The 41,616-nt window shown below is 43.0% G+C and carries 46 protein-coding genes and 1 tRNA gene; 44 read left to right on the plus strand and 3 right to left on the minus strand.

Translation table 11 applies throughout. The features are described 5' to 3' along the window. Window positions 1-65: 65 nt before the first annotated feature. From ACYQY7_RS08320 to ACYQY7_RS08355, 8 genes are all read left to right on the plus strand, one after another. Entirely contained in the window at window positions 66-323 is a 258-nt protein-coding gene (locus ACYQY7_RS08320) for a hypothetical protein (protein WP_461201596.1), read from the plus strand. Beyond that, window positions 292-552 carry a type II toxin-antitoxin system RelE family toxin gene (locus ACYQY7_RS08325; protein WP_461201597.1) on the plus strand — a complete coding sequence of 87 codons (261 nt, stop codon included), beginning with the start codon at window positions 292-294 and terminating at the stop codon, window positions 550-552. The genes ACYQY7_RS08320 and ACYQY7_RS08325 overlap by 32 nt, the downstream gene beginning before the upstream one ends. A 90-nt stretch (window positions 553-642) precedes the next feature. After that, window positions 643-1,503, plus strand: coding sequence for a YitT family protein (locus ACYQY7_RS08330; RefSeq protein ID WP_461201598.1), 861 nt, complete (start codon window positions 643-645; stop codon window positions 1,501-1,503). Window positions 1,504-1,562: 59 nt separating this feature from the next. Next, window positions 1,563-1,889 (plus strand): cytochrome c551, encoded by a 327-nt coding sequence (gene cccB / locus ACYQY7_RS08335; RefSeq protein WP_461201599.1) that lies wholly within the window; start codon window positions 1,563-1,565, stop codon window positions 1,887-1,889. A gap of 161 nt (window positions 1,890-2,050) precedes the next feature. Beyond that, complete coding sequence (gene ftsE / locus ACYQY7_RS08340; protein ID WP_461201600.1) at window positions 2,051-2,737, plus strand: cell division ATP-binding protein FtsE; 687 nt, start codon at window positions 2,051-2,053, stop codon at window positions 2,735-2,737. Beyond that, window positions 2,727-3,620, plus strand: a complete 894-nt coding sequence (gene ftsX / locus ACYQY7_RS08345) for a permease-like cell division protein FtsX (protein WP_461201601.1) — start codon at window positions 2,727-2,729, stop codon at window positions 3,618-3,620. Before ftsE ends, ftsX begins: the two co-directional genes overlap by 11 nt. 19 nt (window positions 3,621-3,639) lie before the next feature. After that, entirely contained in the window at window positions 3,640-4,902 is a 1,263-nt protein-coding gene (locus tag ACYQY7_RS08350) for a murein hydrolase activator EnvC family protein (protein ID WP_461201602.1), read from the plus strand. Window positions 4,903-5,077: 175 nt separating this feature from the next. Beyond that, window positions 5,078-6,514: a S41 family peptidase gene (locus ACYQY7_RS08355; protein WP_461201603.1), complete on the plus strand. Its 1,437-nt coding sequence runs from the start codon at window positions 5,078-5,080 to the stop codon at window positions 6,512-6,514. 39 nt (window positions 6,515-6,553) lie between these two features. Here the strand turns inward: ACYQY7_RS08355 and ACYQY7_RS08360 are convergent, their stop codons facing one another. Continuing rightward, window positions 6,554-6,979, minus strand: a complete 426-nt coding sequence (locus ACYQY7_RS08360; RefSeq protein WP_461201605.1) for a MerR family transcriptional regulator — start codon at window positions 6,977-6,979, stop codon at window positions 6,554-6,556. A 178-nt stretch (window positions 6,980-7,157) separates the two neighbouring features. On the opposite strand from ACYQY7_RS08360, the gene ACYQY7_RS08365 reads away from it, so the two are divergent. The 27 genes from ACYQY7_RS08365 (at window position 7,158) to ACYQY7_RS08495 (ending at window position 31,372) form a co-directional block, all read left to right on the plus strand. Continuing rightward, a complete protein-coding gene (locus tag ACYQY7_RS08365) occupies window positions 7,158-8,324 on the plus strand; it encodes a PDZ domain-containing protein (RefSeq protein WP_461201606.1) in 1,167 nt (388 codons plus the stop codon). Window positions 8,325-8,326: 2 nt separating this feature from the next. Further along, window positions 8,327-8,551, plus strand: coding sequence for a CsbA family protein (locus tag ACYQY7_RS08370; RefSeq protein WP_021093720.1), 225 nt, complete (start codon window positions 8,327-8,329; stop codon window positions 8,549-8,551). A gap of 108 nt (window positions 8,552-8,659) precedes the next feature. Next, the gene (gene uvrB, locus ACYQY7_RS08375) at window positions 8,660-10,633 is read left to right on the plus strand and encodes an excinuclease ABC subunit UvrB (RefSeq protein ID WP_461201607.1); all 1,974 of its coding nucleotides are present in this window, start codon (window positions 8,660-8,662) and stop codon (window positions 10,631-10,633) included. A 3-nt stretch (window positions 10,634-10,636) separates the two neighbouring features. Then, window positions 10,637-13,489 (plus strand): excinuclease ABC subunit UvrA, encoded by a 2,853-nt coding sequence (gene uvrA / locus ACYQY7_RS08380; protein ID WP_461201608.1) that lies wholly within the window; start codon window positions 10,637-10,639, stop codon window positions 13,487-13,489. Between the two features lie 84 nt (window positions 13,490-13,573). After that, entirely contained in the window at window positions 13,574-13,903 is a 330-nt protein-coding gene (locus ACYQY7_RS08385; protein WP_461201610.1) for a DUF4870 domain-containing protein, read from the plus strand. Next, window positions 13,900-14,097 (plus strand): PspC domain-containing protein, encoded by a 198-nt coding sequence (locus tag ACYQY7_RS08390; protein ID WP_461201612.1) that lies wholly within the window; start codon window positions 13,900-13,902, stop codon window positions 14,095-14,097. Before ACYQY7_RS08385 ends, ACYQY7_RS08390 begins: the two co-directional genes overlap by 4 nt. After that, entirely contained in the window at window positions 14,094-14,438 is a 345-nt protein-coding gene (locus tag ACYQY7_RS08395) for a phage holin family protein (RefSeq protein ID WP_461201613.1), read from the plus strand. Before ACYQY7_RS08390 ends, ACYQY7_RS08395 begins: the two co-directional genes overlap by 4 nt. A gap of 79 nt (window positions 14,439-14,517) precedes the next feature. Next, window positions 14,518-15,453: an HPr(Ser) kinase/phosphatase gene (hprK, locus tag ACYQY7_RS08400; protein WP_461201614.1), complete on the plus strand. Its 936-nt coding sequence runs from the start codon at window positions 14,518-14,520 to the stop codon at window positions 15,451-15,453. Between the two features lie 14 nt (window positions 15,454-15,467). Beyond that, a complete protein-coding gene (gene lgt / locus ACYQY7_RS08405) occupies window positions 15,468-16,277 on the plus strand; it encodes a prolipoprotein diacylglyceryl transferase (protein ID WP_461201615.1) in 810 nt (269 codons plus the stop codon). Between the two features lie 18 nt (window positions 16,278-16,295). Next, window positions 16,296-17,231, plus strand: coding sequence for a nucleoside recognition domain-containing protein (locus ACYQY7_RS08410; RefSeq protein ID WP_461201616.1), 936 nt, complete (start codon window positions 16,296-16,298; stop codon window positions 17,229-17,231). Further along, window positions 17,221-17,868 (plus strand): pyrophosphatase PpaX, encoded by a 648-nt coding sequence (ppaX, locus tag ACYQY7_RS08415; protein ID WP_461201617.1) that lies wholly within the window; start codon window positions 17,221-17,223, stop codon window positions 17,866-17,868. Before ACYQY7_RS08410 ends, ppaX begins: the two co-directional genes overlap by 11 nt. After that, window positions 17,865-18,353, plus strand: coding sequence for an acyltransferase (locus tag ACYQY7_RS08420; RefSeq protein WP_461201618.1), 489 nt, complete (start codon window positions 17,865-17,867; stop codon window positions 18,351-18,353). The genes ppaX and ACYQY7_RS08420 overlap by 4 nt, the downstream gene beginning before the upstream one ends. Window positions 18,354-18,578: 225 nt before the next feature. Further along, window positions 18,579-19,763: an ATP phosphoribosyltransferase regulatory subunit gene (locus ACYQY7_RS08425; RefSeq protein ID WP_461201619.1), complete on the plus strand. Its 1,185-nt coding sequence runs from the start codon at window positions 18,579-18,581 to the stop codon at window positions 19,761-19,763. After that, window positions 19,757-20,398, plus strand: coding sequence for an ATP phosphoribosyltransferase (hisG, locus tag ACYQY7_RS08430; protein ID WP_461201620.1), 642 nt, complete (start codon window positions 19,757-19,759; stop codon window positions 20,396-20,398). The genes ACYQY7_RS08425 and hisG overlap by 7 nt, the downstream gene beginning before the upstream one ends. Then, on the plus strand, window positions 20,388-21,665 hold the full coding sequence (gene hisD, locus ACYQY7_RS08435) for a histidinol dehydrogenase (RefSeq protein WP_461201621.1): 1,278 nt from the start codon (window positions 20,388-20,390) through the stop codon (window positions 21,663-21,665). The genes hisG and hisD overlap by 11 nt, the downstream gene beginning before the upstream one ends. After that, window positions 21,662-22,249 carry an imidazoleglycerol-phosphate dehydratase HisB gene (hisB, locus tag ACYQY7_RS08440; protein ID WP_461201622.1) on the plus strand — a complete coding sequence of 196 codons (588 nt, stop codon included), beginning with the start codon at window positions 21,662-21,664 and terminating at the stop codon, window positions 22,247-22,249. The genes hisD and hisB overlap by 4 nt, the downstream gene beginning before the upstream one ends. Beyond that, window positions 22,250-22,882: an imidazole glycerol phosphate synthase subunit HisH gene (gene hisH, locus ACYQY7_RS08445; protein WP_461201623.1), complete on the plus strand. Its 633-nt coding sequence runs from the start codon at window positions 22,250-22,252 to the stop codon at window positions 22,880-22,882. Next, window positions 22,882-23,610: a 1-(5-phosphoribosyl)-5-[(5-phosphoribosylamino)methylideneamino]imidazole-4-carboxamide isomerase gene (gene hisA / locus ACYQY7_RS08450; protein ID WP_461201624.1), complete on the plus strand. Its 729-nt coding sequence runs from the start codon at window positions 22,882-22,884 to the stop codon at window positions 23,608-23,610. Before hisH ends, hisA begins: the two co-directional genes overlap by 1 nt. Beyond that, the gene (hisF, locus tag ACYQY7_RS08455) at window positions 23,607-24,365 is read left to right on the plus strand and encodes an imidazole glycerol phosphate synthase subunit HisF (protein WP_461201625.1); all 759 of its coding nucleotides are present in this window, start codon (window positions 23,607-23,609) and stop codon (window positions 24,363-24,365) included. Before hisA ends, hisF begins: the two co-directional genes overlap by 4 nt. Further along, window positions 24,362-24,985 carry a bifunctional phosphoribosyl-AMP cyclohydrolase/phosphoribosyl-ATP diphosphatase HisIE gene (hisIE, locus tag ACYQY7_RS08460; protein WP_461201626.1) on the plus strand — a complete coding sequence of 208 codons (624 nt, stop codon included), beginning with the start codon at window positions 24,362-24,364 and terminating at the stop codon, window positions 24,983-24,985. Before hisF ends, hisIE begins: the two co-directional genes overlap by 4 nt. 83 nt (window positions 24,986-25,068) lie before the next feature. Next, window positions 25,069-26,517, plus strand: a complete 1,449-nt coding sequence (locus ACYQY7_RS08465) for a tetratricopeptide repeat protein (protein ID WP_461201627.1) — start codon at window positions 25,069-25,071, stop codon at window positions 26,515-26,517. Between the two features lie 95 nt (window positions 26,518-26,612). Then, complete coding sequence (trxB, locus tag ACYQY7_RS08470) at window positions 26,613-27,560, plus strand: thioredoxin-disulfide reductase (protein WP_461201628.1); 948 nt, start codon at window positions 26,613-26,615, stop codon at window positions 27,558-27,560. Between the two features lie 231 nt (window positions 27,561-27,791). After that, window positions 27,792-28,250: an NUDIX hydrolase gene (locus tag ACYQY7_RS08475; protein ID WP_461201629.1), complete on the plus strand. Its 459-nt coding sequence runs from the start codon at window positions 27,792-27,794 to the stop codon at window positions 28,248-28,250. A gap of 17 nt (window positions 28,251-28,267) precedes the next feature. Next, window positions 28,268-29,158 carry an RNase adapter RapZ gene (gene rapZ / locus ACYQY7_RS08480; protein ID WP_461201630.1) on the plus strand — a complete coding sequence of 297 codons (891 nt, stop codon included), beginning with the start codon at window positions 28,268-28,270 and terminating at the stop codon, window positions 29,156-29,158. After that, window positions 29,155-30,120 carry a gluconeogenesis factor YvcK family protein gene (locus tag ACYQY7_RS08485; protein WP_461201631.1) on the plus strand — a complete coding sequence of 322 codons (966 nt, stop codon included), beginning with the start codon at window positions 29,155-29,157 and terminating at the stop codon, window positions 30,118-30,120. The genes rapZ and ACYQY7_RS08485 overlap by 4 nt, the downstream gene beginning before the upstream one ends. A gap of 12 nt (window positions 30,121-30,132) precedes the next feature. Then, window positions 30,133-31,095, plus strand: a complete 963-nt coding sequence (gene whiA, locus ACYQY7_RS08490; protein WP_461201632.1) for a DNA-binding protein WhiA — start codon at window positions 30,133-30,135, stop codon at window positions 31,093-31,095. Window positions 31,096-31,114: 19 nt separating this feature from the next. After that, the gene (locus tag ACYQY7_RS08495) at window positions 31,115-31,372 is read left to right on the plus strand and encodes an HPr family phosphocarrier protein (RefSeq protein ID WP_183243824.1); all 258 of its coding nucleotides are present in this window, start codon (window positions 31,115-31,117) and stop codon (window positions 31,370-31,372) included. Window positions 31,373-31,400: 28 nt separating this feature from the next. Here the strand turns inward: ACYQY7_RS08495 and clpP are convergent, their stop codons facing one another. Continuing rightward, on the minus strand, window positions 31,401-32,036 hold the full coding sequence (gene clpP, locus ACYQY7_RS08500) for an ATP-dependent Clp endopeptidase proteolytic subunit ClpP (protein ID WP_081957734.1): 636 nt from the start codon (window positions 32,034-32,036) through the stop codon (window positions 31,401-31,403). Between the two features lie 168 nt (window positions 32,037-32,204). On the opposite strand from clpP, the gene ACYQY7_RS08505 reads away from it, so the two are divergent. The 9 genes from ACYQY7_RS08505 (at window position 32,205) to eno (ending at window position 41,159) form a co-directional block, all read left to right on the plus strand. After that, a tRNA-Arg gene (locus ACYQY7_RS08505) sits at window positions 32,205-32,276 on the plus strand. A 224-nt stretch (window positions 32,277-32,500) separates the two neighbouring features. Then, the gene (gene rpoN, locus ACYQY7_RS08510) at window positions 32,501-33,781 is read left to right on the plus strand and encodes an RNA polymerase factor sigma-54 (RefSeq protein ID WP_461201633.1); all 1,281 of its coding nucleotides are present in this window, start codon (window positions 32,501-32,503) and stop codon (window positions 33,779-33,781) included. A gap of 12 nt (window positions 33,782-33,793) precedes the next feature. Continuing rightward, window positions 33,794-34,027, plus strand: coding sequence for a glutaredoxin family protein (locus tag ACYQY7_RS08515; protein ID WP_461201634.1), 234 nt, complete (start codon window positions 33,794-33,796; stop codon window positions 34,025-34,027). A gap of 135 nt (window positions 34,028-34,162) precedes the next feature. Further along, window positions 34,163-35,194 (plus strand): sugar-binding transcriptional regulator, encoded by a 1,032-nt coding sequence (locus tag ACYQY7_RS08520; RefSeq protein ID WP_461201635.1) that lies wholly within the window; start codon window positions 34,163-34,165, stop codon window positions 35,192-35,194. Window positions 35,195-35,228: 34 nt separating this feature from the next. Next, window positions 35,229-36,236, plus strand: coding sequence for a type I glyceraldehyde-3-phosphate dehydrogenase (gap, locus tag ACYQY7_RS08525; protein ID WP_461201636.1), 1,008 nt, complete (start codon window positions 35,229-35,231; stop codon window positions 36,234-36,236). A 116-nt stretch (window positions 36,237-36,352) separates the two neighbouring features. Continuing rightward, window positions 36,353-37,537 (plus strand): phosphoglycerate kinase, encoded by a 1,185-nt coding sequence (locus ACYQY7_RS08530; protein ID WP_461201637.1) that lies wholly within the window; start codon window positions 36,353-36,355, stop codon window positions 37,535-37,537. A gap of 17 nt (window positions 37,538-37,554) precedes the next feature. Next, the gene (tpiA, locus tag ACYQY7_RS08535; RefSeq protein WP_461201638.1) at window positions 37,555-38,310 is read left to right on the plus strand and encodes a triose-phosphate isomerase; all 756 of its coding nucleotides are present in this window, start codon (window positions 37,555-37,557) and stop codon (window positions 38,308-38,310) included. Continuing rightward, complete coding sequence (gpmI, locus tag ACYQY7_RS08540; protein ID WP_461201639.1) at window positions 38,307-39,842, plus strand: 2,3-bisphosphoglycerate-independent phosphoglycerate mutase; 1,536 nt, start codon at window positions 38,307-38,309, stop codon at window positions 39,840-39,842. Before tpiA ends, gpmI begins: the two co-directional genes overlap by 4 nt. Window positions 39,843-39,863: 21 nt before the next feature. Then, complete coding sequence (eno, locus tag ACYQY7_RS08545; RefSeq protein WP_461201640.1) at window positions 39,864-41,159, plus strand: phosphopyruvate hydratase; 1,296 nt, start codon at window positions 39,864-39,866, stop codon at window positions 41,157-41,159. Window positions 41,160-41,196: 37 nt separating this feature from the next. Here the strand turns inward: eno and ACYQY7_RS08550 are convergent, their stop codons facing one another. After that, window positions 41,197-41,397, minus strand: coding sequence for a hypothetical protein (locus tag ACYQY7_RS08550; RefSeq protein WP_461201641.1), 201 nt, complete (start codon window positions 41,395-41,397; stop codon window positions 41,197-41,199). Between the last annotated feature and the right edge of the window lie 219 nt (window positions 41,398-41,616).

Genomic DNA, 41,616 nt, shown 5'->3' on the forward strand with positions numbered 1-41,616 from the left:
TAAACTTTATAAATAATGAATAGATTATTTATAAAGTTTTGTAAGTTTTCTGTAATGGAAATAACATGGTAGTAGACAAAAAATTGCTCCATGAGATGATTGAACAGTTAAGAGAATCCGATCAACAATCAGCCTACGAATTTTTATTGCATTTACTGCAAAAAGCAAAAAAGGATCATAAATGGTGGGGTGAAATGGAAGAAGTAAGTGAAGAAGAAGCGTTGTTAACAGAAGAAGAAAAACGCCAGTTACAAGGAGATGAAGGATATGTGACTGGTGGTGATGCAAAACGTGAATTTGGCTTACAAATTGATTTACCGTAAGGAAGCGGTAAAATTTCTTGCTAAGCAGGAGAAAGAAGTACAAGAACGGATAGCTATAGCATTAAAAGGATTGCTTCGCAGTCCCCCTCAAGGAGATATTAAAAAAATGAGAGGACAACAAGGGTTGTACCGTTTACGTGTTGGCACATACCGCATTCTTTTCCGCATTGATCATCATGAGCAAATGATTTACATCGAGGCTATTGGAAATCAAGGAGACGTATATTAACTTCACTACATTAAATCATCATTGCTTTAATTCGATGTCATTTACTTCCTATATCGGGCATGCTATACTCACAAAGGAAGGTGAGAAAGCATGCGTAAAAGAAACAATATAACGAATCCATTGATTGAAAAAGTATTGGAATACGTATACATTCTTGTCGGTTCAGCTATTGTTGCGATTGCATTTAATTTATTTTTGCTTCCGAATCGTGTCGCATCAGGTGGGGTAAGCGGCATCAGTACGATTTTACATGCGACGCTCGGTTGGCAGCCAGCGTACGTACAATGGGCGCTTAACATTCCATTATTTATTGCAGGTGTGCTATTGCTCGGAAAGCAGTTTGGTGTAAAAACGTTAGTTGGTACTGCCTTTTTACCGTTTGTCGTTTATTTGACACATGATGTGGCACCAGCAACGCATGATCCATTGCTTGGGGCATTATTTGGCGGCATTGGCGTCGGCGTAGGATTAGGCATTGTTTTTCGTGGTCGCGCATCGACAGGGGGAACCGATTTAGCTGCTCAAATTATTCATAAATATACAGGGTTATCGTTAGGGACGTGCGTCATTTTAATTGATGGCTTAATCGTTTTAACAGCGGCGTTTGTGTTTGATTTAGAACGGGCGCTATATGCATTAATTGCGTTATTTGTGACGAGTAAAACAATTGACTTTGTTCAAGTTGGTTTCGGCAATTCAAAAATGGCGATGATTATTACAACGAAAGAAGAACAAGTGCGAGAAGCGATTTTGCATAAAATTGACCGCGGTGTGACAAAACTACATGCATACGGCGGATATACAGAAAAAGAGCGCACGATGCTCATGTGCGTTGTGGCACAAAGTGAGTTCACAAAATTGAAACAATTAGTCAAAACCATTGATCCGTCTGCATTTGTCGTTGTTATGGACGCAGCAGAAGTGCTTGGGGAAGGATTTAAACGTGCCTAACGTAAAAATGATACGATATAATAGAAATGTATGAAAATGTTTACAAGGGGGACTGATGTATGAAGAAAAAACTACTTAGCTTATTCGCTGGTACAGCGATTGTGTTAGCAGCCTGTGGTGGAGGGGATAGCACGAGCGAAAAACCAGCAAACGGTGGCGGAGATACAGCTTCAGCTACGGAAGCCGTTTACAAAAAGTCATGTGCAAGCTGCCACGGACAAAACTTAGAAGGCGGCGTTGGTCCAGCGCTTGATAAAGTAGGCGGAAAATATTCACAAGATGAAATTAAAGATATTATCGCAAACGGTCGTGGCGGCATGCCAGGTGGCTTAGTCCAAGGTGACGATGTTGATAAATTAGCTGAATGGCTAGCAGCGAAAAAGTAAGAGGATGCGTCCATGTGCATCCTCTTTTCATTTGTAACAGTCTTGAAATATAACTGTAAATAAAATTCGCCCCCTTTCTGTCGGAAATGATGATATAATGAACGAGGTAAGAATTTTGCAGGAATATGTAGAAAAACATCGAAATAATTAGGTGGTTGCTTATGATCGAAATGCAAGATGTATATAAAACATATCCGAACGGAGTCATTGCATTAAACGGGATTTCTGTTCGCATTAAGCAAGGAGAATTTGTATATGTCGTCGGTCCGAGTGGTGCTGGGAAATCGACGTTTATTAAAATGATGTATCGTGAAGAAAAGCCGACAAGCGGCAAAATTATGATTAACGGCGTGAATTTAGCGAATATAAAAGATAGCAAAGTGCCGTTGCTTCGCCGGAATATAGGTATTGTATTCCAAGACTTCAAACTACTTCCGAAGTTAACGGTATATGAAAACGTAGCGTTTGCTTTGGAAGTGATTGAAGAATCGCCAAAAAACATTCGCAAGCGCGTCATGGAAGTGCTTGACTTAGTAAGATTAAAACATAAAGCGCGCTTTTATCCCGATGAATTATCTGGTGGGGAACAACAGCGTGTGTCGATTGCGCGCTCGATCGTTAACAATCCAGCAATTGTTATTGCTGATGAGCCGACAGGAAATTTAGATCCTGATACATCGTGGGAGATTATGGACATTTTTGAACGCATTAATGACCGTGGAACAACGATTGTGATGGCAACGCATAACCGTGAAATCGTCAATACGATTCGTAGACGTGTGATTGCGATTGAACGCGGGAAAATTGCGCGCGATGAAGTGAAGGGGGAATATGGCTATGAAACTTAACACCCTTCGCCGTCATTTTCGTGAAAGTTTCAAAAGTCTCGGACGGAACGGTTGGATGACGTTTGCGTCCATTAGTGCGGTGACGGTGACGCTTTTACTTGTTGGAGTGTTTCTCGTCATTATGCTCAATATCCAACATATAACGAAGCAAATTGAGCGTGACGTCGAAATTCGTGTACATGTCGATTTAAGTGCAACAGAAGCGGATAAAGACGTGCTTCGAGCCAAGCTTGAAGCTCTTTCTGGTGTGGAAAAAGTAACGTATTCATCCAAAGATGAAGAATTGCAAAAGTTGATCGAAAGTTTTGGAGAGGATGGGAAATCGTTTCGTCTATTTGAGCAAGACAATCCGTTAAGCGATGTATTCATTGTTAAAGCAGAAAACCCGCTTGACACAGAAAAAATTGCAAAACAAATTGAACCGATGCCATCTGTCGGCAAAGTGAAATACGGAAAAGGGCAAATTGAAAAACTATTTGCCGCAACGAAAACGATTCGCAATGTCGGATTAGCGCTTATTATCGGGTTGTTATTTACAGCGATGTTTCTCATCTCGAACACAATTAAAATTACGATTTTTGCCCGCCGTCGCGAAATTGAGATTATGAGATTAGTAGGCGCGACAAACGGGTTTATTCGCTGGCCGTTTTTCCTTGAAGGACTATGGCTTGGCATTTTCGGTTCGGTCATTCCGATTATTATCGTTCTTTCCGCTTACTCGTACGTATTTGATTTATTGTATCCAAAGTTGAAAGATACATTTTTTCAACTTCTCCCATTTTATCCGTTTGCATGGCAGTTGGCAGCTGTGCTCGTTTTATTAGGAGCGTGCATCGGCATGTGGGGAAGCATGATGTCAGTGAGACGATTTTTAAAAGTATAGAAAGAGAGAGGGATTTACGGTGCGAAACAGATGGGGAACGATCGTTGCAGTCGTGATGCTGTTTGTAAGTGTTGCTGCGCCTGCATATGCGGTAACAAATCGCGACATTCAACAAAAAAAGCAAGAAATTAAAAGCGTGCAACAAAAACAATCATCGCTTGAAAGCAAGTTAGAGCAGTCGCAACAAGAAATTGATCGGCTAAAAGCAGAACAAGAAAAAGTGAATGCGGAAATCAAAAAGCTCGATTTGGCGGTAGAGGAAACGAGTGCTAACATTCGTTCGAAACAACAAAATATTGAAGAGACGAAGCAACAAATTGTTGCGCTTAGAAACGAAATTGAAGAAGTCAAAGCTCGTATTAAACAGCGCAATGAATTATTGAAAGAGCGTGCCCGCTCATTGCAGGAAAGCGGCGGTGTCGTGAGCTATTTAGACGTATTGCTTGGAGCAAAAAGCTTTAGCGACTTTATTGATCGAATGAGCGCGGTAGCAACCATTTTTGAGGCGGATCGTCAAATTATTAAAGAACAGGAAGCAGATAAAGCGTTGAAAGAAACAAAAGAGCAACAATTAAATGACAACTTAGTTCGCCTACAAGAACAGCTCAATGAGCTACAAAAACTAAAACAAACGTTAAATGAACAAATTGTGGCAAAAGAAAAACTCATGGCGCAGTTAAAAGAAGAACAAAAACATGAAGAAGAAAAACAACTCGCTTTAGAAGAAGAAAAAGAGTTGCTTGAAAAACAAGAAGCGGCGATGAAAAATCAATTGCAACAAATGATTCGCCGTCAAAAAGAGCAAGAAGAAGCACGGAAACGTTCATTATCGAGCCGCGGTTCGTCTGAAAGCGATGGGGGAAGTTTGCCTCCTGTAACAGACGGGGCGTTTATGCGTCCAGCAAACGGTCCAATTACATCGACATTTGGACCTCGTTGGGGTGAATTCCATTACGGCATTGACATTGGCAAACGTGGCGCTAGCGTTCCTGTCGTTGCAGCAGCTGACGGTTACGTGTATCGCTCATATTATTCATCAAGCTATGGAAACGTTATTTTTATCATGCATTACATTGATGGACAAGTATATACGACAGTATATGCTCATTTAGAATCACGTCTTGTTGGCGAAGGACAAAACGTCAGCAAAGGACAAATGATCGGCTATATGGGGAACACAGGTCGTTCGTTTGGTGCGCACTTGCATTTTGAGTTGCATCGCGGTCCTTGGAATGCATCGAAATCAAATGCAGTAGACCCTCTAAAATATGTTCCATTCTAAAGCACAGCTTGTTTGCTGTGCTTTTGCGCATTAGTTGAGAAAATCAGACGTTCGGTGTAAAATAAATACATCTTCATAAAGTTATGAACAGTACAAGCTATTCATATAATGAAAGCAAACAGGCATCGCACACGGTGTGATGCCTTTCATGTATCGAAGGGTGAGGAGGCACAATATGAACAAAAAAACAATCGCAGCACTCATGATCTTATCGATGTTGTTCGGCTCGGGCGTGACGTATGTCGGAATGCAGTCGCTTTCTTCTGAGACATCGACGATTACGATCGATATGCCAACGACAACGAAGAAGCCGTCGAATGAGGAATTAAAAAAGATTGAACAGGCATACAGCATGATTAAACAAAAATATGTTCAAGACGTAGATGACGCACAGCTTATTGATGGTGCGATTCAAGGAATGATTGCAACACTAAAAGACCCATATTCCGTTTATATGGATAAGGAAACGGCGGAGCGGTTTAACGAGTCGCTCGATTCCTCGTTTGAAGGAATCGGGGCGGAAGTCAGCATGGTTGACGGGAAAGTGACGATCGTTGCTCCGTTTAAAGGGTCGCCTGCTGAAAAAGCTGGGCTTCGTCCAAACGATCAAATTATTAAAGTAAACGGCGAAAGCTTAGAAGGGCTTGATTTATATGAAGCGGTATTGAAAATTCGTGGAAAAAAAGGAACAGTCGCTCGTTTAGAAATCGTCCGTCCAGGAGTAAGTGGCGTATTAACGATTGAGGTCGTTCGCGATGAAATTCCGATTGAAACAGTATATGCGTCAATAAAAGAAGTAAACGGGAAACAAATTGGCTATATTGAAATGACATCATTTGCAGAAAAAACGGCCGAAGATTTTAAAAAGAAGTTGTCTGAATTTGAGAAAAAAGGAATGGCTGGGCTCATCATCGACGTGCGCGGCAATCCGGGCGGCTACTTGCAAAGTGTTGAAGACATTTTGAAAGAGCTTGTGCCAAAAGATAAACCGTATGTACAGATTGAAGAACGCGATGGCGACAAACAGCGCTTTTTCTCGAATGCAACAAAGAAAAAAGATTATCCAATTGTCGTGCTTATTGACAACGGAAGTGCTTCAGCATCAGAAATTTTAGCGGCAGCGTTAAAAGAGGCAGGCGGCTATATGCTCATCGGTGAAAAAACGTTCGGAAAAGGAACGGTTCAACAAGCGTTGCCGATGGATGACGGTAGCCATATTAAATTAACGTTGTATAAATGGCTGACTCCAAATGGAAACTGGATTCACCAAAAAGGAATTGAGCCAGATGTCAAAGTAAAACAGCCTGACTTTTTCTATGCTCATCCGCTTCAAATCGACAAGCCTTTAGCATATGACATGAATAGCGAACAAGTGAAAAGCGCGCAACAAATGTTAAAAGGTCTCGGTTTTGATCCAGGGCGTGAAGACGGCTACTTTAGCAAACAAACAGAACAAGCCGTTCAAGCGTTCCAAAAAGCAAACGGCTTACAAGCGACAGGGAAAATTGATAAGCAAACGGCTGATGTATTGCAAACAAAAGTGATGGAAGCAGTTCGCGACGAACGATACGACGAACAATTGAAAAAAGCATTACAGCTTATTGCGAGATAAAAAAATCCCCCTGTTCATTTTGAAGACAGGGGGACACTTTTATAGGAAGAAGCTAATCATACCGCGTCGTTTTTGTTTTGGCTGCTCATGAACCATTGTCGTTTGTTGTTGGTGTTCGAGGTGAGCAATTCGTTGCTCGAGCTGTTGAATATATTGAAGCATTTCTTCTATTTCGCGGCGATGTTGAAGCAATTGAAAAGAGACGACGTCATCTGCTTTTTGATCAATTTTTCGTTCCAGCTCGTTTAATCGTTGTTCAATTTCTTCCCATTCTGCCTGTTCTTTTTCGTCTTCATCGCTGCCGAGAAATTTATATTTTTCCAATTGTTCGATCGCTTCGTTCGTAAATACGTAATGCCCTGCTTCATTTTTTGTGCATGGAATGTTATATTTTTTCACCCAGCGTTGCACCGTCTTTGTCGATACTCCAAGCCGTTTCGCAACCGCGCTCGTCTTTAGTTCCATTGTCCCACGCTCCTTCCGAATGATATGTTGAAAAAAGTTAGACATTTTTTATGAAACTCCTTGCATGTTGACAAAACTAGTGCCCATTCGGCAAAGAAAGTGAATTTTCGTCAACTATAAACGCTTGAATTTTGTTACAATGAGAAATAGACGACCCGAAAAAATGGAGTTGATGGAAATGGAAGCATGGGGATTTGTGTGGTTAAAAGCGCTCGGAACGTTTTGGTTACAACCGTTATTATATTATGCGATCATATTTGCGTGGTTTATTGGCTGGTGGCGTGTGCAACGTGAAAGACGGGATTTTCATACGCGTATATATCGACCATCGCTTGAATTGCTTGCACTTATTCGTTCACGCAGCTGGTTCGCGCTCATTTTTTCACTTGTGACCGTTGGGGCTGGGGTTGTTCTCCCGAATGATACGCTCGTCTTTTGGGCAATGGTGACGATCGTATGCAGTTTGTTTATGCAGCTTCGGTTGTTGTCGGCTGCATATGTCGGAAGCATCGTCATATTTACCGTTAGTTTTTTTGCGCAAATGGAATGGACACGACCGTTTTTTGCGCGCTTTTTCCCAAACATCATAGAAACGAACGTGACTGCTTTAGCACTCCTCATGAGCTTGCTTTTGTTTATCGAAATGTGGCTCGTTCATCGGGAAGGAGCAGAGTTAAGTTCTCCTCGTCTTGTGACGAGTAAGCGAGGGCTTGTCATCGGTGAACAGTTCGTTCAGCGGCTTTGGCTTGTTCCGTTGTTTATCCCCGTACCGGGGGATGGCGTGCAATCGTTTGCGGTATGGTGGCCGATCATTTCAGGCGGTGAGACGTATTCGTTCGTTCTCGTCCCGTTTTTACTTGGGTTTTCCCAACGTGTGCAAACAGGAATGCCTATTTATTTAGCGAAATGGACGGCAAAGCGCATCGGTTGGTTAGCGTGTGTCGTCAGTTTATTGGCGATCGGTAGCTACTGGGTGAAGCCGCTCGCGATCGTTGCTGCAGTAGTAGCTATTTTATGGAGAGAATGGATCGCTTTATCCGCTAAGTTATATGAACAAAAATTTCCACCATATTTTACGAAGCGAATGAGCGGTCTTGTCATTTTAGGGGTGTTGCCGAATACGCCAGCGCATAAAATGGCGCTTTCTGTTGGCGAAGTGATTGTGAAGGTAAACGGCACATCTGTCGCAACAGAAGAGGAATTTTATGCAGCGTTGCAGCAAAATCGGGCGTTTTGTAAGCTAGAAGTATTAAACGAGAGCGGGGAAGTTCGCTTTGCGCAAACGGCTTTATTTGAAGGAGAACATCACGAACTCGGGCTGTTATTCGTAAGAGATGAGGGATAGCTATGTGGTTTGTATTAGCATTAATTGTACCAGCGTTGTTAGTTATTTTATTTACGAGAGTGACGTATAACCATTATGTCGGTACATTGCTTACTGTCGCGTTGTTAGTGGCATCATATGTAAAAGGATATACCGACCAGTTGTATGAAATTGTCGCTGATTTAGCATCGCTTATTGTCGGATTTTTATATGCGAAACAAATGGTAGAGAAACAAAAACAATCGTAAACCTGTCCAACTGGGCAGGTTTTTTCATAGAATATTTGTTCGTATTTTTCGCTTTTCGTTTCATTTGTATGGTACAATATCAAGTAGAAATGAAGTGGAGGGACCGTTGTGAGCACATTTCAACTAGTATCCGCCTATAAGCCGCAGGGCGATCAGCCGAAAGCGATTGCGAAGCTTGTCGAAGGCATTCAGCAAGGAAAAAAGCATCAAACGTTGCTTGGAGCAACAGGAACGGGGAAAACGTTTACGATTTCAAACGTCATTCAACAAGTGAATAAACCGACGTTAGTGATCGCTCATAATAAAACGCTAGCAGGGCAGTTATATAGCGAGTTCAAACAGTTTTTTCCACAAAACGCGGTCGAATATTTTGTCAGTTATTACGATTATTATCAGCCGGAAGCGTACGTTCCGCAAACAGATACGTACATTGAAAAAGATGCGAGCATCAACGACGAAATTGATAAATTGCGCCATTCCGCAACGTCTGCGCTATTTGAACGACGCGACGTCATTATTATCGCAAGCGTGTCGTGTATTTACGGTTTAGGTTCGCCAGAAGAATATCGCGAACTTGTCGTTTCGCTTCGCGTCGGCATGGAAATCGAGCGCGATCATTTGCTTCGCCGGCTTGTCGACATTCAATATGAACGAAACGATATTGATTTTCGCCGCGGAACGTTTCGAGTGCGTGGAGATGTCGTCGAAATTTTCCCAGCCTCACGAGATGAACATTGTATTCGCATTGAGTTTTTTGGTGATGAAATTGAGCGCATTCGCGAAGTGGATGCACTCACAGGACATGTGATGGCAGAGCGAGAACATGTGGCGATTTTCCCAGCATCGCACTTCGTCACGCGCGAAGAAAAAATGAAGCTGGCGATTGAAAATATTGAAAAAGAATTAGAAGAGCGGCTTCGCGAGCTGCGTGAACAAGGAAAATTGCTTGAAGCGCAACGATTAGAGCAACGGACGCGCTACGATATCGAAATGATGAAGGAAATGGGCTTTTGTTCAGGCATTGAAAATTATTCACGTCATTTAACATTGCGTCCACCAGGCTCAACGCCTTATACATTACTAGATTATTTTCCTGACGACTTTTTAATTGTCATTGACGAATCACATGTGACGTTGCCGCAAATTCGCGGCATGTATAACGGTGACAAAGCGAGAAAAGAAGTGCTTGTTGAACATGGTTTCCGTTTGCCGTCGGCACTTGATAACCGACCGTTGATGTTTGAGGAGTTTGAACAAAAAATAAATCAAGTCATTTACGTATCCGCCACCCCAGGGCCGTACGAATTAGAGCATTGTCCAGAAGTCGTCGAGCAAATTATTCGTCCGACCGGTCTTCTTGACCCGACGATTGACGTTCGCCCAATTCGCGGGCAAATTGACGATTTAGTTGATGAAATTCAAAAGCGCATTGCTCGCAAAGAACGCACGCTTGTGACGACGTTGACGAAAAAAATGGCGGAAGATTTAACCGATTATTTAAAAGATATCGGCATTCAAGTGGCGTATTTGCATTCGGAAATTAAGACGCTAGAACGAATTGAAATTATTCGCGATTTACGATTAGGCAAGTACGATGTGCTCGTCGGCATTAACTTATTGCGGGAAGGGCTCGATATTCCAGAAGTGTCGCTTGTGGCGATTTTAGATGCTGATAAAGAAGGGTTTTTACGTTCTGAACGTTCACTCATCCAAACGATTGGGCGAGCAGCGCGCAACGCGAACGGTCACGTTATTATGTATGCCGATACGATCACGAAATCAATGGAAATTGCGATCAATGAAACGAAGCGGCGACGCGCCATTCAAGAAGCATATAACCGTGAGCATGGCATCGTGCCAAAAACGATTCAAAAAGACATTCCCGATGTCATTCGTGCCACATTTGCTGCGGAAGAAAAAGAAACGTATGAAACGAAAGATGTTCGTCATTTATCAAAAGAAGAGCGTATCGCACTCATTGCCCAACTTGAACACGAAATGAAAGAAGCAGCAAAAGCTCTTCATTTTGAACGTGCTGCCGAACTGCGGGATCTCATTTTAGAATTGAAAGCTGAGGTGTAAACGATGGATCATATTGTCGTCAAAGGTGCACGAGCGCACAATTTAAAAAATATTGACGTCGTTATTCCGCGCAACAAACTCGTTGTGCTTACCGGTTTGTCTGGTTCAGGAAAATCGTCACTTGCATTTGACACGATTTATGCAGAGGGACAGCGTCGATATGTCGAATCGCTGTCGGCATACGCGCGTCAATTTTTAGGACAAATGGATAAGCCTGATGTCGATTCGATTGAAGGGTTGTCGCCCGCCATTTCGATTGACCAAAAAACGACGAGCCGGAACCCGCGATCAACAGTCGGAACAGTGACGGAAATTTACGATTATTTGCGCTTACTGTTTGCGCGTATTGGTCGACCTATTTGTCCGATACATCATATTGAAATTACATCGCAAACGATTGAACAAATGGTTGACCATTTAATGCAATATCCCGAACGGACGAAAATGCAAATTTTAGCCCCAATCGTCTCCGGGCGAAAAGGGACGCATGTAAAAACGTTGGAGGAGATTAAAAAACAAGGGTACGTGCGCGTGCGAGTTGACGGGGAATTGCGCGATGTATCCGAAGACATCGTGCTTGAAAAAAATAAAAAACATTCCATTGAAATCGTCATTGATCGCATCATCATGAAAGAAGGTATTCAATCACGCCTTGCCGATTCGCTTGAAACAGCTTTAAAGCTCGCTGACGGCAAAGTGCTCGTCGATGTGATTGGACAAGAAGAATTGTTGTTTAGTGAACATCATGCTTGTCCGCATTGCGGCTTTTCGATTGGCGAACTAGAGCCGCGCCTATTTTCATTTAACAGCCCGTACGGCGCATGTCCATCATGTGACGGATTAGGGGCAAAGCTTGAAGTGGATCTCGATTTAGTCATTCCTAATAAAGAGTTGACGCTTCGTGAACATGCGCTCGCGCCATGGGAACCGCAAAGCTCGCAATATTATCCGCAATTGTTAGAAACGGTATGCCGCCATTACGGCATTGATATGGATGTGCCTGTTAAACAATTGCCGAAACAGCAGCTCGATCTCTTATTGTACGGATCAAACGGGGAAAAAATATATTTCCGCTATGAAAACGATTTTGGTCACGTGCGCGAAACGTATGTGGAATTTGAAGGTGTCGTTCGCAACGTCGAACGTCGTTATCGTGAAACGACGTCCGATTACGTACGTGAACAAATGGAAAAATATATGACTGAACAGCCGTGTCCGACGTGTCATGGCAACCGATTGAAAAAAGAAAGTTTAGCTGTTTTCGTCGGTGGCAAACATATTGGCGAAGTGACGGCGATGTCGGTCAACGAGGCGCTTACGTTTTTTGAAACGCTCCAGCTAACGGAAAAAGAACAAAAAATCGCTCATTTAATTTTACGTGAAATTGTTGAACGACTTGGCTTTTTAAAAAATGTTGGGCTCGATTATTTAACGTTAAACCGCGCGGCAGGAACGCTTTCAGGTGGAGAGGCGCAACGCATTCGCCTAGCAACGCAAATCGGATCGCGCTTAACGGGTGTATTATACGTGTTAGACGAACCGTCTATTGGGCTTCATCAGCGCGATAACGATCGGTTAATTGCGACGTTGCAAAACATGCGTGACTTAGGGAACACGCTCATTGTCGTGGAGCACGATGAAGATACGATGCTTGCGGCAGATTATTTAATTGACATCGGACCGGGAGCAGGGGCGCACGGCGGGCAAGTAGTATCCGCAGGCACACCTGAGCAAGTGATGAACGATCCACATTCGTTAACCGGTCAATATTTATCGGGGAAAAAATTCATTCCGCTTCCTGTTGAACGAAGAACGCCAGACGGTCGTTGGCTTGAAGTCATTGGGGCGCGCGAAAACAACTTGAAAAACGTCGATGTTCGCATTCCGCTCGGATTGTTTGTTGCGGTGACAGGCGTATCCGGCTCAGGAAAAAGTACGCTCATTAATGAAATTTTGCATAAAGCGTTAGCACAGAAGCTACATCACGCAAAAGTAAAGCCAGGAGAGCATACGGACATTCGTGGTATTCATTATTTAGATAAAGTGATTGACATCGACCAGTCGCCAATCGGTCGAACCCCACGCTCGAATCCTGCGACATATACAGGCGTATTTGACGATATTCGCGATTTATTTGCGACGACGAACGAAGCGAAAATGCGCGGGTATCAAAAAGGACGGTTTAGTTTTAACGTCAAAGGCGGTCGTTGTGAAGCATGCCGCGGAGATGGAATTATTAAAATTGAAATGCACTTTTTGCCTGACGTATACGTTCCTTGTGAAGTGTGTCACGGTAAACGGTACAACCGCGAAACGTTGGAGGTGAAATATAAAGATAAAAATATCGCTGAAGTGCTCGATATGACAGTAGAAGAAGCGCTCACGTTTTTTGAAAACATTCCGAAAATTAAACGGAAATTGCAAACGTTATACGATGTCGGGCTCGGTTATATGCAGCTCGGACAGCCAGCTACGACGCTTTCAGGCGGAGAGGCGCAACGGGTAAAGTTAGCATCCGAATTGCATCGCCGATCAACAGGAAGAACGTTATACATTTTGGACGAACCGACAACGGGCTTGCATGTGGATGATATTGCCCGTTTATTACATGTTCTACAACGGCTTGTGGAGCAAGGAGATACGGTGCTTGTCATCGAGCACAATTTAGATGTCATTAAAACAGCAGACTATATGATTGATCTTGGACCAGAAGGTGGCGATGGGGGCGGACAAATCGTTGCCGTAGGTACGCCAGAGGAAGTTGCTCAAATCGAGCAGTCATATACAGGACGATATTTACAGCCAATTTTAGCGCGCGATCGCGAACGCATGCGTCAGCGTATACCGAGCGTATAACACGCTCGGTTCTCGGTTTTTTTGTACGAAACTTTCCTTTCCAACAATCGTATGTATAAGTAAAGGAAAAAGGGGATGATGAGAATGGAAGGAAATAAGTTGCTTGCAGCGTTATGTTATTTCAGCGTATTTTTTGCCCCGTTTTTATTTCCAATCATCGTTTATTTTGTCACAAAACATGAACGAGTAAAGGAGCATGCGAAAAAATCATTTTTGTCCCATCTTATTCCTCTTGCCATTGTGGTTGCTACGGGTGGGTTATTTATGATTTTCGCCATCGCAGGTGTGGACGGATGGATCGGTCTTCCATTCATCGGAGTAGTTATCGGGGGCATCGTGCATGTCGTTGTTATTGTTTGGAATATTATTAAAGGGATTCAAGTATTACAAGATTCGGGAGGGGTGTATGAATGAAAAAGCTTGTAAGGCTTCGCCATCATCGCATGATTGCGGGCGTGTTAAGCGGATTAGCAGCTTATATGAATATGGATGCTACTGTTGTACGTTTATTATTTGTCGCGTTATTACTAATTACCGGGATTATGCCGTTTGCGATTTTATACGCGCTTGCGGTATTCATTATTCCGAGTGAGGAGACTGTCATATGAGATGGCTAGTACGTATAGTCATCAACGCCGTTTTATTATTAGCGCTAGCTGGATATTTTGACTCCATTTATTTATCAAGCGTTTGGGCAGCGCTCGTTGCAAGTACTCTTTTGTCTTTTCTCAATACGTTCGTTCGACCGCTACTTATTCTACTGACACTTCCTGTCACTGTATTGACGTTTGGGTTGTTTTTGTTCGTCATTAATGCAATCACATTGGCAATGACGGCATGGGTCATGGGAAGCTCGTTTCAAATCGGCGGCTTTACTACCGCATTATTTGCATCGCTTGCGATTTCACTGTTTCACTTAATCATTGAGTCGGTCAAAAAAGAAAAGTAAAACGTTCCGCTTTGTGCGTGAACGTTTTTATTTTGACGTGAAAGTGTTACAATGAGAAAAGGAAGAAGGAGGGATTGACGTGCCAAAAGTACGGACAAAAGATTTAATTGACGAGTTTCAATTTGAGCTTGTAAGCGGGGTAGAGGGGATTCATCGCCCGATTACAACAAGCGACTTATCCCGTCCGGGCATTGAAATGGCCGGTTATTTTGCATATTATCCAGCTGAGCGCGTACAATTGCTCGGTATGACAGAGCTGTCTTTTTTTGAACGATTAACGCCTGTAGAAAAACGATTACGCATGGAAAAGTTATGTACGGATATTACGCCTGCGATTATCGTCTCACGCGGATTAGAAGTGCCAAAAGAACTGATTGAAGCATCGCAAAAAAAAGAAGTACCTGTCATGCGTTCAACGATGAAAACGACGAGGCTTGCTAGCCGTCTTACGAACTATTTAGAAAGTAAACTCGCACCGACGACGGCTGTACACGGTGTGCTCGTTGATGTGTACGGTGTGGGCGTGCTCATTACAGGAAAAAGTGGCGTTGGAAAAAGTGAAACAGCGCTTGAGCTTGTGAAGCGCGGACATCGCCTCGTTGCAGATGATTGTGTTGAGATTCGCCAAGAGGATGAAAATTTACTGATTGGTAGCGCACCGGAGCTTATTGAACATTTGCTTGAAATTCGTGGACTCGGTATTATTAACGTCATGACGCTATTCGGTGCAGGAGCGGTGCGCCCGCATAAACGCATTTCGCTCATCATTGATTTAGAGTTATGGGATCCAAACAAACAATACGATCGTCTCGGTCTTGAAGAAGAAAAGGTAAAAATTATTGATACGGAAGTGACGAAATTGACGATCCCTGTTCGTCCGGGACGAAATTTAGCGGTCATTATTGAAGTTGCAGCGATGAATTTCCGTTTAAAGCGCATGGGTGTGAATGCAGCGGAAGAATTTTCTGCCCGATTGGCGGATGCGATTGGCGATGCGGGGCACGATTATGAATGAGAGGATGGATGTTCATGTTGTTACATATTGAACCGCTTGATCGCGTTTTTTTTCAACTCGGACCAATTACAATTTATTGGTATGGCGTCATTATTGCGACGGGTGTATTGCTTGGACTTTGGCTAGCTACGCGAGAAAGCGAGCGGTTAGGTATACGAAAAGAAACGTTTGTTGATCTTGTATTGATTGCTGTGCCGATTGCGATTTTATGCGCACGTGCGTATTACGTTATTTTTCAATGGGACTACTATTCACAGCACATAAGCGAAATTCCACAAATCTGGCATGGTGGATTGGCGATTCATGGCGGTTTAATTGGAGCCATTGTGACAGGTGTCATTTTTGCGAAAAAGCGACGATTGTCGTTTTGGAAACTCGCGGATATTGCAGCACCGAGCATTATTTTAGGGCAGGCGATCGGGCGTTGGGGCAATTTTATGAATCAAGAAGCGCACGGAGGACCTGTATCACGAACATTTTTAGAAAGTTTGCATTTGCCGGATTGGATCATTCATCAAATGTACATACAAGGACAATATTATCACCCGACGTTTTTATATGAATCGTTATGGAATATGCTCGGCTTTCTCGTTTTACTTGCGCTCCGAAGACGAAATTTACGCCGAGGAGAATTGTTTTTCACGTACATCATTTGGTATTCGATCGGGCGCTTTTTTATTGAAGGATTGCGGACAGACAGTTTAATGTTAACCGAGACGATTCGTATGGCCCAGTTCATTTCGCTTTTGCTTATTGCGTTTGCGGTCATGATGATCGTTGTACGTCGCATGCGCGGTTTAGCGAATGAGCGGTACAACGATTAAATGAGAGGGGGAGGAAACTTGCTTCAAAGGGGTTTGTTTGTTGGATTGAAAACGACATGGACGCTCGGAAAAGTCATTTTTCCGATTACGGTCATTGTAACACTTTTACAATACTCCCCTGTTTTCCCATGGGTGACAAATGTTTTAACGCCGATGATGCGGTGGATCGGTTTACCGGGAGATGCCGCGCTCGTTTTAGTGCTCGGCAACTTTTTAAATTTATATGCTGGCATTGGTGCGATGCTGACGATGGACTTGACGGTGAAAGAAGTATTTATTTTAGCGGTTATGTTGTCATTTTCACACAATATGCTTGTTGAGTCTGCGGTTGCTGCACAAGTAGGTGTTCGTGTTTGGTGGACGGTTGCTGTCCGCGTCGGTTTAGCGTTCGTTTCCGCATGGATCATCCACATTTTGTGGGATGGCGGAGAACAAATGGCGCAGTACGGACTTATGCCACAATCTGCAACAGTTCCTCATACGTGGAGAGAGATTATCTGGACAGGAATCGAAAAAGCGATATACGGCATTGGACAACTTGCGCTTATCATTATTCCGCTTATGATTGCGATTCAACTGTTAAAAGAATTGAGGTGGCTCGACACGTTTTCGAAGTGGCTATCGCCATTTGCGAGGTTGCTTGGCATTCGTGAAAACGCCTCGCTTACAATGGCGGCTGGTTTATTGTTCGGGCTCGCTTACGGGGCGGGCGTCATGATTCAAGCGGTAAAAGAAGACGGGGTGTCGAAAAAAGATTTAACGTTGACGTTTTTATTTTTAGTGGCGTGTCATGCGGTAGTGGAAGATACGTTATTGTTTGTGCCGCTCGGCATTCCGGTATGGCCGCTTCTGATCATCCGACTGGCAACGGCAATTTTGCTGACGGCTGCGTTAAGTTTTCTTTGGAATCGAATCGAACATCGAAAAAGAAAGGAAGCAACGTATGAATATTAATACGATTTTATTTGACTTAGACGGAACGCTTATTAATACGAATGACTTAATTATTGAGTCATTTTTGCATACGCTCAATCATTATTATCCAAATCAATATACGCGCGAAGATGTGCTCGCCTTTATTGGTCCACCGTTGCGCGATACGTTTGAAGCGATCGATCCTAATCGGGTCGATGAAATGATTGAAACGTATCGAGCATTTAACCATGCCCATCATGATGCATTAGTGAAAGAATATGAAACGGTATATGACACCGTACAAACGTTACATGAAAAAGGTTTTAAACTCGGCATTGTGACAACGAAAATTCGTCATACAGTCAATATGGGATTGAAGTTAACAAAGTTAGATTCGTTTTTCGAATGCATTATTACGCTTGATGACGTTGAGCATGCGAAGCCGCATCCTGAGCCAGTTGAAAAAGCGCTCGCTTGTTTGCAAGCGAAGCCAGAAGAAACATTAATGGTTGGCGATAACCATCATGACATTTTAGCAGGAAAACACGCGGGGACAAAAACGGCAGGAGTCGCTTGGACGATTAAAGGACGCGAACATTTAGCGAAATACGAACCTGATTTTATGCTTGAAAAAATGAGCGATTTGTTAAGTATTCTAGGGGTGACGTCGCGTTGAGAAAAACTGAGCGCCATGCTGTACAAGGGAAAAACTCCTTATGGCAGCTATATCGAACTGTTTCTTTTTGGAAAGTATTGAAAAATGTCATCGTCATTTTGATCGGGCGCTATACCCCGTTTTTCCCATTAAAAAACTGGTTATATCGCACGTTTTTGCGCATGGAAATCGGCGAACATACGGCGTTAGCGTTTATGGTCATGCCAGATATTTTGTTTCCAGAGAAAATTCGCATTGGCAGCAACACGATTATTGGCTACAATACGACGATTTTAGCGCATGAATATTTAGTAAATGAGTATCGGCTCGGGGATGTTATCATCGGCAATGAAGTCATGATCGGAGCAAATACAACGATTTTGCCGGGTGTCACAATCGGGGATCGTGCTGTTGTTTCCGCAGGCACGCTCGTGCATCGCGATGTACCAGCTGGTGCATTTGTTGGCGGCAACCCGATGCAAATCATTCGTCTTAGCGAACGCTAAGGCGTTTTTTTATGAATAAAACATCCATGAGTAAGTTTTGCTCTCCAACAAGCATGAAAATAACCCACTATAGATTGTTTATTTTCACAGAAAAAAGGAATTAAGTCGAAAAAAATCGAATGAGTTTGTAGTTGACGAAATGAAAAACGAGGAGTAAACTACAAATAACAAACTTTACTTTGCTAATATATTAGCGAATTAAAGTAAAAGAAGGACGGGAAAAAAATGAGAGTATTTATGTTTGAAAAGCCGCTCGGCATGCGAGATACGTTGCCAGATGTATATAAAACAAAACGTGCATTAAGGGAAGCAATGATGGCAGAAATCGAAACATGGGGATATTCGTTTATTGAAACGCCGACGTTAGAATATGATGAAACGGTTGGCGCCGCATCGGCGATTTTAGATCAGCAGTTATTTAAGTTGCTCGATCGGGAAGGGCATACGCTCGTGTTGCGTCCAGATATGACTGCTCCCATTGCTCGCCTAGCAGCATCGAAATTATATAAGGAAGGGTGTCCGCTTCGTTTAGCGTATGCGGCGAATGTGTTTCGTGCTCAGCAGCGTGAAGGAGGAAGACCAGCAGAGTTTGAGCAAGTGGGGGTGGAATACATTGGCGACGGCACGATGTATGCTGATGCAGAAGTGATTAGTTTAATGATTTTTGCTTTAAAGCGGGCAGGATTGCGCGATTTCACTGTGACGATCGGTCATATGGGCTATGTTGATGCGTTGTTTTTCGATATTTTGCGTCACGAACAACGCGTAGAAACGTTACGTCGCTTTTTGTACGAAAAAAACTATGTCGGTTATCGTGAACACGTGAAATCTTTGCCCCTTTCTTCGATCGACCGCGACCGCCTTTTACGTCTTTTAACATTACGAGGTGGAAAGGAAGTCGTTGTGGAAGCAAAAGCGTTTGCGACAACAGAAGTGGAGCGACGTGCTCTTGATGAATTAGAACAATTATGGACGTATGTTGACCAATATGGCGTTACCGATATGGTGAAATTGGATATGAGCTTAGTGAGTCATATGAGCTACTATACCGGCGTTCTTTTTGAAGTGTATGCGAAAAACGTTGGGTTTTTACTTGGGAACGGCGGGCGATATGATGAATTGTTGGCGAAATTTCACCGCCCCTCGCCTGCGACAGGATTCAGCGTTCGGTTAGATCGCTTAATGGAAGCGCTTAGCGAAGGGCGCAATGATGAAAAAACGACGTGCATTATTTTTAGTCAAGAACGTTTTACGGAGGCGTACGCGAAAGCAGCGGAAATGAGGCGAAAAGGGGAAAAAGTTGTATTGCAACAAGTTGCAGGTATTCAGGATATGGATCAATTCACTGCATCATTTGACGATGTCGTGTACGTATTAGGGAAACGCGGAAAGGATGAACGATCATGCTGACGGTTGCGATGCCAAAAGGACGTATTTTTACGGAGGCGCTCGCATTGTTAAAACAAGCGAGTTATGAAATTCCTGATGACTTAGAACATTCCCGAAAACTAATGATTGACGTCCCAAATGAACAGCTACGCTTTATTTTAGCGAAGCCGATGGACGTTGTGACATATGTGGAACATGGAGTTGCTGATGTCGGCATTGCTGGGAAAGATGTGCTCCTTGAGGAAGAGCGAGATGTGTATGAAATGTTAGATTTGCGCATTAGCCCTTGTTATTTGGCGGTGGCAGGGCTCCCGAATACACATGTTCATCCGATTGCGCCAAGAGTGGCTACAAAATACCCAAATATCGCATCGACTTATTTTCGCGAGCAAGGGGAGCAAGTGGAAATTATTAAACTAAATGGTTCCGTTGAATTAGCTCCGCTCATTGGCTTAGCGGAACGAATTGTCGACATTGTTTCGACAGGGCGAACGTTAAAAGAAAATGGGCTTGTTGAATTAGAACGGATTGTTGATGTAACATCGCGTTTTATTGTCAATCCAGTTAGTTATCGCATGCAAGATCGGGCGATTGAACAAATGGTTGATCGTTTAACATATGCGATCGAGAAAGCGGGGGAATGCAATGAAAATTGAGCGTGTACAAGGGACAGTTTCGCTTCGGCGGACGATCGAAAGCGGAACGGAAGAGCAAAGACAAGCAGTCAAACGAATTATTCATGATGTGCGAAACAACGGAGATGTCGCATTAAAAAAATATACGGAAATGTTTGATGGCATTTCCTTTGATACGTTTGCTGTTACGCAAGAAGAAATTGAAGAAGCATATTGGCTCATTGATGAAGAAATGGTGCATATCATTCGTGAAGCGGCGCAAAACATTCGAGAATATCACGAACGTCAACGTGCTACATCGTGGTTTATGACGCGCGAAGATGGAACGATTCTCGGACAAAAAGTAACACCGCTTGATGCAGTCGGATTATATGTGCCGGGCGGAACGGCTGCTTATCCGTCATCGGTGCTTATGAATGTCATTCCCGCGCAAGTAGCTGGAGTGAAGCGTATTGTCATCGTTTCCCCGCCAAATGAACGTGGAACGTTGCCTGCCGCTGTTCTTGTTGCGGCATGTGAACTCGGTGTTCAAGAGATATATAAAGTTGGCGGCGCCCAAGCAATTGCAGCACTAGCATACGGTACGGAGACGATCGAGCCAGTCGATAAAATTTTTGGACCTGGAAACATTTATGTCGCACTTGCTAAAAGGGAAGTGTTCGGTCAAGTCGACATTGATATGATTGCAGGACCGAGTGAAATTGTCGTGCTAGCGGATGAGACGGCAAAGCCGAATGAAATTGCTGCTGATTTATTATCGCAAGCAGAACATGATGAACGAGCGGTTAGTATATTAGTGACACCGTCTTTACAACTTGCTTTAAAAGTAGAGGAAGAGGTAGAAAAACAGCTTGCTACCCTTCCGCGAAAAGAAATTGCCCAAAAAGCGATGAATGAATATGGCGTTATTTATGTGACTGATACGATGAACCAAGCGATTAATGTCGTGAATGAATTAGCGCCAGAACATTTAGAAATTATGACGGCTGAACCGTTTGAAATATTAAGTGATATTCGACATGCCGGCGCGATCTTTTTAGGCCCGTACAGTTCTGAACCGGTGGGAGATTATTTTGCGGGGACGAATCATGTGTTGCCGACAAATGGAACTGCCCGTTTTTCGTCTGGGCTAACAGTTGATGCGTTTATGAAGAAATCAAGCATCATTTTTTATAGTCAACAAGCATGGCAGCAACATGCGGAAAAAATTGCGGCGTTTGCACGGTTAGAAGGGCTTGAAGCACACGCACGAGCAGTAGAGGAACGGTTAAAAAGGGGAGACAAATGATGCGGACAGCGACAATTCAACGAGCGACAAATGAAACACAAATTGAGCTTACGTTTGCGATTGATGGAGAAGGAAAAGCGGAGCTGGACACAGGTGTACCGTTTTTAACACATATGCTTGATTTATTTACAAAGCATGGGCATTTTAATTTGTTTGTTCATGCAAAGGGAGACACGCATATTGACGACCATCATACGACAGAAGATATCGGTATTTGTTTAGGGCAGGCGATTCGCCGCGCACTCGGTGATAAAAAAGGAATTAGACGATACGGAAATGCGTTCGTTCCGATGGACGATGCGCTCGCGCAAGTCGTTATTGATGTGAGCAATCGCCCGCATCTTGAGTTCCGTGGGGAGTTTCCGAGTCAAAAAATCGGGACGTTTGACGTCGAGCTAGTGCATGAATTTTTATGGAAACTAGCATTAGAAGCGCGAATGAATGTACATGTCATCGTTCATTATGGGCGTAATACGCACCATATGATTGAGGCGGTGTTTAAAGCACTTGCCCGCGCGTTAGATGAAGCCACGATGATTGATCCGCGTGTCAAATCTGTACCGTCAACGAAAGGAATGTTGTAGATGATCGGCATTATTGATTATGGCATGGGTAATTTATATAGCGTCAGCAAAGCACTAGATCGACTAAACGTGTCGTATATCGTCGAAAGTGATCAAAACAAGTTGCGTCAAGCAGATGGTTTCATTTTGCCTGGTGTTGGTTCATTTAAAGATGCGATGCACATTTTAGCAGAAACGAAGCTTGATTCGTTTATTCACGAACAAGTAGCGAAAGGAAAGCCGATTCTCGGCATTTGTTTAGGCATGCAACTGTTGTTTGAAGAAAGCGAAGAAAACGGTTTGACGTCGGGATTGAAGTTGCTCCCAGGTCGCGTCGTTCGCTTTGCAGGAATGACAAAAGAAGGAAAGCGATATAAAGTGCCGCATATGGGATGGAACGAACTCGTTTTCCATCAGCCGTCCCCGCTTTTTGATCACGTTGAGCGAGGACACGTATATTTCGTGCACTCGTATTATGTGCAAGCGGATGACCCAACCGTCGTGTTAGCAAGTGCCCAATATGATGTAGAAGTTCCTGCGGTCGTTGGACGTGGAACGATATTTGGAACGCAATTTCACCCGGAGAAAAGCGGAACACTCGGGATGCGTCTATTGCAAAATTATGCGAGGGTTGTAGAAAGGGAGAGAGACTAATGTTTACGATTTATCCAGCGATCGATATACGCGGTGGGAAGTGCGTTCGCCTCGTGCAAGGAGATTACAATCAAGAAACAGTATACGGACACTCGCCAGTAGAAATGGCTCGTTCGTTCGTTTCACAAGGTGCGACATGGATTCATATGGTCGATTTAGATGGGGCGAAAGAAGGTAGACGAGTGAATGATACGTTCGTCGTTGAAATAGCAAAGACGCTTGGGGTGAACGTTCAAGTTGGCGGCGGCATTCGTACCGAAGAAGATGTCGCATATTATTTAGAACAAGGTGTGGCGCGCGTCATTTTAGGGAGCGCAGCCATTTCCAATCCTCCATTTGTAAAAGCGATGCTTCGCACGTATGGTGAGCGAATTGTCATCGGCATTGATGCGAAAAATGGGTTTGTTGCGACAGAAGGGTGGACGCATACGTCGACGATCGAAGCGGTTGAGCTTGGCAAGCAACTTGCGGAAGCTGGAGCAGAAACGTTTATCTTTACAGATATTGCGACAGATGGGATGCTATCAGGACCAAATATCGAGGCAGTCGTTCGGTTAGCTAAAGCGACGAATAAATGTGTCATCGCCTCGGGGGGTATTCATTCGCTCGATGATTTACGTGCCTTAAAGCAATTCGAAAGTGAAGGAGTAGCTGGAGCGATTGTCGGCAAAGCGTTATATACAAATCAGTTTACAGTCGCTGCGGCGTTAAAGGCGGTGGGGAAATGATTACAAAGCGCATTATCCCTTGTTTAGATGTGAAAGATGGACGCGTCGTGAAAGGCGTGCAATTTGTTTCGTTGCGCGATGCGGGTGATCCGGTTGAGCTTGCGCGCGTGTACGATGAACAAGGGGCGGACGAACTTGTTTTTTTAGATATTTCTGCGTCACATGAAGGTCGAAAAACGATGGTGGACGTCGTTCAACGTGTCGCTGGGCAGCTTGCCATTCCGTTTACTGTCGGAGGTGGCATTCGCACATTAGAAGATATGAAAACGATTTTGCGTGCGGGTGCGGACAAAGTGTCTGTCAATACATCGGCATTGTTGCGGTCCGAGCTTATTACAGAAGGAGCGCAATTTTTTGGTTCGCAATGTATCGTCGTGGCAATTGATGCGAAGTACGATCCAACGATGCAGTCGTGGCGCGTGTATACGCACGGCGGTCGCCGCCCAACGGATTGGGAAGTCGTTGACTGGGCGAAAGAGGCTGTGAAGCGCGGGGCAGGAGAAATTTTATTAACAAGTATGGATCGCGATGGTGGAAAAGATGGTTTTGATTTAGAGTTAACGAAACGAGTAAGTGAAGCGGTGCCCGTCCCTGTCATTGCATCGGGGGGAGCAGGGTGCGCTCAACATTTTGTTGATGTGTTTCAAATGGCTCAAGCGGATGCAGCGCTAGCTGCCTCGATTTTTCATTATAAAGAAACGTCTGTCCAACAAGTGAAACAGTACGTGCGCGAAAAGGGGGTAAACGTTCGATGAGTGTAAAAGATGTTCGATTTAATGAACAAGGGCTTGTGCCAGCGATTGTCCAAGATGCGCACAGTAAAGAAGTGCTGACGTTAGCATATATGAACGAACAGTCGTTGCAAAAAACGTTGGAAACGAAAGAAACGTGGTTTTATAGCCGCTCTCGGCAAATGTTATGGCATAAGGGGGAAACTTCTGGGAACGTACAAAAAGTGGTTGATATTCGTTACGACTGCGATGCGGACGCACTCCTTATTCTTGTTGAGCCGAAAGGACCAGCGTGCCATACGGGAGAATATTCTTGTTTTCATCATCGGTTGCAAGATGAAAAGCCTGTTGCCAAACCAGATCGTTTTGCCATTTTAAACGTATTAGAGTCGGTCATTGCGGAACGTGAGGCAAAACGTCCTGAAGGATCGTATACGACATATTTATTTGATAAAGGAATCGATAAAATCGCTAAAAAAGTTGGGGAAGAAGCAGCAGAAGTCATTATTGCGGCAAAAAACCGTTCAAAAGAAGAACTGCGATGGGAAGTAGCCGATTTATTGTATCATTTGCTCGTTTTGTTGCGTGAACAGCGTGTGTCGCTCGATGATGTGCTTTCTGTATTAGCGGAGCGTCATCGGTAACGCTTTTTCGCCCATCCATGTTGTTCTGGAACGAAAATGTGGTATACTTTCTTTCGGTGAAAGAAATCAACATGGAGGGTTCGATGGAAAAACATTTGCAAAAACGTGTCGGAAAAGTCATCCCGTTTATTCAAGACGGTACGTACTTTTTTAATAAAGGTGTCGCATGTTATCGTCGCCGCGATTTGCGTAAAGCGAAAGCGTATTTGCAACGTGCGGTGCAACTCGAGCCAGAACAAAGTACATTTGCTTGCCAACTGGCGATTGTGTTGTCAGAATTGGGAGAATATACGCAATCGAACGAATGGCTGTTGCGTATTATTGAACATAATGACGATTTAACGGAATGTTTTTATTTTTTGGCCAACAATTATGCTCATCTAGGATTATTTGGCGAGGCGACAAAATATGCTGAACAGTATATGGAGCGCGAGCCTGATGGGGAGTTTGCGGAGTATACGCTCGATTTATTAGACATTTTAACGATTGAACAAGATGACAATGAGTGGTTTAATTACGATGATATGTTAATGAAGCAAGAACAAGCACGTGCGTTGCTTGAAAAAGGGGAATTTCAAGAAGCGATTGCTTTGTTTGAAGAAATGATTGAACAACATCCAGAAAATTGGGCAGCGTACAACAATTTAGCGTTAGCTTATTTTTATGAAGGCAACGTTCCAAAAGCGAGACAAACGATCGAATACATTTTGAAGCAAAATCCAGGAAATTTACATGCCCTTTGCAACGATGCGGTGTTTTCATATTATTTACAAGAGCAAGAGCGACTGTTTTCACTCATCCAGTCGTTACAAAATGTATATCCGATTTCTTTTGAACATCGGTATAAGCTTGGTGTGACGTTTGCGATTGTTGGGCGTTATGATTTGGCGTTTCAATGGTTGCGTCAGTTACAACGCCGCGGTTTTGAAGGGGACGCTCCGTTTTATTATTGGTATGCATATACGGCATATCATATGGGATATCGTATGTTAGCGGAGTCGATGTGGAACAAATTCATTTTGCTTCATCCTGATAAAAAAGGGAGCGAACCGTGGCGTTATCGGGAACAGACGATCGAACACATTCAATCGTTATTTGCAAAGCAAGATGTTGCTTCTTCATTATATGCGTTATATTTAATCAGCAAGTCGTTTACACTAAACGATTGTCCGTTTCCAAAGCAATCATGGTCCCATCCACTTCTACAGCAGTGGAGCGAATACGTATATGGCGATGAAAAACAAGTGCCGACATATATTGTTGATGCCCATTGCATTGTGACGTTGCTTATTCAACATAATGGGTTTGAATATGAGCCTTTATATATAGCTTGGTTTTCTTTCTTTGTTAAGGCGATAAAGGAAATTGATTCACTTTCGAATCATGAGGGATGGGCAGCGGCATTTGAATATATGTTTCGCAGGCAGCGCGGTCAACGTGTGACGCAGCGTATGCTTGCAGAGCGTTACGGTGTATCTGTTGCGACGGTCGGGAAGTATGTGAAAATCATTAAACAACAGTGGCACGAATGAGCAAGTTAATGGACGCCTTTTCTTTTGTTGTATTACGATAGAAATGTGGAAACGATAAAATGGAAAGCCATGCATAAAGAAAGGGTGGAAGAAACGTGTCACAAGAAAAAATTTATGACGTCATTATTGTTGGTGCAGGACCTGCAGGAATGACAGCAGCAGTATATACTTCTCGGGCGAATTTATCGACGCTTATGATTGAGCGCGGTGTTCCGGGCGGTCAAATGGCAAATACTGAAGAAGTAGAAAACTATCCAGGTTATGACCATATTCTTGGACCAGAATTGGCGACAAAGATGTTTGAACACGCAAAAAAATTTGGTGCTGAATATGCATATGGCGATGTAAAAGAAGTAATTGATGGTGAGGAATATAAAACAGTCGTAACAAGTAATCAACAATATAAAGCTCGTGCCATTATTATTGCGACAGGAGCGGAGTATAAAAAGCTTGGCGTTCCTGGTGAAAAAGAATTAGGGGGACGCGGTGTTTCATATTGTGCAGTATGTGACGGCGCGTTTTTTAAAGGGAAAGAACTTGTCGTTGTAGGCGGTGGAGATTCTGCAGTTGAAGAAGGTGTATATTTAACGCGTTTTGCAAGTAAAGTGACAATCGTTCACCGTCGCGACCAGTTGCGTGCGCAAAAAATTTTACAGCAACGAGCGTTTGCGAATGAGAAAATTGATTTTATTTGGAATCATACAGTCAAGCAAATTAACGAAAAAGATGGTCGAGTCGGTAGTGTCACGCTCGTTCATACACAAACAGGGGAAGAGCGCGAGTTTCCATGTGATGGTGTGTTTATTTACATCGGGCTGGTGCCATTGACAAAGCCGTTTGCTTCACTTGGCATTATGAATGAAAATGGCTACATTGAAACGAATGAACTCATGGAAACAAAAGTGCCGGGCATTTTTGCTGCGGGAGATGTTCGGGAAAAGTCGCTTCGCCAAATTGTTACAGCAACAGGTGATGGTAGCATTGCGGCACAAAGCGCACAACATTACGTGGAAGAACTAAAGGAAAAGCTTAACATTCAGTAACGAAAACGTAATGTTGCTTTAATTGAACTGTAACACGCTTGAAACAATAAAAGAGTATGATAAAAGTAAGTAATTGACCCCCTTTTTATATACACTTGTTGGCACGGGCTTTCGTCCCGTGCTTTCTTTTTTGCTTACGGTCATGAAAACGTTTCAAAATTTATACTTTGTGACCTTTTGTAAGAAATAGTATAATGAAAAAAATATATTCATTATTGAGGTGAACCGACGTTGCAACGAGTGACGAACTGTGTATTAGTAAAAGACGGACACGTTCTTTTGTTAAAAAAACCTCGGCGCGGTTGGTGGGTAGCGCCCGGTGGGAAAATGGAACAAGGGGAATCGATACGTGAAGCTTGTGTGCGAGAATATCGTGAAGAAACAGGTGTTTATTTGAAAAAACCTCAATTAAAAGGTGTATTTACGTTTGTAATGAAGCGAGGGGAAGAAGTCGTTTCCGAATGGATGATGTTTACGTTTTTTGCGGAACATTTTGACGGTGAAAACGTATTACAATGTGAAGAAGGGGAGCTCGCTTGGCATCCAATTGAACGAATTCCAACGTTGCCGATGGCGCCAGGCGATTATCATATTATTGATTACGTCGTTAAGGGAACAGGAATCATGTATGGCACGTTTACGTATACGGAGGAATTTGAGTTGTTGTCTTACCGGCTTGATCCGAGTTAAAGAAAGGGGAAAGGGCGATGAGCACAGGTTCAGCACATGTTCAAATGGTTATTATTACAGGGATGTCGGGGGCAGGAAAAACGGTCGCCATTCAAAGCTTTGAAGATTTAGGTTATTTTTGTGTCGATAATTTACCGCCAACATTGTTACCGAAGTTTCTTGAATTAATTCGGGAATCGGGCAATAAAATGAATAAAATTGCACTCGTCATGGATTTGCGGAGCCGTGACTTTTTTGACCGCCTCTTTGCCGCACTTGATGATTTAGCGGAAACGTCATGGGTAACCCCACAAATTTTATTTTTAGATGCAAGTGATGCTACGCTTGTGAGCCGTTATAAAGAAACGCGTCGTTCACATCCCCTTGCGCCTAGCGGATTGCCGCTTGAAGGGATAAAGCTTGAGCGCCAGTTACTTGAAGAATTAAAAGGGCGCGCCCAAATGATTATTGACACGTCCAACTTAAAACCGCGTGAACTGCGTGAAAAAATTGTGCAAACATTTGCGACACCTGCAATGACAACATTTTCTGTTAATGTTGTTTCATTTGGTTTTAAATACGGTTTGCCAATTGATGCGGATCTCGTTTTTGATGTTCGTTTTTTACCGAACCCGCATTATATTGAGCATATGCGTCCAAAAACCGGTTTGGATGAAGAAGTATCATCTTATGTATTAAAGTGGACAGAAACGCAAAAATTTATTGAAAAAGTAACGGATTTGCTTTCGTTTATGATTCCACATTATAAACGGGAAGGAAAAAGTCAAGTTGTCATTGCAATTGGATGCACGGGTGGACAGCATCGTTCCGTTACGTTAGCAGAGTATATCGGTCGTTATTTTGCTGACGAGTATACAACGCACGTATCACATCGAGATATTGCAAAAAGAAAGGATACGCATCGATGAAAAAAATTGTTGTCATCGGTGGGGGGACGGGTCTTCCTGTGTTGCTTCGAGGGCTTAAACAATACGATGTCGATTTAACAGCGATTGTTACCGTTGCAGATGACGGTGGAAGCTCAGGAAGATTGCGCGATGAACTCGATATGCCTCCGCCTGGAGATATTCGTAATGTGCTTGCAGCTCTTTCTGACGTAGAACCGCTTATTATCGAATTATTTCAACATCGATTTGAAAACGGAAACGGGTTATCAGGTCATTCGCTTGGCAATTTAATTTTAGCAGCAATGACGTCGATTACTGGCGATTTTGTACGTGCCGTCCGTGAAATGGGGAAAGTGTTGAATGTACGTGGAAAAGTGTTGCCGGCTGCTAATGAAAGTGTCGTTTTGCATGCTGAAATGGAAGACGGAACGATCGTATCGGGTGAGTCAAAAATTCCGTATTCGGGGAAACAAATTAAACGTGTATTTTTAACCCCAGAAAATATAGAACCGCTTGAAGAAACGATTATGGAATTACGGACGGCAGACTTAATTGTTATTGGACCCGGCAGTTTATACACGAGCATTTTACCGAACTTACTCGTTCCTAAAATTGGCGAAGAGGTATGTAAATCGAAAGCGAAAAAAGTATATATATGCAACGTCATGACCCAAGCAGGAGAAACATTAAACTATACAGCGAGCGATCATGTGCAAGCGCTTTATGATCATATGGGGTGTGCATTTTTAGATGCAGTCATTGTAAATGATGCCCCGATTTTGCCAGAAACAAAAGAGCGATATGCGCAAGAATTTGCCGCACCGGTCGTTTGTGATATACGAGAGCTAGAAGCGCTCGGTTTACAAGTTATTTGTGATGCGCTCATTGATGAACGAGATGGAACGGTCCGGCATGATACGAAAAAAATAGCGGCGTTGCTCGTTTCGCTTCTTGCACCTCCTTCGCATGGCACATATTCATAGGAGGTGAGATTGTTGTCGTTTGCATCGGAAACGAAGAAGGAATTAACGAGTATCGAAGTGAAGCCTTGTTGTTTAAAGGCAGAGTTATCTGCTTTAATTCGAATGAACGGTTCCATTTCATTTTCAAACCGGCGGCTGTTGTTAAATATTCAAACGGAAAATGCCGCGATTGCAAGGCGTATTTATACATTATTAAAAAAAGGATATGACGTAGCTGTTGAATTACTTGTACGTAAAAAAATGCGCTTAAAGAAAAACAATGTATATATTGTACGCGTCGTTGAAGGGACGAATGAACTACTATCTGATTTAAAAATTATGGAAGAAGGGTTTTCGTTCGTTCATTCCATTTCACAAGAGCTTGTGCAAAAAAAATGTTGCAAGCGCTCGTACTTGCGTGGAGCCTTTTTAGCAGGGGGATCTGTGAACAACCCGGAAACGTCGTCTTATCATTTAGAAATTTTCTCACTGTATCGTGAACATAACGAATCGCTTTGTGAACTGATGAACACGGCTTTTTATTTACATGCTCGCACGTTAGAAAGAAAAAAAGGGTTTATTACGTATTTAAAAGAAGCGGAGAAAATTGCGGAGTTTTTAAGCGTTATCGGAGCGCATCAAGCGCTACTCCGCTTTGAAGATGTGCGCATCGTGCGCGATATGCGCAATTCGGTCAATCGGCTCGTTAATTGCGAAACAGCTAATTTAAATAAAACCATTGGAGCAGCGTTGCGCCAAGTTGAAAACATTCGGTATATCGACGAGACGATTGGGCTCGATCAACTGCCAGAAAAACTTCGTGAAATTGCGAAATTGCGCATTGAGTATCAAGATGTGACGCTAAAAGAGCTCGGAGAAATGGTTTCTGGCGGGAAAATTAGCAAATCTGGCATTAACCATCGTCTGCGCAAATTAGATGAAATTGCTGAACGACTTCGTGCCGGTCAGCCTATTGATTTTCATAAATCTTTATAAACCATGGGAGGAATGCATGATGGTAGAAAAACAAGTGGAAGTACGGTTAAAAACAGGGTTGCAAGCGCGTCCAGCAGCGTTGTTTGTTCAAGAAGCGAACCGTTTTTCAGCTGATATTTACATTGAAAAAGACGGTAAAAAAGTGAATGCGAAAAGCATTATGGGATTAATGAGCTTAGCGATTCATTCAGGAGCTGTCATTACCATTTATGCGAATGGATCAGATGAACAAGAAGCGTTAAATAAGCTCGTTCAATATGTTGAACAAGAATCATAATAAAATAAGGCGGTTTTCCCGCCTTGTTTTATTTTTCATCGACGCGTGTTAATACGCGGTCAATTAAACCGTATTCTTTTGCTTTTTCTGCTGTCATAAAGTTGTCGCGATCTGTATCGCGCTCGATGACTTCGATTGGTTGACCTGTATTTTCAGATAAGATGCGGTTTAATTTGTCGCGCAAGAATAAAATACGTTTCGCTGCAATTTCAATTTCTGTTGCTTGACCTTGTACGCCACCAAGCGGCTGATGAATCATAATTTCGCTATTTGGCAATGCAAAACGTTTTCCTTTGGCGCCCGCTGCGAGTAAAAATGCGCCCATAGAAGCGGCCATACCGATACAAATCGTCGATACGTCTGGTTTAATAAATTGCATTGTATCGTAAATTGCCATGCCTGCTGTAATTGATCCACCAGGGCTGTTAATGTAAAGGGAAATGTCTTTTTCAGGATCTTCGGCAGCTAAAAATAAAAGCTGAGAAACGATTGAGTTCGCAACATGATCGTCAATCGGGCTTCCCAAAATAATAATGCGGTCTTTTAACAGGCGAGAATAAATGTCATATGCTCGTTCTCCACGGCTCGTTTGTTCAATAACTGTAGGAATTAAGTTCATACTTTTCCTCCTCCGATCATTCGTTTTTTTATGTACTTTTATCATACAAAAAAGGTCAATAAAGGTCAAATGAAATACCTTTTACTTATATGTATTCGCCTTTTTTCTTCTGCATCCCTTCTTTCATCGTTTCCGCTTTCCGAAATTTTAAACGCCACCGCTATTGCATTTTTTTTTCTTCTTCACTATAATGGTAAGTGCATTTATCGTTATGCCCTCGTAGTGTAGTGGATAGCACGAGAGATTCCGGTTCTCTTAGCGTGGGTTCGAATCCTGCCGAGGGCGTTATGAAACCCTGCTTGTATAACAAGCAGGGTTTTTTACATAAAAAATAAAGTCCGGTGAGCCGCACCGGACGAATGGATAAATTTTGCGAGGCTTGCTCGCTTGTTCGATAAGAATGATAACATGCCGTCGGTGCATATGCATAGTAGAAAAAACATCCAATATGTTTTTATCGTCTCTCCCTTGCAGAGATGATAAAATGAGGATGAAGGGAGATGGCATGAATGGAGATGCAATTAACGCAAAGGCAAGAGCTAAAAGTTGCGTTGACAAGAGAGCTTGTACAAGCGATTGAATTGTTGCAATATTCGACGTTAGAGCTACAATCGCTTTTACATGAACAGGCGCTTGAAAATCCATTTATCAAGTTACGCAAACGAAAACGAACAGTAAGTAAGCGACGAGAACGAACGGATCAGAAACATGATATTGAAAATGTAAGCGTTTTTAATCGTTCGCTCGCTTCTTATTTGCATGCTCAACTTGTCGGAATGTATATATGTGATAAAGAGAGAAGAGCACTTGATTATTTAATTGCGTCACTTGATGAATATGGTTATTTGCATACAACAATTGCAGAGGCAGCTTGCCATCTTCAGCTAGAAGAAACGATTGTGTCACGAGCACTTCATATGTTACGTTCACTTGATCCTGCTGGGGTAGGAGCAGAGAATTTATCGCATTGTTTATATTTGCAACTCATTCGTCTTCCACAAAGAGATGAGCTAGCAGAGACGATTGTGACGGGGTATTTCGAGCCGTTTGTCAATAAAAAATGGAAAGAAGTAAAAGCGAAACTAGGTGTGGAGTTAGCAGATTTACAGCGCGTGTGGGAACTCATTCGCACTTTGCATCCACGTCCGGGAAGTTTATACAATGATGGACAATTGACGTACATCGTACCCGATGTGATCGTTTCGTATGATCATGGTGTATGGACAGTAACAATAAACGAAGAGATGACCCCAACAGTCGTGTGGAATGAAGCATATGAACGAAAAGTGCATACCGATGATCCATCTGTCCAAACATACATTGAAGAAAAGCGTCAACAATTTCAATGGATACAACGTTGTTTAGCCCAACGGTCAACAACGATTGAACAAATTGCATGGCAATTACTTGACAAACAACGTGATTATTTCGAAAAGGGGCCTCTTTATATAAAGCCGTTAACGATGCGCGATATTGCGAAAGAGCTACACATTCATGAATCTACTGTGAGCCGCGCAGTAAAACATAAATATATGCAAACGCCCCACGGTTTAATTGACATGCGTCGCTTTTTTACAAGTGGTGTAGATGAACATGTGTCTCAAGAAAAAGTAAAAAGTTTAATTGCCGAATTAATAAAGCAGGAAAATGGGCAAAAACCTCTCTCTGATCAAAACATTGCTGATTTACTTGAGCAACGCTACAATATTTGCGTGGCAAGACGGACAGTTGCTAAATATCGCGAGCAACTTCATATTCCACCAGCTTCAAAACGAAAGCAATATGCATAAAGGGGAAAAAACATGAAAGTCGTCGTATATTCAAAAGAAAACTGCTGCCTTTGCGATGAAGCAAAAGCTATTCTTCATGAGCTGCAAGTTAAATTTGAAGAAATCGATATTTACAAAGACGAACGATGGCTCGAACGGTATCATCTTATGATTCCTGTTATCGAAATCGATGGAGAAATCATCGCATATGGCCGCATTCACAAAGATGTCATAAGAAAGCGATTACAACAAATGCGAAGTAGTTGAATAACGATGCGCTTCCTGTTACAATAAAGTTGTAGCAGGGGCGAATTTTTTTAGATCAAGCGGGACACAATATGACATAGCGGGACTTAAAGTGTCCAAGTAGAGAAAAAAGTGAGTAAAAAGGAAGAATAAGTCATGCGACAATGGATTGATGTTCAACGAAAATTGTTGCCTGATCTTCTCGCTATTATGCAAAAACGGTATGAAATTTTGCAGCACATTCGCTTAATGCAACCGATCGGACGGCGAACGTTGTCGCTCAACTTAGGCATTAGTGAGCGCGTCTTGCGGTCGGAAGTGCAGTTTTTAAAAGAACAAAACTTAGTTGATATTACAGCTACAGGCATGAGTGTCACACCAGAAGGAAATGACGTGCTCATGCAACTCGAAGATATGATGCGAGAAGTGTTAGGGCTAAAAGAATTGGAAAGAAAAATAAAAAACAAACTTCCAGTCGAAGATGTCATTGTCGTTGTCGGTGATAGCGACATTTCTCCTTGGGTGAAAAGAGAGATGGGAAGAGCTTGTGTCTCACGTATAAAACACTCACTAAAGGGAAATGACATTGTAGCAGTAACTGGTGGAACAACCCTTGCTGCGGTTGCTGAAATGATGACACCTGATGTCAAATACCGTGATGTACTATTTGTTCCAGCGCGCGGTGGGCTTGGAGAAGATGTAACAAATCAAGCAAACACGATTTGTGCGCGCATGGCTGAAAAAGCAATGGGACATTATCGTTTGCTACATGTTCCTGATCAATTGAGTGCTGAAACGTATCAATCAATTATTGAAGAACCCGCCATTAAAGAAGTGCTCGACTTAATCAAATCATCGACGATCGTCATTCATGGTATTGGTGATGCGAAAACGATGGCGGAACGGAGAAAAACACCGCCGGAGGACATGAAAAAAATTGAGCAAAACGAAGCGGTGGCGGAGGCGTTTGGCTATTACTTTAATCAACATGGGGAAGTTGTTCATAAAGTGAACACAGTCGGTATTCAACTTGAAGATGTACGCCACGTCCCTTGCGTCATTGCGGTCGCGGGTGGGGCTTCGAAAGCGAAAGCCATTCGGGCGTATATAAAGCAGGCAAATCGGTGCATCTTAATTACAGACGAAGGTGCAGCAAAACAGTTAGTACGGGATGATTCATCCCTCTAAAATATATCCCTACAATTCCAAAGGAGGAAAAAACATGGCAGTAAAAATTGGTATTAACGGTTTTGGTCGTATCGGCCGTAACGTATTCCGCGCAGCATTAAAAAATCCTGAAATTGAAGTCGTTGCAGTTAACGACTTAACAGATGCAAAAACGTTAGCACATCTTTTGAAATATGACTCTGTTCACGGCACGTTAGATGCAGAAGTAACAGTAAACGGCAATAACATCGTGGTCAACGGGAAAGAAATTATCGTAAAAGCAGAGCGCGACCCAGCAAACTTAGGATGGGGCGAGCTTGGTGTCGACATCGTTGTTGAATCAACAGGACGCTTCACAAAACGCGAAGACGCAGCGAAACATTTAGAAGCAGGTGCGAAAAAAGTCATCATTTCTGCCCCTGCGACCAATGAAGACATTACAATCGTGATGGGCGTAAACCAAGACAAATATGACCCTACAAACCATCATGTAATTTCAAACGCATCTTGTACAACAAACTGCTTAGCGCCATTTGCAAAAGTATTGCATGAAAAATTTGGTATTATCCGCGGTATGATGACAACTGTTCACGCGTATACAAACGACCAACAAATTCTTGACTTACCACATAAAGATTTACGTCGTGCGCGTGCGGCAGCGGAATCTATCATTCCAACATCAACAGGTGCAGCAAAAGCGGTGGCGCTTGTATTGCCTGAATTAAAAGGAAAATTGAACGGTATGGCAATGCGCGTACCAACACCAAACGTATCTGTTGTTGACCTTGTTGCTGAACTTGAAAAAGAAGTAACAGTAGAAGAAGTAAACGCAGCGTTAAAAGCAGCGGCAGAAGGCGAGTTAAAAGGCATTCTTGCTTACAGCGAAGAGCCACTTGTTTCTCGTGACTACAACGGCTCAACAGCTTCTTCGACAATCGATGCGCTTTCAACAATGGTTATGGAAGGTCGCATGGTGAAAGTTCTTTCTTGGTACGACAACGAAACTGGATACTCTCACCGCGTTGTTGACCTTGCTGCATACATTGCGTCAAAAGGCTTATAATTTTTTGGATTGTTTGCCCAAAACGGTTTATAATAAATAGTTGGAAATACCGAGAAGGGGAGCGGGGATCATCCCCACTCCCCTTCTATGTATCACACGAATAAGGAGGCCTTTCCATGAACAAAAAAACAGTTCGTGACATTGATGTGAAAGGGAAACGTGTCTTTTGCCGCGTCGATTTTAACGTGCCAATGCAAAACGGTGTTGTAACTGACGATACGCGCATTCGCGCTGCGCTCCCAACGATTCAATATTTAATGGAGCAAGGGGCAAAAGTGATTTTGGCGAGCCATCTTGGCCGTCCGAAAGGAAAAGTTGTTGAAGAAATGCGCCTCACTACTGTGGCGGAACGTTTAAGCGAACTGCTCGGCAAGCGCGTCGTGAAAACAGATGAAGCGTATGGCGATGCGGTGAAAGCTGCGATTGCCGAAATGAATGAAGGCGATGTGTTGTTGCTTGAAAACGTACGCTTCTATCCTGGCGAAGAGAAAAACGATCCAGAGTTAGCAAAAGCATTTGCAGAACTTGCTGATGTATATGTCAACGATGCGTTCGGTGCGGCACATCGTGCGCATGCATCGACAGAAGGGATTGCCCATCACTTGCCTGCTGTTGCTGGCTTCTTAATGGAGAAAGAGATTGAAGTATTAGGAAAGGCATTGTCAAATCCAGACCGTCCATTTACAGCAATCATTGGCGGCGCAAAAGTAAAAGATAAAATTGGCGTCATCGAAAACTTATTAGACAAAGTTGACAATTTAATTATTGGTGGCGGGTTAGCGTACACATTTGTAAAAGCGCTCGGCCACGAAATCGGAAAATCGTTATTAGAAGAGGATAAAATTGAATTAGCGAAATCTTTCATGGAAAAAGCAAAAGAAAAAGGCGTGAATTTCTACATGCCTGTGGATGCAGTCGTAGCTGATGATTTTTCAAACGATGCGAACAAAAAAGTAGTGAACATCGACGAAATTCCAAGCGACTGGGAAGGGCTTGATATCGGTCCGAAAACGCGTGAATTGTACCGCGATGTCATTTTAAAATCAAAACTTGTTATTTGGAACGGTCCGATGGGCGTATTCGAAATGGATGCGTTTGCGGAAGGGACAAAAGCGGTGGCACAAGCGCTTGCTGATGCAGAAGGTACATATACGGTCATCGGCGGCGGGGATTCAGCAGCAGCAGTTGAGAAATTTGGACTTGCAGACAAAATGGATCACATTTCAACAGGTGGCGGTGCGTCGCTTGAATTTATGGAAGGAAAACAACTTCCAGGTGTCGTAGCTTTAAATGATAAGTAAGAAAGGAGCTAAAAGCGATGCGAAAGCCGATTATTGCAGGAAACTGGAAAATGCATAAAACGTTACAAGAAGCGCTTCAATTTGTTGAAGAAGTGAAACATGCCGTTCTTTCAAACGAGCAAGTGGATACGGTTGTATGCGCCCCAGCGCTATTTTTAGCCCATTTAGTTGAGGCGACAAAAGGAACAAATGTGAAAATTGGTGCGCAAAATATGCATTTTGAAGATCAAGGTGCTTTTACAGGCGAAATTAGCCCTGTTGCGTTAAAAGATCTCGGGGTCGAGTATGTCATCATCGGGCACTCCGAACGCCGTGAAATGTTTGCGGAAACAGATGAAACAGTAAACAAAAAAGTGCTTGCAGCGTTTAAACACGGACTTGTACCGATTGTTTGTTGCGGAGAGACGTTAGAAGAACGTGAAAGCAATCGGACAAACGAAGTGGTCGGCGCACAAGTTGAAAAAGCGCTTGAAGGCTTAACGGAAGAACAAGTAAAAAAAGTCGTCATCGCCTATGAGCCAATTTGGGCGATTGGAACGGGAAAATCGTCCACAGCTGACGATGCAAACAACGTATGCGGCTACATTCGCCAAGTCATTGCGAACAAATTCTCACAACAAGCTGCTGATGCGATACGCATTCAATACGGTGGTAGCGTAAAACCGGAAAATATCGGCGCATTTTTAGCGGAAGAGCACATTGACGGTGCGCTTGTTGGCGGTGCAAGCTTACAACCACAATCGTTTTTACAACTCGTGGAGGCAGGAAAATGAGCAAAAAACCAGTAGCACTAATTATTTTAGACGGATTTGCTCTTCGTGAAGAAACGTTTGGCAACGCGGTCGCACAAGCGAAAAAGCCAAACTTTGATCGATATTGGAATGAATATCCACATGCGACGTTAACGGCGTGTGGGGAAGCCGTTGGCTTACCTGAAGGACAAATGGGGAACTCTGAAGTAGGTCATTTAAACATTGGTGCTGGTCGCATTGTGTACCAAAGTTTAACGCGCGTCAATGTCGCGATCCGCGAAGGAGAATTTGATCGCAACGAAACGTTTTTAGCAGCGATGGACCATGTGAAAAAACATGGAACAAAACTGCACATTTTCGGACTTCTTTCAGACGGCGGCGTGCATAGCCATATTAATCATTTGTTTGCTCTCTTGAAGCTTGCGGCAAAAGAAGGCGTCAAACATGTGTATATTCATGGCTTTTTAGATGGACGTGACGTCGGTCCACAAACAGCGAAAACGTACGTTCAACAGTTAAATGAACAAATCGCACAAATCGGTGTTGGTGAAATTGCTACGTTATCTGGCCGTTATTACTCTATGGATCGCGATAAACGTTGGGAGCGTGTAGAAAAAGCGTATCGCGCGATGGTATATGGCGAAGGTCCATCGTACCGTGATCCGCTTGCGTGCATCGATGATTCCTACGCAAATGGCATTTATGACGAATTCGTATTGCCGTCTGTTATCGTTCGCGAAGACGGATCACCAGTGGCGACGATTCAAGATAACGACGCGGTCATTTTCTACAACTTCCGTCCTGACCGTGCGATTCAAATTTCAAACACGTTTACGAATGACGATTTCCGTTCATTTGATCGTGGACCGAAACATCCGAAAAACTTATTTTTCGTATGCTTAACGCACTTTAGTGAAACAGTAAAAGGGTACGTGGCATTTAAGCCAACGAACCTTGACAATACGCTTGGCGAAGTGTTATCACAAAACGGATTAAAACAGCTGCGCATTGCTGAAACGGAAAAATATCCGCACGTTACATTCTTTATGAGCGGCGGACGTGAAGAGAAGTTCCCTGGCGAAGAGCGTATTTTAATTGACTCGCCAAAAGTAGCAACATACGACTTAAAACCCGAAATGAGCGCATACGAAGTGACAGAAGCGCTACTAAAAGAAATTGACGCAGACAAATTCGATGCGATTATTTTAAACTATGCAAATCCGGATATGGTCGGTCACTCTGGAATGCTAGAACCGACCATTCGAGCAGTCGAAGCGGTCGATGAATGTTTAGGAAAAGTTGTCGATGCGATTATCGGAAAAGGTGGCATTGCAATCATTACGGCAGACCACGGAAATGCCGATGAAGTGTTAAATCCAGATGGTAGTCCGAATACGGCGCATACGACAAATCCGGTGCCTGTTATCGTGACGAAAAAAGGCATTACGCTTCGCCAAGATGGCATTTTAGGCGATTTAGCGCCAACGATGCTCGATTTACTCGGATTACAACAACCAAAAGAAATGACAGGAAAAACATTAATTCAAAACTAAAATTAAAAGGAGAGATGGATGATGCCAACAATTATTGACATTTATGCTCGTGAAGTATTAGACTCTCGCGGAAATCCGACAGTAGAAGTAGAAGTATATACAGAATCTGGTGCATTTGGACGCGCGCTTGTTCCGAGCGGAGCATCAACAGGAGAATACGAAGCGGTTGAATTGCGCGATGGCGACAAAGACCGTTACCTCGGTAAAGGTGTATTACAAGCAGTGAAAAACGTAAACGAGGTGATCGCGCCATCGTTAATCGGTAGCTACGATGTAACAGAGCAAGTTGCCATCGACCGTGCATTAATCGCTTTAGATGGTACAGAAAATAAAGGGAAATTAGGTGCGAACGCTATTCTTGGCGTATCGATGGCTGTCGCACGCGCAGCTGCTGATTACTTAGGTATTCCTTTATATCAATATTTAGGCGGATTTAACGCAAAAACATTGCCAGTGCCAATGATGAACATTTTAAATGGCGGTGCGCATGCAGATAACAACGTTGACATTCAAGAATTTATGATTATGCCAGTTGGCGCACCAAACTTCCGCGAAGCGCTTCGTATGGGTGCGGAAATTTTCCATAGCTTAAAATCTGTATTAAAAGCAAAAGGCTACAATACAGCGGTTGGTGATGAAGGTGGATTCGCTCCAAACTTAAAATCAAACGAAGAAGCGCTTGAAACAATTATCGAAGCGATTGAGAAAGCAGGCTACAAACCAGGCACAGAAGTGATGCTTGCGATGGACGTGGCATCTTCTGAGCTTTACAATAAAGAGACAGGCAAATACCATTTAGAAGGCGAAGGCGTTGTGAAAACGTCAGAAGAAATGGTTGCTTGGTATGAAGAGCTTGTCAACAAATATCCGATCATTTCGATCGAAGACGGCTTAGATGAGAACGACTGGGCTGGTCATAAGCTATTAACAGAACGCCTTGGCAAAAAAGTACAACTTGTCGGTGACGATTTATTCGTAACAAATACGAAAAAATTAGCACAAGGTATTGAGCAAGGTGTTGGCAACTCGATCTTAATTAAAGTAAACCAAATCGGTACATTAACAGAAACATTTGAAGCGATTGAAATGGCAAAACGCGCAGGCTACACAGCTGTTATTTCCCACCGTTCTGGTGAAACAGAAGATAGCACCATCGCAGACATCGCCGTCGCAACAAACGCGGGTCAAATTAAAACAGGTGCCCCATCACGCACAGACCGCGTCGCGAAATACAACCAATTGCTTCGCATTGAAGATCAACTAGGTGAAACAGCAGTATACGATGGAATGAAAACATTCTACAACTTGAAGAAGTAAAAAATAAGGATGCCTTCGCATGAGGGCATCCTTTCTTTCAAGTTTTTCTTTTCTTTTGGATATATTGAACTACAATGGAAATAAATACAATAAAGAGTAGCGCATCAATAACCCAATCGAGGGAGTATGTTTTTAAAAAATCTTTTGCGGTACTTTTTATGACTAATAATAAAAGACTAACGATTAACCCTATGATAACGCCTGTCATGGTAGTAAATATAATTTTTGCTTTACTCATTTTTTATCCCTCTGTTGAATTTATATCGTTTTATCAAATAAGGATGTCTTCGAATTAGGATTAATTTTGTTTTTGTAGTTTGTTGAAAGTTCAGACTAGACAAATGAGTGCTTCTCATGGTCAACAAGTTAAGAAAACAGCAACATTCGTTACAGTCCTATAATACTATATAAGTTGAATTAAAGATTTACAACTGAACACACAAACGATCGATCGTTT

It is taken from the genome of Anoxybacillus sp. TBDG-1 (assembly GCF_054815885.1).

Bases quoted from the DNA above. Each gene is read 5' to 3' on its own strand.
- ACYQY7_RS08355 (WP_461201603.1), top strand. From the start codon at position 5,078: ATGAACAAAAAAACAATCGCAGCACTCATGATCTTATCGATGTTGTTC.
- gpmI (WP_461201639.1), top strand. From the start codon at position 38,307: ATGAGCAAAAAACCAGTAGCACTAATTATTTTAGACGGATTTGCTCTT.
- ACYQY7_RS08465 (WP_461201627.1), top strand. From the start codon at position 25,069: ATGGAAAAACATTTGCAAAAACGTGTCGGAAAAGTCATCCCGTTTATT.
- ACYQY7_RS08360 (WP_461201605.1), bottom strand. From the start codon at position 6,979: ATGGAACTAAAGACGAGCGCGGTTGCGAAACGGCTTGGAGTATCGACA.
- ACYQY7_RS08520 (WP_461201635.1), top strand. From the start codon at position 34,163: ATGCGACAATGGATTGATGTTCAACGAAAATTGTTGCCTGATCTTCTC.
- ACYQY7_RS08390 (WP_461201612.1), top strand. From the start codon at position 13,900: ATGAAAAAGCTTGTAAGGCTTCGCCATCATCGCATGATTGCGGGCGTG.
- clpP (WP_081957734.1), bottom strand. From the start codon at position 32,036: ATGATAAAAGTACATAAAAAAACGAATGATCGGAGGAGGAAAAGTATG.
- ACYQY7_RS08530 (WP_461201637.1), top strand. From the start codon at position 36,353: ATGAACAAAAAAACAGTTCGTGACATTGATGTGAAAGGGAAACGTGTC.
- ACYQY7_RS08550 (WP_461201641.1), bottom strand. From the start codon at position 41,397: ATGAGTAAAGCAAAAATTATATTTACTACCATGACAGGCGTTATCATA.
- hisIE (WP_461201626.1), top strand. From the start codon at position 24,362: ATGAGTGTAAAAGATGTTCGATTTAATGAACAAGGGCTTGTGCCAGCG.
- hisG (WP_461201620.1), top strand. From the start codon at position 19,757: ATGCTGACGGTTGCGATGCCAAAAGGACGTATTTTTACGGAGGCGCTC.
- rapZ (WP_461201630.1), top strand. From the start codon at position 28,268: ATGAGCACAGGTTCAGCACATGTTCAAATGGTTATTATTACAGGGATG.
- hisH (WP_461201623.1), top strand. From the start codon at position 22,250: ATGATCGGCATTATTGATTATGGCATGGGTAATTTATATAGCGTCAGC.
- ACYQY7_RS08395 (WP_461201613.1), top strand. From the start codon at position 14,094: ATGAGATGGCTAGTACGTATAGTCATCAACGCCGTTTTATTATTAGCG.
- ACYQY7_RS08320 (WP_461201596.1), top strand. From the start codon at position 66: ATGGTAGTAGACAAAAAATTGCTCCATGAGATGATTGAACAGTTAAGA.
- ACYQY7_RS08370 (WP_021093720.1), top strand. From the start codon at position 8,327: ATGTGGTTTGTATTAGCATTAATTGTACCAGCGTTGTTAGTTATTTTA.
- ACYQY7_RS08495 (WP_183243824.1), top strand. From the start codon at position 31,115: ATGGTAGAAAAACAAGTGGAAGTACGGTTAAAAACAGGGTTGCAAGCG.
- ACYQY7_RS08515 (WP_461201634.1), top strand. From the start codon at position 33,794: ATGAAAGTCGTCGTATATTCAAAAGAAAACTGCTGCCTTTGCGATGAA.
- ppaX (WP_461201617.1), top strand. From the start codon at position 17,221: ATGAATATTAATACGATTTTATTTGACTTAGACGGAACGCTTATTAAT.
- ACYQY7_RS08485 (WP_461201631.1), top strand. From the start codon at position 29,155: ATGAAAAAAATTGTTGTCATCGGTGGGGGGACGGGTCTTCCTGTGTTG.
- hisA (WP_461201624.1), top strand. From the start codon at position 22,882: ATGTTTACGATTTATCCAGCGATCGATATACGCGGTGGGAAGTGCGTT.
- uvrA (WP_461201608.1), top strand. From the start codon at position 10,637: ATGGATCATATTGTCGTCAAAGGTGCACGAGCGCACAATTTAAAAAAT.
- hisF (WP_461201625.1), top strand. From the start codon at position 23,607: ATGATTACAAAGCGCATTATCCCTTGTTTAGATGTGAAAGATGGACGC.
- eno (WP_461201640.1), top strand. From the start codon at position 39,864: ATGCCAACAATTATTGACATTTATGCTCGTGAAGTATTAGACTCTCGC.
- rpoN (WP_461201633.1), top strand. From the start codon at position 32,501: ATGGAGATGCAATTAACGCAAAGGCAAGAGCTAAAAGTTGCGTTGACA.
- ACYQY7_RS08385 (WP_461201610.1), top strand. From the start codon at position 13,574: ATGGAAGGAAATAAGTTGCTTGCAGCGTTATGTTATTTCAGCGTATTT.
- hisD (WP_461201621.1), top strand. From the start codon at position 20,388: ATGAAAATTGAGCGTGTACAAGGGACAGTTTCGCTTCGGCGGACGATC.
- ftsE (WP_461201600.1), top strand. From the start codon at position 2,051: ATGATCGAAATGCAAGATGTATATAAAACATATCCGAACGGAGTCATT.
- hisB (WP_461201622.1), top strand. From the start codon at position 21,662: ATGATGCGGACAGCGACAATTCAACGAGCGACAAATGAAACACAAATT.
- gap (WP_461201636.1), top strand. From the start codon at position 35,229: ATGGCAGTAAAAATTGGTATTAACGGTTTTGGTCGTATCGGCCGTAAC.
- ACYQY7_RS08330 (WP_461201598.1), top strand. From the start codon at position 643: ATGCGTAAAAGAAACAATATAACGAATCCATTGATTGAAAAAGTATTG.
- ftsX (WP_461201601.1), top strand. From the start codon at position 2,727: ATGAAACTTAACACCCTTCGCCGTCATTTTCGTGAAAGTTTCAAAAGT.
- lgt (WP_461201615.1), top strand. From the start codon at position 15,468: ATGTTGTTACATATTGAACCGCTTGATCGCGTTTTTTTTCAACTCGGA.
- ACYQY7_RS08365 (WP_461201606.1), top strand. From the start codon at position 7,158: ATGGAAGCATGGGGATTTGTGTGGTTAAAAGCGCTCGGAACGTTTTGG.
- cccB (WP_461201599.1), top strand. From the start codon at position 1,563: ATGAAGAAAAAACTACTTAGCTTATTCGCTGGTACAGCGATTGTGTTA.
- tpiA (WP_461201638.1), top strand. From the start codon at position 37,555: ATGCGAAAGCCGATTATTGCAGGAAACTGGAAAATGCATAAAACGTTA.
- ACYQY7_RS08425 (WP_461201619.1), top strand. From the start codon at position 18,579: ATGAGAGTATTTATGTTTGAAAAGCCGCTCGGCATGCGAGATACGTTG.